58 protein-coding genes and 1 pseudogene (2 of these 59 running past the window's edge) are annotated in these 54,819 nt (G+C 60.9%); 29 read left to right on the top strand and 30 right to left on the bottom strand.

Annotated features, from left to right (window positions below; genetic code table 11):
* The 4 genes from CAF63_RS16270 to CAF63_RS16255 all read left to right on the top strand — a co-directional run.
* On the top strand, positions 1-424 hold the final stretch of the coding sequence (locus CAF63_RS16270; RefSeq protein WP_085686388.1) for an ABC transporter ATP-binding protein. 719 nt of this gene lie to the left of the window's left edge; the window shows 424 of its 1,143 coding nt (coding positions 720-1,143); the start codon falls outside the window, past its left edge; its stop codon occupies positions 422-424.
* A 29-nt stretch (positions 425-453) separates the two neighbouring features.
* Positions 454-1,335, top strand: a complete 882-nt coding sequence (locus tag CAF63_RS16265) for an ABC transporter permease subunit (protein ID WP_371807411.1) — start codon at positions 454-456, stop codon at positions 1,333-1,335.
* Positions 1,332-2,216: an ABC transporter permease subunit gene (locus CAF63_RS16260; RefSeq protein ID WP_007957119.1), complete on the top strand. Its 885-nt coding sequence runs from the start codon at positions 1,332-1,334 to the stop codon at positions 2,214-2,216. The genes CAF63_RS16265 and CAF63_RS16260 overlap by 4 nt, the downstream gene beginning before the upstream one ends.
* A 69-nt stretch (positions 2,217-2,285) precedes the next feature.
* Positions 2,286-3,383 (top strand): polyamine ABC transporter substrate-binding protein, encoded by a 1,098-nt coding sequence (locus CAF63_RS16255; protein ID WP_007957121.1) that lies wholly within the window; start codon positions 2,286-2,288, stop codon positions 3,381-3,383.
* Between the two features lie 240 nt (positions 3,384-3,623).
* On the opposite strand, the gene thpR is transcribed toward CAF63_RS16255, so the two are convergent.
* Positions 3,624-4,163 (bottom strand): RNA 2',3'-cyclic phosphodiesterase, encoded by a 540-nt coding sequence (thpR, locus tag CAF63_RS16250; RefSeq protein WP_085686383.1) that lies wholly within the window; start codon positions 4,161-4,163, stop codon positions 3,624-3,626.
* A 107-nt stretch (positions 4,164-4,270) separates the two neighbouring features.
* Between thpR and CAF63_RS16245 the strand changes: the two genes are divergently transcribed.
* Entirely contained in the window at positions 4,271-4,465 is a 195-nt protein-coding gene (locus CAF63_RS16245; RefSeq protein WP_007957125.1) for a hypothetical protein, read from the top strand.
* 15 nt (positions 4,466-4,480) lie between these two features.
* Here CAF63_RS16245 and CAF63_RS16240 read toward each other — a convergent pair whose 3' ends face one another.
* Together CAF63_RS16240 and CAF63_RS16235 are read right to left on the bottom strand one after the other, a co-directional pair.
* Complete coding sequence (locus tag CAF63_RS16240) at positions 4,481-4,834, bottom strand: DUF1428 domain-containing protein (protein ID WP_085686381.1); 354 nt, start codon at positions 4,832-4,834, stop codon at positions 4,481-4,483.
* Between the two features lie 2 nt (positions 4,835-4,836).
* Complete coding sequence (locus CAF63_RS16235) at positions 4,837-5,916, bottom strand: hypothetical protein (protein ID WP_085686379.1); 1,080 nt, start codon at positions 5,914-5,916, stop codon at positions 4,837-4,839.
* Positions 5,917-6,111: 195 nt separating this feature from the next.
* On the opposite strand from CAF63_RS16235, the gene CAF63_RS16230 reads away from it, so the two are divergent.
* Entirely contained in the window at positions 6,112-6,384 is a 273-nt protein-coding gene (locus CAF63_RS16230) for a hypothetical protein (RefSeq protein ID WP_085607515.1), read from the top strand.
* A gap of 43 nt (positions 6,385-6,427) precedes the next feature.
* Here CAF63_RS16230 and CAF63_RS16225 read toward each other — a convergent pair whose 3' ends face one another.
* Positions 6,428-6,634, bottom strand: coding sequence for a hypothetical protein (locus tag CAF63_RS16225; RefSeq protein WP_064382340.1), 207 nt, complete (start codon positions 6,632-6,634; stop codon positions 6,428-6,430).
* Positions 6,635-6,954: 320 nt separating this feature from the next.
* On the opposite strand from CAF63_RS16225, the gene paoA reads away from it, so the two are divergent.
* Genes paoA through paoC form a run of 3 tightly spaced genes read left to right on the top strand, consistent with a single transcriptional unit; the run spans position 6,955 to position 10,744 of the window.
* Positions 6,955-7,596 carry an aldehyde dehydrogenase iron-sulfur subunit PaoA gene (paoA, locus tag CAF63_RS16220; protein WP_085686377.1) on the top strand — a complete coding sequence of 214 codons (642 nt, stop codon included), beginning with the start codon at positions 6,955-6,957 and terminating at the stop codon, positions 7,594-7,596.
* Complete coding sequence (locus tag CAF63_RS16215) at positions 7,593-8,549, top strand: xanthine dehydrogenase family protein subunit M (RefSeq protein ID WP_085686375.1); 957 nt, start codon at positions 7,593-7,595, stop codon at positions 8,547-8,549. The genes paoA and CAF63_RS16215 overlap by 4 nt, the downstream gene beginning before the upstream one ends.
* On the top strand, positions 8,546-10,744 hold the full coding sequence (paoC, locus tag CAF63_RS16210) for an aldehyde oxidoreductase molybdenum-binding subunit PaoC (RefSeq protein WP_085686373.1): 2,199 nt from the start codon (positions 8,546-8,548) through the stop codon (positions 10,742-10,744). Before CAF63_RS16215 ends, paoC begins: the two co-directional genes overlap by 4 nt.
* A gap of 54 nt (positions 10,745-10,798) precedes the next feature.
* Here the strand turns inward: paoC and CAF63_RS16205 are convergent, their stop codons facing one another.
* Positions 10,799-11,743 carry an aldo/keto reductase gene (locus CAF63_RS16205; protein ID WP_085686371.1) on the bottom strand — a complete coding sequence of 315 codons (945 nt, stop codon included), beginning with the start codon at positions 11,741-11,743 and terminating at the stop codon, positions 10,799-10,801.
* A 111-nt stretch (positions 11,744-11,854) separates the two neighbouring features.
* Between CAF63_RS16205 and CAF63_RS16200 the strand changes: the two genes are divergently transcribed.
* Positions 11,855-12,625: an alpha/beta hydrolase gene (locus tag CAF63_RS16200; RefSeq protein WP_085686368.1), complete on the top strand. Its 771-nt coding sequence runs from the start codon at positions 11,855-11,857 to the stop codon at positions 12,623-12,625.
* A 130-nt stretch (positions 12,626-12,755) separates the two neighbouring features.
* Positions 12,756-13,622 carry a CAP domain-containing protein gene (locus CAF63_RS16195; protein ID WP_085686366.1) on the top strand — a complete coding sequence of 289 codons (867 nt, stop codon included), beginning with the start codon at positions 12,756-12,758 and terminating at the stop codon, positions 13,620-13,622.
* A gap of 4 nt (positions 13,623-13,626) precedes the next feature.
* Here CAF63_RS16195 and CAF63_RS16190 read toward each other — a convergent pair whose 3' ends face one another.
* The 3 genes from CAF63_RS16190 to CAF63_RS16180 all read right to left on the bottom strand — a co-directional run bounded on the left by CAF63_RS16190 (position 13,627) and on the right by CAF63_RS16180 (position 16,047).
* Positions 13,627-14,259, bottom strand: a complete 633-nt coding sequence (locus tag CAF63_RS16190; protein WP_085686364.1) for a PQQ-binding-like beta-propeller repeat protein — start codon at positions 14,257-14,259, stop codon at positions 13,627-13,629.
* 32 nt (positions 14,260-14,291) lie between these two features.
* On the bottom strand, positions 14,292-15,503 hold the full coding sequence (locus CAF63_RS16185; RefSeq protein ID WP_085686362.1) for a helix-turn-helix domain-containing protein: 1,212 nt from the start codon (positions 15,501-15,503) through the stop codon (positions 14,292-14,294).
* Between the two features lie 97 nt (positions 15,504-15,600).
* Positions 15,601-16,047 (bottom strand): NUDIX hydrolase, encoded by a 447-nt coding sequence (locus CAF63_RS16180; protein ID WP_085686360.1) that lies wholly within the window; start codon positions 16,045-16,047, stop codon positions 15,601-15,603.
* Between the two features lie 418 nt (positions 16,048-16,465).
* Between CAF63_RS16180 and CAF63_RS16170 the strand changes: the two genes are divergently transcribed.
* Entirely contained in the window at positions 16,466-16,894 is a 429-nt protein-coding gene (locus CAF63_RS16170; RefSeq protein WP_085686358.1) for a nuclear transport factor 2 family protein, read from the top strand.
* A gap of 67 nt (positions 16,895-16,961) precedes the next feature.
* Here the strand turns inward: CAF63_RS16170 and mqo are convergent, their stop codons facing one another.
* Complete coding sequence (mqo, locus tag CAF63_RS16165; RefSeq protein ID WP_085686356.1) at positions 16,962-18,611, bottom strand: malate dehydrogenase (quinone); 1,650 nt, start codon at positions 18,609-18,611, stop codon at positions 16,962-16,964.
* Positions 18,612-19,043: 432 nt separating this feature from the next.
* On the opposite strand from mqo, the gene CAF63_RS16160 reads away from it, so the two are divergent.
* The 3 genes from CAF63_RS16160 to CAF63_RS16150 all read left to right on the top strand — a co-directional run bounded on the left by CAF63_RS16160 (position 19,044) and on the right by CAF63_RS16150 (position 21,375).
* Entirely contained in the window at positions 19,044-19,469 is a 426-nt protein-coding gene (locus CAF63_RS16160; RefSeq protein WP_085686354.1) for a nuclear transport factor 2 family protein, read from the top strand.
* A 164-nt stretch (positions 19,470-19,633) separates the two neighbouring features.
* Positions 19,634-20,881 carry an AAA family ATPase gene (locus CAF63_RS16155; RefSeq protein WP_085686352.1) on the top strand — a complete coding sequence of 416 codons (1,248 nt, stop codon included), beginning with the start codon at positions 19,634-19,636 and terminating at the stop codon, positions 20,879-20,881.
* Complete coding sequence (locus CAF63_RS16150; RefSeq protein ID WP_085686350.1) at positions 20,878-21,375, top strand: hypothetical protein; 498 nt, start codon at positions 20,878-20,880, stop codon at positions 21,373-21,375. Before CAF63_RS16155 ends, CAF63_RS16150 begins: the two co-directional genes overlap by 4 nt.
* 55 nt (positions 21,376-21,430) lie before the next feature.
* Here the strand turns inward: CAF63_RS16150 and CAF63_RS29290 are convergent, their stop codons facing one another.
* Positions 21,431-22,156: a methyl-accepting chemotaxis protein gene (locus CAF63_RS29290; protein WP_371807410.1), complete on the bottom strand. Its 726-nt coding sequence runs from the start codon at positions 22,154-22,156 to the stop codon at positions 21,431-21,433.
* Between the two features lie 129 nt (positions 22,157-22,285).
* A pseudogene (locus tag CAF63_RS29285) lies at positions 22,286-23,044 on the bottom strand (MCP four helix bundle domain-containing protein); the annotation flags it as partial.
* Positions 23,045-23,293: 249 nt separating this feature from the next.
* Between CAF63_RS29285 and CAF63_RS16140 the strand changes: the two are divergent.
* Together CAF63_RS16140 and CAF63_RS16135 are read left to right on the top strand one after the other, a co-directional pair.
* Entirely contained in the window at positions 23,294-23,608 is a 315-nt protein-coding gene (locus tag CAF63_RS16140) for a DUF2388 domain-containing protein (protein WP_085686347.1), read from the top strand.
* Between the two features lie 114 nt (positions 23,609-23,722).
* Positions 23,723-24,127, top strand: a complete 405-nt coding sequence (locus CAF63_RS16135; RefSeq protein WP_178081295.1) for a hypothetical protein — start codon at positions 23,723-23,725, stop codon at positions 24,125-24,127.
* Here CAF63_RS16135 and ligD read toward each other — a convergent pair whose 3' ends face one another.
* The 4 genes from ligD to CAF63_RS16115 all read right to left on the bottom strand — a co-directional run bounded on the left by ligD (position 24,128) and on the right by CAF63_RS16115 (position 29,926).
* Positions 24,128-26,674, bottom strand: coding sequence for a DNA ligase D (gene ligD / locus CAF63_RS16130; protein ID WP_085686343.1), 2,547 nt, complete (start codon positions 26,672-26,674; stop codon positions 24,128-24,130).
* A gap of 17 nt (positions 26,675-26,691) precedes the next feature.
* Positions 26,692-27,645, bottom strand: a complete 954-nt coding sequence (locus tag CAF63_RS16125) for a methyltransferase (RefSeq protein WP_085686341.1) — start codon at positions 27,643-27,645, stop codon at positions 26,692-26,694.
* Between the two features lie 11 nt (positions 27,646-27,656).
* Positions 27,657-29,033, bottom strand: a complete 1,377-nt coding sequence (locus CAF63_RS16120; RefSeq protein WP_085686339.1) for an iron-containing redox enzyme family protein — start codon at positions 29,031-29,033, stop codon at positions 27,657-27,659.
* A gap of 167 nt (positions 29,034-29,200) precedes the next feature.
* The gene (locus tag CAF63_RS16115) at positions 29,201-29,926 is read right to left on the bottom strand and encodes a tellurite resistance TerB family protein (RefSeq protein WP_085686337.1); all 726 of its coding nucleotides are present in this window, start codon (positions 29,924-29,926) and stop codon (positions 29,201-29,203) included.
* Positions 29,927-30,186: 260 nt separating this feature from the next.
* Here CAF63_RS16115 and pcsA point away from each other — a divergent pair, with 260 nt between their 5' ends.
* Positions 30,187-30,909, top strand: a complete 723-nt coding sequence (pcsA, locus tag CAF63_RS16110; RefSeq protein WP_039767868.1) for a phosphatidylcholine synthase — start codon at positions 30,187-30,189, stop codon at positions 30,907-30,909.
* Positions 30,910-31,023: 114 nt separating this feature from the next.
* On the opposite strand, the gene CAF63_RS16105 is transcribed toward pcsA, so the two are convergent.
* Both CAF63_RS16105 and CAF63_RS16100 read right to left on the bottom strand, forming a co-directional pair.
* A complete protein-coding gene (locus tag CAF63_RS16105; RefSeq protein ID WP_085686335.1) occupies positions 31,024-31,836 on the bottom strand; it encodes a class I SAM-dependent methyltransferase in 813 nt (270 codons plus the stop codon).
* A gap of 25 nt (positions 31,837-31,861) precedes the next feature.
* On the bottom strand, positions 31,862-32,134 hold the full coding sequence (locus tag CAF63_RS16100) for a DUF4242 domain-containing protein (protein ID WP_085686333.1): 273 nt from the start codon (positions 32,132-32,134) through the stop codon (positions 31,862-31,864).
* 228 nt (positions 32,135-32,362) lie between these two features.
* Between CAF63_RS16100 and CAF63_RS16095 the strand changes: the two genes are divergently transcribed.
* Positions 32,363-32,824, top strand: a complete 462-nt coding sequence (locus tag CAF63_RS16095) for a GNAT family N-acetyltransferase (protein WP_085686331.1) — start codon at positions 32,363-32,365, stop codon at positions 32,822-32,824.
* 18 nt (positions 32,825-32,842) lie between these two features.
* On the opposite strand, the gene CAF63_RS16090 is transcribed toward CAF63_RS16095, so the two are convergent.
* The 3 genes from CAF63_RS16090 to CAF63_RS16080 form a co-directional block, all read right to left on the bottom strand.
* Complete coding sequence (locus CAF63_RS16090; protein ID WP_085686329.1) at positions 32,843-34,057, bottom strand: cytochrome c biogenesis protein DipZ; 1,215 nt, start codon at positions 34,055-34,057, stop codon at positions 32,843-32,845.
* A gap of 77 nt (positions 34,058-34,134) precedes the next feature.
* Positions 34,135-34,515 (bottom strand): hypothetical protein, encoded by a 381-nt coding sequence (locus CAF63_RS16085; RefSeq protein ID WP_085686327.1) that lies wholly within the window; start codon positions 34,513-34,515, stop codon positions 34,135-34,137.
* Positions 34,516-34,544: 29 nt separating this feature from the next.
* Positions 34,545-34,814 (bottom strand): DUF2790 domain-containing protein, encoded by a 270-nt coding sequence (locus CAF63_RS16080; RefSeq protein WP_085686325.1) that lies wholly within the window; start codon positions 34,812-34,814, stop codon positions 34,545-34,547.
* 306 nt (positions 34,815-35,120) lie between these two features.
* Here CAF63_RS16080 and CAF63_RS16075 point away from each other — a divergent pair, with 306 nt between their 5' ends.
* Both CAF63_RS16075 and CAF63_RS16070 read left to right on the top strand, forming a co-directional pair.
* Complete coding sequence (locus tag CAF63_RS16075) at positions 35,121-35,861, top strand: response regulator (RefSeq protein WP_007956289.1); 741 nt, start codon at positions 35,121-35,123, stop codon at positions 35,859-35,861.
* Positions 35,858-37,165 (top strand): ATP-binding protein, encoded by a 1,308-nt coding sequence (locus tag CAF63_RS16070; protein WP_085686323.1) that lies wholly within the window; start codon positions 35,858-35,860, stop codon positions 37,163-37,165. The genes CAF63_RS16075 and CAF63_RS16070 overlap by 4 nt, the downstream gene beginning before the upstream one ends.
* 141 nt (positions 37,166-37,306) lie before the next feature.
* On the opposite strand, the gene CAF63_RS16065 is transcribed toward CAF63_RS16070, so the two are convergent.
* Complete coding sequence (locus CAF63_RS16065; protein WP_085686321.1) at positions 37,307-38,056, bottom strand: DUF2063 domain-containing protein; 750 nt, start codon at positions 38,054-38,056, stop codon at positions 37,307-37,309.
* The gene (locus CAF63_RS16060) at positions 38,049-38,888 is read right to left on the bottom strand and encodes a DUF692 domain-containing protein (protein WP_085686319.1); all 840 of its coding nucleotides are present in this window, start codon (positions 38,886-38,888) and stop codon (positions 38,049-38,051) included. Before CAF63_RS16060 ends, CAF63_RS16065 begins: the two co-directional genes overlap by 8 nt.
* A 1,300-nt stretch (positions 38,889-40,188) precedes the next feature.
* Here CAF63_RS16060 and CAF63_RS16055 point away from each other — a divergent pair.
* Both CAF63_RS16055 and CAF63_RS16050 read left to right on the top strand, forming a co-directional pair.
* Positions 40,189-41,235 (top strand): class I SAM-dependent methyltransferase, encoded by a 1,047-nt coding sequence (locus CAF63_RS16055; RefSeq protein WP_085686317.1) that lies wholly within the window; start codon positions 40,189-40,191, stop codon positions 41,233-41,235.
* Positions 41,236-41,317: 82 nt separating this feature from the next.
* On the top strand, positions 41,318-42,169 hold the full coding sequence (locus tag CAF63_RS16050; RefSeq protein WP_085686315.1) for an NAD-dependent protein deacetylase: 852 nt from the start codon (positions 41,318-41,320) through the stop codon (positions 42,167-42,169).
* A gap of 101 nt (positions 42,170-42,270) precedes the next feature.
* On the opposite strand, the gene CAF63_RS16045 is transcribed toward CAF63_RS16050, so the two are convergent.
* Positions 42,271-43,149 carry a LysR family transcriptional regulator gene (locus CAF63_RS16045; protein WP_085686313.1) on the bottom strand — a complete coding sequence of 293 codons (879 nt, stop codon included), beginning with the start codon at positions 43,147-43,149 and terminating at the stop codon, positions 42,271-42,273.
* Between the two features lie 256 nt (positions 43,150-43,405).
* Here CAF63_RS16045 and CAF63_RS16040 point away from each other — a divergent pair, with 256 nt between their 5' ends.
* Genes CAF63_RS16040 through CAF63_RS16030 form a run of 3 tightly spaced genes read left to right on the top strand, consistent with a single transcriptional unit; the run spans position 43,406 to position 45,987 of the window.
* A complete protein-coding gene (locus tag CAF63_RS16040; RefSeq protein WP_085686311.1) occupies positions 43,406-44,104 on the top strand; it encodes a CoA transferase subunit A in 699 nt (232 codons plus the stop codon).
* Positions 44,105-44,128: 24 nt separating this feature from the next.
* Complete coding sequence (locus tag CAF63_RS16035; protein ID WP_007956272.1) at positions 44,129-44,794, top strand: CoA transferase subunit B; 666 nt, start codon at positions 44,129-44,131, stop codon at positions 44,792-44,794.
* A gap of 11 nt (positions 44,795-44,805) precedes the next feature.
* On the top strand, positions 44,806-45,987 hold the full coding sequence (locus CAF63_RS16030) for an acetyl-CoA C-acetyltransferase (RefSeq protein WP_007956270.1): 1,182 nt from the start codon (positions 44,806-44,808) through the stop codon (positions 45,985-45,987).
* A 125-nt stretch (positions 45,988-46,112) separates the two neighbouring features.
* On the opposite strand, the gene CAF63_RS16025 is transcribed toward CAF63_RS16030, so the two are convergent.
* The gene (locus CAF63_RS16025; protein WP_085686547.1) at positions 46,113-47,432 is read right to left on the bottom strand and encodes an Nramp family divalent metal transporter; all 1,320 of its coding nucleotides are present in this window, start codon (positions 47,430-47,432) and stop codon (positions 46,113-46,115) included.
* 76 nt (positions 47,433-47,508) lie between these two features.
* A complete protein-coding gene (locus tag CAF63_RS16020) occupies positions 47,509-48,048 on the bottom strand; it encodes a chalcone isomerase family protein (protein ID WP_085686309.1) in 540 nt (179 codons plus the stop codon).
* Between the two features lie 147 nt (positions 48,049-48,195).
* Between CAF63_RS16020 and CAF63_RS16015 the strand changes: the two genes are divergently transcribed.
* Together CAF63_RS16015 and CAF63_RS16010 are read left to right on the top strand one after the other, a co-directional pair.
* Positions 48,196-48,969, top strand: coding sequence for a hypothetical protein (locus CAF63_RS16015; protein WP_085686307.1), 774 nt, complete (start codon positions 48,196-48,198; stop codon positions 48,967-48,969).
* Positions 48,970-49,055: 86 nt separating this feature from the next.
* Positions 49,056-49,622, top strand: a complete 567-nt coding sequence (locus tag CAF63_RS16010) for a hypothetical protein (protein WP_085686304.1) — start codon at positions 49,056-49,058, stop codon at positions 49,620-49,622.
* Positions 49,623-49,625: 3 nt separating this feature from the next.
* Here CAF63_RS16010 and CAF63_RS16005 read toward each other — a convergent pair whose 3' ends face one another.
* The 4 genes from CAF63_RS16005 to CAF63_RS15990 form a co-directional block, all read right to left on the bottom strand.
* Positions 49,626-50,342 (bottom strand): alpha/beta hydrolase, encoded by a 717-nt coding sequence (locus CAF63_RS16005; protein WP_085686301.1) that lies wholly within the window; start codon positions 50,340-50,342, stop codon positions 49,626-49,628.
* Positions 50,343-50,531: 189 nt separating this feature from the next.
* Complete coding sequence (locus CAF63_RS16000; RefSeq protein WP_085686297.1) at positions 50,532-51,644, bottom strand: succinylglutamate desuccinylase/aspartoacylase family protein; 1,113 nt, start codon at positions 51,642-51,644, stop codon at positions 50,532-50,534.
* A 126-nt stretch (positions 51,645-51,770) separates the two neighbouring features.
* Positions 51,771-52,550, bottom strand: coding sequence for an ABC transporter substrate-binding protein (locus CAF63_RS15995; RefSeq protein ID WP_085686295.1), 780 nt, complete (start codon positions 52,548-52,550; stop codon positions 51,771-51,773).
* A gap of 254 nt (positions 52,551-52,804) precedes the next feature.
* Positions 52,805-53,239 (bottom strand): rhodanese-like domain-containing protein, encoded by a 435-nt coding sequence (locus CAF63_RS15990; RefSeq protein ID WP_085686292.1) that lies wholly within the window; start codon positions 53,237-53,239, stop codon positions 52,805-52,807.
* A gap of 100 nt (positions 53,240-53,339) precedes the next feature.
* On the opposite strand from CAF63_RS15990, the gene ftrA reads away from it, so the two are divergent.
* Entirely contained in the window at positions 53,340-54,314 is a 975-nt protein-coding gene (gene ftrA, locus CAF63_RS15985) for a transcriptional regulator FtrA (protein ID WP_085686290.1), read from the top strand.
* Between the two features lie 107 nt (positions 54,315-54,421).
* On the opposite strand, the gene cobF is transcribed toward ftrA, so the two are convergent.
* Positions 54,422-54,819, bottom strand: the 3' portion of a protein-coding gene (cobF, locus tag CAF63_RS15980; protein ID WP_085686287.1) for a precorrin-6A synthase (deacetylating). It continues 358 nt past the right edge of the window; only the last 398 of its 756 coding nucleotides appear in the window; its start codon lies beyond the right edge, outside the window — the gene reads right to left on this strand; the stop codon is at positions 54,422-54,424.

Raw genomic sequence — 54,819 nt, 5'->3', positions numbered from 1 at the left:
TTACGAGGCGCCGGTCAACCGTATGGTCTGCGAATTCATCGGCAACGTGAACGCCTTCGACGGCACCGTGGTCGAGGACCTTGAAGGTCACGCGATCATTCACAGCCCGGACTTGCAGCAAAAGATCTACGTCGGTCATGGCGTCAGCACCTCGGTGCAGGACAAGTCGATCACCTACGCGATCCGCCCGGAAAAAATGCTGGTCAGCACGATCAAGCCCGAGACCCGCTACAACTGGTCCGAAGGCAAGGTGCATGACATCGCCTACCTCGGCGGCCACTCGGTGTTCTACGTCGAGTTGCCGAGCGGCAAGATCGTCCAGTCGTTCATGGCCAACGCCGAACGCCGTGGTGCGCGGCCGACCTGGGATGACAAGGTCTACGTCTGGTGGGAAGACGACAGCGGCGTGGTACTGCGCTCATGAGAACCTTCAATCAGCAATTCCTGCGCCTGGTGCCCAGCGGGCGAAAGTTCGTCATCGGCATTCCGTTCATCTGGCTGTTCCTGTTCTTCATGCTGCCGTTTTTCCTGGTGATGAAGATCAGTTTCTCGGAAGCCGCGTTGTCGATCCCGCCGTACTCGGAGATCTACACCTACGCCGAACAGAAATTCCAGCTGCTGCTGAACATCGGCAACTACACCATGCTCGGCGAAGACGAGCTGTATCTGTCGGCGTACCTCGGTTCGCTGAAGGTCGCGGCGCTGAGCACGATGATGTGCCTGGTGATCGGCTTCCCGATGGCTTACGCGATCACCAAGGCCAGCAAGGAAGCGCAAAACGTCCTGCTGCTGTTGATCATGATGCCGACCTGGACCGCGATCCTGATCCGCGTTTACGCGTGGATGGGCATCCTCAGCAACAACGGTCTGCTCAACGCGTTCCTGATGTGGACCGGGCTCACCGATCACCCGATCGAGATCCTCAACACCAACACGGCCGTGTATATCGGCGTGGTCTACGCCTACCTGCCCTTCATGGTGCTGCCGCTCTACGCCAACCTGGTAAAGCACGACGGCAGCCTGCTGGAAGCGGCGCAGGACCTGGGTTCGAGCAACTTCAACAACTTCTGGAAAATCACCGTGCCGCTGGCCAAGAACGGCATCATCGCCGGCTGCATGCTGGTGTTCATTCCGGTGGTGGGCGAGTTCGTGATTCCGGAACTGCTGGGTGGCCCGGAGACCCTGATGATCGGTCGCGTGCTGTGGCAAGAGTTCTTCAATAACCGCGACTGGCCGGTGGCGTCTGCCCTGGCGGTTGTGATGCTGTTGATCCTGATTGTGCCGATTCTGCTGTTCAACCGCAGCCAGGCCAAAGAGATGGAGGCACGGGGATGAAACGCTTCGGTTTTGCAAAGTTCATGTTGATCTTCGGCCTGACGTTCATTTATCTGCCGATGCTGATTCTGGTGATCTACTCGTTCAACGCCTCGAAACTGGTGACGGTCTGGGGCGGCTGGTCGGTGAAGTGGTACGTCGGCCTGCTCGACAACACCCAACTGATGGGCTCGGTGGTGCGCTCGCTGGAGATCGCCTGCTACACCGCGATCGCCGCCGTGGCGCTGGGTACGCTGGCAGCCTTCGTGCTGACCCGCGTGACACGCTTCAAGGGGCGTACGCTGTTCGGTGGTCTGGTCACCGCGCCGCTGGTCATGCCTGAGGTGATCACCGGTCTGTCGCTGTTGCTGCTGTTCGTGGCGATGGCGCAACTGATCGGCTGGCCGCAGGAGCGTGGCATCGTCACTATCTGGATCGCCCACACCACGTTTTGTGCCGCTTATGTGGCGGTGGTAGTCTCCGCCCGCTTGCGCGAGCTGGACCTGTCGATCGAAGAAGCGGCGATGGATCTGGGCGCGAAACCGTTCAAGGTGTTTTTCCTGATCACCATCCCGATGATCGCGCCGTCGCTGGCGGCGGGCGGCATGATGTCGTTCGCCCTGTCGCTGGACGATCTGGTGTTGGCGAGCTTCGTCTCGGGCCCGGGCTCCACCACCCTGCCGATGGAAGTGTTCTCGGCCGTGCGTCTGGGCGTGAAGCCCGAGATCAACGCCGTGGCCAGCCTGATTCTGCTGGCGGTATCGCTCGTGACCTTCCTGGTCTGGTACTTCGGCCGCAAGGCAGAAGCCAACCGCAAGCGTGCGATTCAGGAAGCGATGGATCAGACCGCCAACGAATCGTGGCAGCAACCGCAACCTCAACGAGTGGCAGCGACGGCCTGAGGCCGTCGCGTTTTACGGCTTTGCGCTTTTGCTTAAAAGCTTTTGAATAAAAAGAATGGAGTTTCACCGATGAAAATGTTTGGCAGGACTCTGCTGACACTGTCCTTATTGGGCGCAATCGCCACGGGCGCCCAGGCCAACGACAAGGTGCTGCGCGTTTACAACTGGTCGGATTACATCGCCCCGGACACCGTCAAGAAGTTCGAGGACGAGACCGGCATCCGCGTGACCTACGATGTGTTCGACAGCAATGAAACCCTCGAAGCACGTCTGCTCGCAGGGAAATCCGGCTACGACATCGTGGTGCCGTCCAACAGTTTCCTGGCCAAGCAGATCAAGGCCGGGGTCTATCAGACCCTGGACAAATCGAAGCTGCCGAACTGGAAAAACCTCAACCCGGTGCTGCTGAAAAACGCCTCCGCCAGTGATCCGGACAACGCCCATGCGTTCCCGTATATGTGGGGCTCGATCGGCATCGGCTTCAACCCGGACAAGGTGCGCGAAGTGCTCGGCAAGAATGCGCCGACCAACTCCTGGGACCTGCTGTTCAAACCGGAGAACGCAGAGAAGCTGAAAGCCTGCGGTATCAGCTTCCTCGACTCGCCGACCGAAATGCTCCCGGCCGCCCTGCACTACCTGGGCTATCCGGTGAACGACAAGGACGTGAAGCACATCGCCGAAGCCGAAGCGCTGTTCATGAAGATCCGGCCGTCGGTGGCGTATTTCCATTCGTCCAAGTACATCTCGGACCTGGCCAACGGCAACATCTGCGTGGCGGTCGGCTATTCGGGTGACGTGCTGCAGGCCAAAGCCCGCGCGGTGGAATCGGGCAACAAGGTCGAGATCGACTACAGCATTCCCAAGGAAGGCGCCGGCAGTTTCTACGACATGGTCGCCATCCCTCGCGATGCCGCCAACGTCGAGAACGCCTACCTGTTCATGAACTTCCTGATGCGCCCGGACATCATCGCCGAAGTCACCAACAGCATTGGCTACAGCAACGCCAACGAAGCCGCGACGCCGCTGGTAGACGAAGCGATCCGCAACGACCCGGGCTCGTACCCGCCGCAAGCGGTGATGGCGACGCTGTATGCAGTACCGGATCAACCGATTGCCACGCAGCGGATCATGACCCGGGGCTGGACCCGCGTGAAACTCGGCAAATAACTGGAGAAACCTGTGGGAGCGAGCTTGCTCGCGAAGGGGGTATGTCAGTCAATATATCCTTTACTGAAAGACCGATTTCGCGAGCAAGCTCGCTCCCACAAGGTCAGCATGCCCCGCCGAAGTTTATGTTTTCCGTTCACGCAGCGCCTTACCACCGCTGCACCCTCGCTCCGAACGGCCTCACCTGGCTTCCTCGGTTCAGGTGAATTCAGGCGCCCTCGGGCGCCTTTTTTTGTGGGCTCAGATCAGTGGCCAATCGGCCAGCGAGCGGTAGCGGCCCTTGTGGGATTCGAACAGCGCAAAGCGCTCGGCACGCAGAAAAAACTCCGGCGGCGTGACAGATTCCGGTTCCGGCGCCCGATAGTCCCGGGCCAGCGTCAGGTGTGGACGATATTCGCGCGTCGCCTCTTCGAACCCGAACGGCAACATCGCCTGCTCCAGCGCATACACCAATCGCAGCAATCCCTGTGGTGCCTGCTCCGGCGCCAGCGACAATACCCCCGCGCGCCGCCAGACCTGCAACCGATCCAGCGAAATCCTCAACGCCTCCCCCGGTGTGCGCACTTTCGCCACCGCCTCGCAGACTTCGCCGATCTGCGCCAACGGCACCGCACCGAGAAACAGCAACGTCAGATGAAAGTTGTCCGCCGGCACCGGTTTACCGGTGCGCAAACCCAGTTCGCTGCGCCACTGGGCAATCGCCTTGCGCTGCGCCGGCGGGCAGTCCAGGGCGAAGAACAGCCGCTTGAACGGTTGATCCCCGCGCGTTTCGTCCGTCATGGCCACGCTCCTTCGTTCGTCGAGATCCCTGAATTCTACACGCCCGTTTCTGGCGACTCTCGGCATGGGGTTTATAGTTCAACGATTGCCATCAACCGGAGGACGTCATGCGCGAGATCCTCAGCAAAGAACCCTGGTGGGCCCGACCGCCGAATCCCGGACAGGATGAGAGCGAACTGGAATGGGGCTGGCTGGTGCATTACAGCGAGGGAGAGCCGCGTTTCGAATTCGTGCGCGAGCGGCCGACGGACGAGCAGATCCGCAACCGCAAAGGCTGCCGGATCACTCCGTCGGCGGAGTGATCCGGCAACGCAGCATCAGGACTCCAGAATGTCTTTGAAGCCACCGTAAATCATCCGTTGCCCATCGAACGGCATCGGATTGACGTCCGGCTGCATGCGCGGGTCTTCCATCATTTTCGCCATGCCGGTGTCGCGGGTGGCCTTGTCCGGCCAGACCAGCCAGCCGGCGGATATGGTTTCGCCTTCCTTGAGTTTCACTGCCATCGGGAATGAGGTGACCTTGCCGTCCGGCACGTCATCGCCCCAGCCCTGAATCACCTCCAGCGCGCCGTATTCCTTGAACAGCCTGGCTGCGATTTCGCAGTGTTTTTTGTACTGTTCGCGATTGGCATTCGGCACCGGCGCCACGAACACATCGATGTAAGCCATGATCATTCTCCTTGCAGGGTGGGTTCGATCTGCTGAGTAGTCGACTCGGGCGGCCGCCATTCGACACGGTTGACGCCCAACCCGACCGACGGTTCATCACCCCCACCGAGATGACTCTCGACCTGTCCCGCGATGTGCAGCGTGCCCGCCATCACACCGGTGGTCGGGTTTTGCACCAGTTTCAGCCAGGCCTTGTCGAAGGTGTTGCCGAGACTACTGCGGATCAAGGCTTCGCTGTCGGGGCGGTCGTTGGCCTGAATGATTGCGCGGATGCCCGCCACCCCGACTGAAATCAACGCCCCGGCCAGTTTTCCCGCTGCGGCTGCTACCGCGCTGGCGGCGCCGCGTGGCGCCATCTCCGCCTCCATGCGCTGACTGGCGCGTTTAGCCACCGGAGCCATTGCCGACTCAGTCGAAGCCACGCCTTTCGAGCCGCCATCGGCGTGAATCTTCTCGATCAGCGCCGTATAGGCCGGCAGCGTGTTCAACGGATCAGTGCTGACGATCTGATACAGCGACGCATCCCTGGCAGGTGGCGGGCCAAGGGCTATGGCGGGGATTTTCTGCAACCGCCCGTTGAGCTGGGCGATGGGCACGCCGTGGCGCTGGGCGATGACCGGCATCTGCTGCGCCATCAATTGCGCGTAGAACGCGGTGGACTGACCAAGGATCGCGTCCGGGTCGATCTCCACCGCCACCGGCGCCAGCACCCGCTCCTGATATTGCTCCAGCAGATAGGCCGCCAGGCGCTTGGCCGAGGCATCCTGTTCGCCGCTGGCACTGATCGTGTACCAGCTGACCTTCATCGACAGCCATTCCTGGGTCCAGTAACTGCTGAACCACGGAATGAAATTTTCTTCAGTTTGCTCATAGACCCGAATGCGCCAATGTTCCATCGAGCCACGGGCGAACAGCTTGACCTGCTCGGTGGCCTGCTTCGAGGCGCTGACGATTTCCCGGTCGATCTGCTGCCAGGTGGCCGGCGAGACCACCACCGCCGGCGCGCCCACCGGGGCCCGCGCCGAGGAGGCGCAGCCGGCCAGCAACACCAGTGCGGCGACGATCAGCGCGCGCAGGTTCACGGTGACGGTGTCCTTGAATGACCAGATGTGCGGGTGATGACTTGAGTATAGGTGCCGCCAGTGAGCCGTTTGTCCGGTTGTATCCGCGACCATCAATGGCGTCGATATTCACCATTGCGACGATTGCCTTCCGCATGCCGCTTGGCAAAGGCACGATTAACCCATCCGAAACACACAGCATGAGGAGTTCACATCATGATCAGTACCGTCACCCTCGCCGTGAGTTTCCCGGTCTTCGGCAGCAACTACTACGATCAGCACGCCGTGTCACGCAAGACCCAGGCGCTGGTGTTCGACGAAGCCTTCGAAGATCTGTTGATGCCCGCCGCCAGCAATCATTTCAGCAATGAAGTGGTCGGTCTCAACGATCAGTTCCGTTTTCTGAGCGACATTCTCGCCACCCATTTGCTGGACATCGAGGCCTCAGTGCCTGCGCGATCCAGCGTCCGGGCGAGCGCTCATTTTTAATGCCAGAGGGCGCTCCCGTCGGGGAGCGCCCTCTTCGTTTCAGTCAGTCATCATCCCGGTCGCGGTGATAACGACGCCCATCGCGGCGGTCGTCGTCGCGGTCGTCCCAGCGTCGGTCATGATCGTAGTAACGACCATGATCGCGGTCGTAATGCCGGCCATGCCGATGGTCATCATCGAAATCCGCCACACAGCCGCCCAGCAATACGGCGGCGGAAACAGTCAGCAGCAGGCTTGTTGCACGCATCATTCAGATTTCCCCTAAAACCAAGGTCTTGACGACGGAAACAGTCAGCGCAGCGCGGGTACGCGCTGGCGCAGATACGACCGGGGAAACCGGTTTAGATTCACTGGCCATCAACGACCGTTCATCGCCCTGCTCGCCGTGTACGCCCCGTCCACACGGTGGCCGATTGATGGCTCTGACCGGCACGACAACAAGACGAAATCCGACAAAACCTTTTCCTCCCCCCTGCGGTCACTCCTAAAACAGACCAAGACTGGCGACGACGCCGGCATGCCCGAGCGGGTCATTTGCAACCTGCCGACCTGAAAAGAGGAATCTCAGCCATGAACGACCAACCGCCGTCGGCGATTTCCCGACGCCGTTTCCTGATTCTCGGGGCCGTGACCGCGACTGCGTTCGCGATGCCGCCCTTCATCAGCCTCAAGGCCTACGCGGCCACTCTGGAGCAACCGGCCATGGCCAAAGTGACAATTGAAGTCAACGGCAAGCCGCAGACGCTGGAGATTGACACCCGCACCACCCTGCTCGATGCGCTGCGCGAACACCTGCACCTGACCGGCAGCAAAAAGGGCTGCGACCACGGCCAGTGCGGCGCCTGCACGGTGATCGTCGATGGCCGGCGAATCAATTCGTGCCTGACCCTGGCGGTGATGCAGGACGGTGCCAAAGTCACCACCATCGAAGGCCTCGGCATGCCAGACCACCTGCATCCGATGCAGGCGGCGTTCATCAAGCATGACGGTTACCAGTGCGGCTACTGCACGCCGGGGCAGATCTGTTCGGCGGTGGCGGTGCTTGAGGAAATCCGCAACGGCATCCCCAGCCACGCCAGCGCCAGCCTCACCGAAGCACCGCAACTGATCGCCAGCGAATTGCAGGAACGCATGAGCGGCAACATCTGCCGCTGCGGCGCCTACTCGAACATCATCGAAGCCATCAGCGAAGTCGCGGAGGTCCCAGCATGAGAGCGTTCAATTACAGCCGCGCCGACTCCCCTGCCGCAGCTGCTGCCCAAGCCGCGCAAATCGAAGGCGCACGTTTCATTGCCGGCGGCACCAATCTGCTGGACTTGATGAAACTAGACATCGAAACGCCCCAGCAACTGATAGACGTCAATCACCTGGGCCTCGACCGGATCGAAGCCACCGAAGACGGCGGCTTGCGCATAGGCGCACTGGTGCGCAACACCGATCTGGCCGCCGACAACCGCGTCCGGAAAGACTACGCGCTGCTGTCCCGCGCCTTGCTCGCCGGTGCATCGGGCCAGTTGCGCAACATGGCAACCACCGCCGGCAATCTGCTCCAGCGCACGCGCTGCCCGTATTTCTACGACACCAATCAGGCCTGCAATAAACGTAATCCCGGCAGTGGTTGCGCGGCGATTGGCGGGGTCAGTCGACAACTCGGCATCATCGGTGTCAGCGACGCGTGCATCGCGACCCATCCGAGTGACATGGCGATTGCGATGCGGGCGCTGGATGCTCAGGTCGAAACGATCAAGGCTGATGGCAGCACTCGACGCATCGCCATCGCGGACTTCCACCATTTGCCCGGCACCACCCCGAATGTCGAAACCAGTCTGACGCCCGGTGAACTGATCACCGCCGTCACCCTGCCCGCCCCGGTGGGCGGCACCCATGTCTATCACAAGGTGCGCGACCGCTCGTCATACGCCTTCGCCCTGGTGTCCGTCGGCCTGATCCTGCAGAAGGATGGCAGCGGCCGCATCGCCGTCGGCGGCATCGCGCCGAAACCCTGGCGAGTCGAAGCGGCGGAAGCGCTGCTGCCGCAAGGCGCGAAAGCCGTCAGCGCGCGCCTGCTCGACGGCGCCACGCCGACCTCTGACAACCAGTTCAAAGTAACATTGGTCGAGCGCACGATTGCCTCGGTGCTGGCCCAAGCGAGGGACGAAGCATGAAATTCGACACGCCCGCCACGACCAACCCGATTGATCAGTTGAACGTCATCGGCAAACCCACCGACCGCATCGAAGGCCAGCTGAAGACCAGCGGCCAGGCGCCTTACGCCTACGAGCAACATGAAGCCGTGAAGAATCAGGCCTACGGCGTAGTGGTCGGTTCGGCCATTGCCAAGGGTCGCATCACCCGCATCGATCTGGAGGCCGCCCGCGCCGCGCCGGGAGTGCTGACCATCGTCACCGCCGCCAACGCCGGCAAGCTCGGCAAAGGCCAATACAACGCCGCGCACCTGCTGGCCGGGCCGCAAGTGCAGCACTATCACCAGGCCGTGGCGCTGGTGGTCGCCGATACCTTCGAACAGGCGCGGGCCGCAGCGCAATTGGTCAACGTCGAATACGCGCAAGACAAAGGCCAGTTTGATCTGGCCAGCGTGCGCGACCAAGGCGTGGAACCGAAAGACGATCTGCCGGACGTCAAGCACGGCGATTTCGCCACCGCCTTCGCCGCCGCGCCCGTGCAGTTCGACCAGACTTACACTACGCCGGATCAGTCCCACGCGATGATGGAGCCCCACGCGACCCTCGCCGCCTGGAAAGGCGATCACGTAACGCTCTGGACCTCCAACCAGATGATCGCCTGGAGCGTCGGCGACATCGCCGCCACCCTCGGCCTGCCCAAGGAAAACGTGCGGTTGATCTCGCCGTATATTGGTGGCGGTTTCGGCGGCAAGCTGTTCATTCGCGCCGACGCGATCCTCGCCGCCCTCGGCGCACGACTGGCGAACCGCCCCGTGAAGGTCGCCCTCGCCCGTCCGCAGATCGCCAACAACACCACCCACCGACCCGCCACCATTCAACGCATTCGCATGGGCGCCACGGCGGACGGCAAACTCACCGCCATCGCCCATGAAGGCTGGTCGGGCAACCTCGCCGACGGCAAGGTCGAAGTCGCGGCGCAGCCGAGTCAGTTGCTTTATGCCGCTGAAAATCGCTTGGTGACCATGCGCCTGGCGCCGCTGGATCTGCCGGAAGGCAACGCCATGCGCGCACCGGGTGAAACGCCGGGGCTGATGGCACTGGAGATCGCCATGGACGAGATGGCCGAACAGCTCAAACTTGATCCGATCCAGTTCCGCATTCTCAACGATACGCAGGTCGATCCGGTGAAAACTGAGCGGCCGTTCTCCCAACGGCGTCTGATTGAATGCCTGCAAACCGGCGCCGAACGTTTTGGCTGGGATAAGCGCAATGCAACGCCCGGCAGCCGTCGCGAAGGTCGCTGGCTGATCGGCATGGGCGTCGCGGCAGCGATTCGCAACAACCTGCTGGTGAAGTCCGGCGCACGGGTACGACTGGAGCGCGACGGCAAGATCACCGTTGAAACCGACATGACGGACATCGGCACCGGCAGCTACACGATCATTGCCCAGACTGCCGCCGAAGTGATGGGCGTGCGTCTCGACGATGTGACTGTGCACTTGGGCGACTCGAATTTTCCGGTGTCGTCCGGTTCCGGCGGCCAGTTCGGCGCCAACTGCTCGACCGCCGGGGTCTACGCGGCGTGCATGAAACTGCGCGAAGCGGTCACCGCCAAACTTGGCATGAGCGAGGGTGAAGCGCAGTTTGCCGATGGACACGTGCGACTGGGCACCAAGAACGTGCCGTTACGTGAGGCCGCGCAACATGCCCCGATCGAAGTCGAGGACAGCATCGAATTCGCCGACCTCGCCAAGCAGTACCAGCAATCAACCTTCGGCGCGCACTTCGTCGAAGTCGCGGTCGATGCCGCCACCGGCGAAGTCCGCGTGCGCCGGATGCTCGCGGTCTGCGCCGCCGGGCGGATTCTCAATCCGAAATCAGCCCGCAGCCAGGTGATCGGCGCCATGACCATGGGCGTCGGCGCGGCATTGATGGAAGAGCTAGCGGTAGACAAACGCCACGGCTTTTTCGTCAACCATGACCTGGCGGGCTACGAGGTGCCGGTGCATGCCGACATTCCGCATCAGGAGGTGATTTTCCTCGATGAAACCGACCCGATTTCCTCGCCGATGAAAGCCAAGGGGGTGGGTGAACTCGGGATTTGCGGCGTGAGCGCGGCGGTGGCGAATGCGATCTACAACGCCACCGGTGCACGGGTGCGGGAGTATCCGATTACCTTGGACAAGATCCTTGATGCGTTGCCGCCGATGATCTGAAACCGGTAGCGCACTAGCATGGGGTGCTAGTGCGCTAGTCACACCGGGAGATAGCTAACTCACCAACGCAATCAACTGCTGACGCTGTGCGTCGGTCAACATCAGGCCGAACCCGGCGCCGGCGTTGTCGGCCATGTACACAGGATTGCTCGTGCCAGGAATCACGCAGGTCACCGCCGGGTGCGCCAGCAGGAATTTCAGCGCCAGTTGCGGCCAGCTTTTGGCCCCGACTTGCGCCGCCCAACCTGGCAGCGGCTTGCCTTTGAGCCGTGCAAGCAGGTCGCCGCCGCCGAACGGCCGGTTGCAGATCACCGCCACCCCGCGCTCGCGGCATAACGGCAGGATGCGTTTCTCGACACCGCGATCGTCCAGGGCGTAGTTGATTTGCAGAAAGTCCACCGGCTCGGTTTTCAGCACGGCCTCGACTTCGTCATAGGCCGACGGCGTGTAATGGGTGATGCCGATGTAGCGGATACGGCCCTGCTCCTTCCATTCGCGCAGGGTCGGCAGGTGGGTTTGCCAGTCCAGCAGGTTGTGGATCTGCATCAGGTCGATGCGCTCGGTGCGCAGCAGACTGAACGACTGCTCCATCTGCGCAATGCCCTCTTCGCGACCACGGGTCCAGACCTTGGTCGCCAGAAACGCCGGTGAGCGCGGTTCGTGGATCGAGAGCAATTCACCGGTGGTTTCCTCGGCGCGGCCGTACATGGGCGAGCTGTCGATCACCGTGCCGCCCTTTTTGAACAGTTCGCCGAGCACCCCTGGCAATTGTTTGTAGACCGGATCGCCGGGAGCGACGTCGAAACCGCGATACGTGCCCAACCCCACCAGCGGCAGTGGCTCGGAGCTCGAAGGGATGGGACGTGTCTGCATGGTCTGGGCTCCTGTGGCGTTCGGCGACGTAATGGCGGCCAGCGCCCGGTCAAAGGTGAAAACCGCTGAAACCCCGGCCGCCATTGTCAGCAACCGGCGGCGGGAATATCCCTCAGTGTGGTTCATGCTGGCGCCCTTGCCCTGTAGATCTGTTGCACCTTGTGTTTTGACGCAGCCCGCAAAACCGATGGACTACACTGCGACAGCCAACCTGCGCGCCTCGTTAAAGTTAGTCGAATGTCCAGAACCCTGTTGTCACTCGTCGCATTGATCGTCGCTGTCTACCTGATCCTGTGCACGGCGCTGTTCGTATTTCAGCGGGCGCTGATCTGGTTTCCCCAGCCCGCCAGCCTGGATTCACCGGACACACGATTGACGCTGGCCATGCCCGACGCCGAAATCCGCGTGACGGTGCGCGAGCGCACCGGGCCAAGGGCGCTGATCTATTTCGGCGGAAATGCCGAAGATGTGTCACGCAATCTGCCGGAGTTTTCCAAGGCGTTTCCCGACTATTCGTTGTATTTGCTGCATTACCGGGGTTTTGGCGGCAGCGGCGGCTCGCCGTCCGAAGAGGCGATTGCCGAGGACGCGCTGGCGCTGTTCGATCAGGTGTACGCCAGTCATCCGCAGGTTGCCTTGATCGGGCGCAGTCTCGGCTCCGGCGTGGCGGTGCGGCTGGCCAGTCAGCGACCGGCGAAACAGCTGATTCTGGTCACGCCCTACAACAGCCTTGAAGAGATCGCCGCCCGTCAGTACCCGTGGGTGCCTGTGAAGTGGTTGCTCAAGGATCGTTTCCGGTCTGGTCTGTACGCGGCGCACATCCGCGTGCCGACGCTGTTACTGGCTGCAAGTGATGATGAGGTGATCCCACGGGACAGCTCGGAACAGTTGCTGGGGCACTTTCCCAAAGGCGTGGCGACGCTGAAGGTCGTGCCGGATTCGGCACACAATTCGATTTCCGAACGGCCGCAATATCTGCAATGGATGGAGAATGTGCTGAATCGCTGAGCACTTCGTCGGCGGCCTGCCAAAACCTCGCAGCGCTTCGTGAACCAAGTGCAAAAAGACCAGTCCTACCCGCGCCGCTTTCGCGACTAACTCCCTATCAGCGCTACCTTTTTTCAGAGCTTTGCGTCCCATGCGCCACGCCGTCCGTTCGTCTCGCTTCGTTTCGCTGTGCCTGTTGATCCTTTCTCCACTGCTTTCTCCCACTGCACACGCCGGCGCCGAGCGGCAACTGGTGGCCGCAATCAACGACTATCGCGCCCATCCGCAACGATGCGACCGGCGCCCTGCTCAACGGTTGGCGCCGCTGTCATTGAAATCGAATCTGGCATTACCGATCGGCTATGGCTACGGCGGTGGATTGCGTGAACGATTGAAGGACTCCGGCTACGCGGCCGTGGCGGTGCGCAGTATCCGGATCGTCGGTGCGCAGGACGCCGAAGAGGCGTTCGAAATGCTGCAAGACGATTACTGCGGCGCATTGCTCGACGGTCAATACGCCGACATCGGCATCAGCCGCGCCCGCAGCGAATGGCAAGTGGTGCTGGCCCGGCCGGTGCTCGACAGTCGTGTCGGCGACAACCGCAGCGTCGGCAAGGCCTTGCTGGCCGAAGTCAACGCCGCCCGTGCCCGCCCGCGAATGTGCGGTCGTCAGCGCTTCGCCGCTGCCCGCCCCCTGAGCTGGAACCCGGCACTCGGCGCAGCCGCCCAGGGGCACAGCAAGGCCATGGCCTACGGCAACTATTTCGCCCACCGCGACCCGGACGGCGACGGCCCGGCAGATCGCGCCCGTGCAGCCGGCTACCGTGGCCGGCAGCTCGGCGAAAACATCGCCGCCGGGCAAAGCTCACCGGGCAAGGCCATGGCCGGCTGGCTGGCCAGCCCCGGACACTGCGCCAACCTGATGAACCCGATGTTCACCCAGGTCGGCGCCGGGTTTGCCAGTGAGGCGCGCAGTGATGAAGGGGTTTACTGGACGATGCTGTTCGGGGCGCCTTGAGCACTCACTTCGGCCGACGCACCGCCCGCACCCTGCCGCTGTTCCCGCCGCCACAATAGAAGCGCTCAGCGCCATCGGCCTCCAGCCCGGAGACGCCGATTCCGCTGGGCAACGTCAGGCTTTCCAGAACCTCACCGTTGCTTGGGTCGACTCGCCGGATCTCGCTTTCATCGCCTTCCCAGGTGCCGTGCCAGAGCGCGCCGTCGACCCAGGTGACGCCGGTGACAAAACGATTGGATTCGAGGGTACGAAGGATTTTCCCGGTGTCCGGATCGATCTGGTGGATCTTGCGGTCGCGGTATTGCCCCACCCACAACGAGCCCTCGGCCCAGGCCATGCCCGAATCACCACCGTCACCCGGAGCCGGAATGGTATGGAGCACACGCCCGGTGGCCGGGTCGATTTTGTGAATTCGGCGGTCGGCAATCTGGTAAAGGTGCTGGCCATCGAACGCGGTCCCGCCATCGGCGCCGACCTTGATCGTGCGTACGGTTTCGCCGCTGGCCGGGTCGAGCGCGTTGAGCTGACCATCGCTGGCGAACCAGACTTGCCGGCCATCGAAGGTCACGCCGTGGACACCGTCGACACCTTCGAACGGGCCGTATTCCCGAAGGATTTCTGCGCTTGCCTGTTTCATGCTGGTTTCCTCGTTGAGTGGGTGAGTCCAGCCTAGCCAGTGCCCAACGACACCGGGAGTAACAAGATCGTCGCGAAACCCGGCATCGGCGGCGCCAGCCAACGTCGTGCACGACCAGCACCGAACGCCTGGATCTTGTCTTGCGCCGCCAGCGTTTCAAGTGCCCGCTGTACCTGACGCTGGCTGCTGCCCAACGCGAGCGCCAGTGCCGAACTCGACCATGCCTCGCCGTCGGCGAGCAGTGCCAGCAGCGCGGCGTATTTGTCTTCGAGCGGTAACGTGAGCAATGCCACGTCTTGCGCAATCAGTGCATAACCACGGGAAGTCGCGGCGATCCCGGCCAACGGCTGCAACGCCGCACGCAACCGGCCGATCTCGACCCGCAACCGGGCGCGGTGGGATTCATCATCAAGTTTCAATCGGAAGGCTTTGGCGATCAGCGCCTCTCTGGACACCTCTGCCGGCCAGGCTTCGGCAAGTAGCCGAACGAGGTTGAACAGCACTGGTCGCGTGGCCAGCGCCACGGTCCTTCCGGCACCGCGCACGCCGTAGCGACAGGCATCCACCACCAGTGTCGGTGAGGCAAACAACGCTTCAACTTGCGCAAGTGTCACCGCTTGCACCTGACCGGCAACGATCAATCGGGCAGCGGAAGCTTCGAGGATTTGCCGGGCGTGTTCGATCTCCGCCGACAACGCTGGAATAGCAGCCGAGTGTGCCGCCCGTTGTGCGCGTTCCAGCGCTGTTTGCGCCTTGTGCGCCTGCACCCGGCGCAAAGCGATCCCGGCGTTCATCAGTTCATGGACGGCGTGCAGGGCCGGGGGTAACGGTGCAGGATCGAGTTCACCGAGCAGCTTTTCAGCCGCTTCCAACTGACCGATCAGCAGCAACCGACGAATCTGCAAACAGCGTGCGTGTGCAGCATTCACGCCGTCGCCATGATCCTGCAAGACTTGTCGCGCCGCTTCCAGCGCCTCGACCGGCCAGCCAAGATCCCGCGCCGCCAGCGCCACTTCGGCCTCGGCCACCACGCAGCGCGCCCTGGATAATGGCTCGTTGACGCCAAACGCTTTCACCGCTCGTTGCAACAACGCCTTGGCCCGCGCCATATCGCCGAGCTGCGCCATGGCGATTCCGCGCAGGGCCAGCGCTGGCGGGTCTTCGCGCAGAGCCACGAAATTCAGCGCGGACAGCGCATCACCCACCGCCAGTGCGCGGCCGGCGGCGTTGATCAGCGAGTCCATGGAGGGTTCGACATGAAGAGGCTTTCCGGTATCAGATCGTGGGTGGAGTCTAATACCGAATGCGGTTTTGTCTGGTGAGTCGTGTTACAGCGCCCGCTCAGTCGAGGATGGCAGCGCTCTTGAGCAGCGCCTGCAAACCGACAGGCACCAGTGGTGAGTGGTCAGTGAAGCTTGAGCCGTCCTGCCAACTTGCGGTGAACGGAGCGCCGTCACTTTCGTGCCCGACGATCTGCAATTGCTCGTACACCTGCCCGTCTTCGAAACGGGCGTCGTACACCTGAACGATTTCATGCCCCGGTTTGCCGTTATAGACGAACAGGCTTTCAAGCGTGCCGAGCAGGCGCAGATCCTTCACTGAAAGACCCAGCTCTTCCTGCACTTCGCGCACGATCGCCTCGCGGCTGGTTTCGCCAAACTCTATGCCGCCACCGATAGGCCGGTAGAAGGATTTGTCTGCGATCGGGTCGTGGAACCGGTTAACCAGAATCTTGCGCTGGTGATGAAAGACACACAGTGCAAGTGCGCGGATACGCTGCTCGGCCATGGGGTGAAATCCGTTTGCTGGAAAAAAGGCCCGGGATTAGATCACACCCCACAGGGATCGCGCTGCAGTTGATCTCAGACCGGCGAAATCGTGGCAAGAACGCCGATCATGATGGTCAACACAAGAAAGCCGCCGAGGAAAATCGCCATCTTAGCCATGAAGGCCTCCTGAATACTGAATGTCCGGCGCACCGGGCGCTTCGGAGTGAAGCGCGTCGCGTATGGCCGAACGGCAGGGCTATTTTGGGCGCATGGCTGAGATGGTTACAGATGCAGATTCGACAGGAAAAAGCGGATCAGATGGATCGGGCTGGCGCATGGGTCGATATTCAGATCGGTACAGATGGTTTCCATTGCGCCGCTTTGATCTAGAGTCATGGGCGCCGCGCCAAGAACAACAAAAATACAGGAGTGAAACCATGTCTGACCTGAACCTGCACCCCAATGCCGCCGAATCCCTGAACCGCTGGCACGAGATGATCCGCACCGGCAACCTCAAGGCCCTGCCCGAGTTGCTGGATCCCAAAGCGGTGTTTCGCTCGCCAATGGCGCATACGCCCTACCCCGGCGCGCCTGTGGTTTCGATGATCCTCAACACCGTGTTCAATGTGTTCGAAGACTTCAAATACCACCGTGAACTGGCGACGGCCGATGGCCTGAATGTGGTGCTGGAATTCAGCGCCAAAGTCGGAACGAAAGAGCTCAAGGGCATCGACATGATCCGCTTCGATGAACAAGGCAGGATCGTCGAGTTCGAAGTGATGGTGCGGCCGTTGAGCGGTTTGCAGGCGCTTGGCGAGGAAATGGGCCGGCGTCTGGGAGCTTATCTGGCTGCCGCCAAAGCCTGAAACCCGGACACAAAAAAGCCCACTGACCGTCGCCGGTTCAGTGGGCTTCGTGTATCAGGCGTCTGGATTACAGAGCCATGTCACGTGCAGCGCTTTCTTTTGGAGCCGGGGCTTTTTCAGCCGAGGCGTCCGCCGCTGGAGCTGCAGCCTGGCCAATCACCGGAGGAGTTGGCAGTTGCAGGATCTTGGCGGTGTAGGCCCACTCTTCAGCCACTTTGGCTGGATCGTTGTTCAGCTGGGTGCCGTAGCTTGGAACGATCTGGTGCAGCTTGGCTTGCCACTCAGGGGTAGCGACCTTGTCCTTGAAGACTTTCTGCAGCACGCTCAGCATGATCGGTGCAGCGGTCGACGCGCCTGGCGATGCCCCCAGCAGACCGGCAATCGAACCGTCTTGCGAAGCAACGATTTCGGTGCCCAGTTTCAGCACGCCACCAGCGGCTTCATCACGCTTGATGATCTGCACACGCTGGCCGGCTTGCCACAGGCGCCAGTCTTCGGCTTTGGCGTTCGGGAAGTATTCCTTCAGCGCATTCAGACGGTCTTCATCCGACAGCATCAGTTGACCGGCCAGGTACTCGACCAGCGGGTATTCCTTGATGCCGACCTTGGTCATCGGCCAGATGTTGTGGGTGGTGGTGCTGGTCAGCAGGTCCAGGTACGAGCCTTCTTTCAGGAACTTGGTGCTGAAAGTCGCGAACGGGCCAAACAGGATGACGCGCTTGCCGTCCAGGACACGGGTGTCCAGGTGCGGAACGGACATCGGAGGCGCGCCAACCGAAGCTTTACCGTAGGCCTTGGCCAGGTGTTGTTCGGCGATGGCCGGGTTATCGGTCACCAGGAACGAGCCGCCTACCGGGAAGCCAGCGTATTCCTTGGCTTCAGGAATGCCCGACTTCTGCAGCAGGTGCAGTGCACCGCCGCCGGCGCCGATGAACACGAACTTGGCGTCGGTTTCAGTCTTGGTGCCGTCTTTCAGGTTTTTGTAGCTGACGCGCCAGGTGCCATCGGCGTTCTTGGTGATGTCCTGGACTTCGCTCGACAGTTTCAGGTCGAAGTTAGGCTTGGTCTGCAGGTAACCGGCGAACTGGCGGGTGATTTCGCCGAAGTTCATGTCGGTGCCCAGCGGGCTCCAGGTGGCCGCGATTTTCTGGTTCGGGTCACGCCCTTCCATCATCAGCGGAACCCACTTCTTGATCACAGCCGGATCTTCGGAGTACTGCATGCCGGCGAACAGCGGGCTCGCTTGCAGGGCTTCGTAGCGCTTTTTCAGGAATTTGATGTTGTCATCGCCCCACACGAAGCTCATGTGCGGAGTGGTGTTGATGAACGAACGAGGGTCCTTCAGGACGCCCTGACGAACCTGCCAGGCCCAGAACTGACGGGAAACCTGGAACGCTTCGTTGATTTCGACGGCTTTAGGGATGGTGACATTGCCCTTGTCGTCTTCCGGGGTGTAGTTCAGCTCGGCGAGTGCGGAGTGACCGGTACCGGCGTTGTTCCAGCCGTTGGAGCTTTCCAGGGCGACGCCGTCGAGGCGCTCGACCATTTCCATCGACCAGGTTGGCTCCAGCTCATTGATCCACACACCCAGGGTGGTGCTCATGATGCCGCCGCCGATCAGCAGGACGTCGACTTTCTTTGCTTCCTCGGCATTGGCGGAAGACATCCCCATCGCCAAAGCCAGCCCCAGCAAGGCTGTGTTCACTTTTTTAAACATCTGTTGCACCTATGATAAAACGCCTTCCGCCCGCCGCTGTTGTACGTATGAGGTCCCCTCTTTCGCGACACTCAGGCCAGCGTCGCGGGTTCCGGCACACTTCAATTTTGACGGGTGGGCACACAAGGCCGACAGGCTGCGTCGACCTCAGTTATATGTCCCTTCTGAACTGACTTCTTATCATTATTGGCTTCAGCTACTTGAGCGACAGGGGTTCTGCCTGGGCCGCCGAAAAGCGCACCAGACTGAATTGGGTCAAAACAAGTGGCGCGAAGAATATCACGTCATGGCAAACCCGCGCGTCTGTTCGCGACCGGATAGTTTTCGATTGGTTCCTCAAGCGCTTTCAAACGCTGTCCTGTTCCTGATAAGTTGTACGACGACTGACAAACAATCCAGTCGTTCCGAAACCTACAACAACAAGGAATCCTCATGAACAAAAGCAAAGTGCTGCTCGGTCTCTTCTGCGTCTTCAGCGGCTACGTCGCCGCCGCCCCCGCCGAACAGGACGTCGCTCAGGCCGTGAACCACCTGACTCAGGCGATGCTGCACAAGAACATTGCCGAACTGAACGCACTGACCGCCGACAACCTCACCTACGGCCACTCCAACGGCAAGATTCAGGACAAGAAAGCCTTCATTGCCGATATCGAAACCGGCAAGAGCGCATTCAAGACGCTGGAGATGCAAAACCAGACCATCACCCTGTCCGGAGACACTGCGCTGGTACGCCATCATTTTTCCGCACAGGCACTGAAAGGCACCGAAGTTGTGCCTACGGAAATCGAGAACTTCCAGATCTGGCAGAAACAGTCTGGCAAGTGGTTGCTGGTGGGGCGTCAGGCGTACAAGTTCTGATTGATTGGCACAGCTCTGCCGTTAGAAGCAGGCAGAGCTTTTCAATGGATGCGAAGTCAGATTTCTATTGCTCCACATCCGGTTTCATTTGCGCCTCCCCTTTCCCCCTCTCCCTGATATGCTTCACCGCATTACCGTACGTGCTCAATTCTTTGGAGTAATCAATGCCTCGCCTACGCGTCAAGCACTTTGGTCCTATCCGTGATGGTGTGAAAAACGATGGCTGGATAGAGTTCAAGCGCGTGACCGTGTTCGTGGGCAATCAGGGCTCCGGCAAAAGCACATTGGCCAAGCTTTTTTCGACTTTCTCGTGGATTGAAAAAGCGCTGGTTCGAGGGGATTACGACAAGAAATGGTTTGAGGAAAAGGATCGGCTCACCAAGCCGTTTCTAACCTATCATCGACTCGAAAACTACGTTTCGTCCGATCAGAAAAACAAAACAGAAATAGACTATGAAGGCGATGCCTTCACGATCAAATATGTTCATGGCCGTATGCACATCACTCCATCCAAGGCAAAGGAATATCACTTGCCTCAGATCATGTACGTGCCTGCCGAGCGTAATTTTATTTCCTACGTCAGGCATACGGAGGAGCTGCGACTTTCTTCTGAGTCGCTCAAGGAATTTCTTACCGAATTCAACTACGCCAAAGAAAACATGAAGGGATCTCTTGCACTCCCTATCAATAATGCTGATCTCGAATACGACCCGCTAACGAACACACTGAGCATTCGAGAGCCCGGATATCAGCTGGAGTTGGCTGACGCCTCAAGTGGTTTCCAGTCTGCTGTTCCCCTCCACCTTGTGAGCCAATACCTGGTCAACAGGGTGAAAGAGCCCATAGAGAACCGCCAAGAGTCGATGAGCACCAAAGAGCTGGAGCGATTCAGGAAAGAAGCAGAAAAGTACTTCTCTGAGTCTCTGACCATAGAGCAACGGCGTGCATTTATTTCGACCTTGTCGACACGGTTCAACAAAACGGCTTTTATCAATATTGTCGAAGAACCAGAGCAAAACCTTTTTCCTCAATCGCAATGGGGTGTTTTACAGAGCCTTCTGCAGTTCAATAATCAAGGAAACGAAAACCGCCTGGTATTGACGACACATAGCCCATATGTGGTGAATTACTTGACGATTGCAGTACAAGGCAAACAGCTCCACGACAACATCCTGAAGAAAAAACGCGACTCCGCCCTGATGCCCAAGCTCGCCAGGGTAATCCCCTTGCAAAGCCTGCTGGACGCTGGTGAACTGGCAATCTACCAAGCTGACGAGAAGACTGGGAGCATTGCAATACTGCCAATGGCTGAGGGTATCCCCTCTGATAGCAACTATCTCAACGAGTCGCTACGCGAAGGCAATGACATGTTTGATCGTCTCCTGGATATCGAGGAGGAACTGGAGGCGTGAATTTTCTCGATACCGAGTGCCAGACAGGCCCCTTCGACGATCTAGAGTTTGGCCTTTGCGACGATCAACCTTCAGAGGTCGCTTACGTTGCTCTCAATGATCGAGAACAGTGGATTGCCACGGTAAAGAATCCGAGCCGAAAGCGTGTCACTTTTACTGCAATCGACAAGTGCGTAATCAAAGACCACGAGGAGGCTGGTCGAGGACGCTGCGACTGCATGCTCACCACCGATGCCGCGCTGTACCTTATTGAGCTAAAGGATTGGGGGCGAAGTAACTGGCAAAGCCACGCACTCGATCAACTAGAGTCGACCATCGAGTTTTTGCTTGCTACGCACGGTGAAGAATTTCTGATCAGCCACAGCCCCAAAAAAGCTTATGTATGTAACAGAAAAAAAGCACCTTTCGTTGAAATTAATAATGTGTTGAAAAGGCGCTTTTCAAAGCACTACAACTTCCGGCTGGATATACAGACAACGGTCCAAATCGATTGAATCGATAATGTGGCGTCGGCGGTGAAAAATCAGGCGGTTTGCCTACGAATAATCTTCACAACCGAAACCGATCCACCGACTGCGCCAGCCGCCCCGCCAGACTCGATAACTCATCCGTCGTAGTCGCTGTCTCGCCGATCACCCGGCTGTTGCCCTCCGACATCCCGGCGATCATCTCCACCTGATGCGCAATCTCGTTACTCGCCTGACTTTGCTCGCCGATCGTGCGGGTGATGTCGTTGACCAGTTGCGTGGTGTTCAAGGTCGCGTCGAGGATTTCGCGGATGGCGCGTTCGACGTCCGCAGTGACCGCCATCCCCTTGTCGACCTGGGCGACACCCGCCTCCATGCTGCTGACGGCCTCTCGGGTGCTGTTCTGGATGCGCGCGACCATTGCGGCAATTTCCTGGGTCGATGCGCTGGTGCGTGCGGCGAGGCTGCGGACCTCATCGGCCACCACCGCAAACCCCCTGCCCTGCTCGCCCGCCCGGGCGGCCTCGATGGCGGCATTGAGCGCCAGCAGGTTGGTCTGGTCGGCGATGCTCTTGATCACCTGAATGATGTTGAAGATGCCTTCCGACTCCTGATCCAGCGTGCGGATCACCTGTGCCGACTGCTGCGCCGAACGGGCAATGTCGTCCATGTCGCTGACCACCTGATGAATCACCTGCCCGCCGTTTTTCGCCAGTGATTCGGCCTGGCTGGCCATGTCTAGTGCGCGCTCTGCGTGACGGGTGATTTCCTCGATGCTGGCGGTCATCTGGCTCGCAGCGGCGGCCATGGTGCCGGCAGCGGTGCTTTGTTGCTGGCTGCTGTCGGCGACCTGATGGCAACCATGGCTCAGTTGCTCGCTCATACCGCTGACACCGTGGGCGTTGCGTCGCACCACGTCGATCATGTCCCGCAGGTCGCGCTGCATCGTGGCGAGCGTGCGGATCAGCGCACTGGCTTCGTCCTTGCCGGGCGGTTCGGCGATCGGTTCGCTGAGGTTGCCGTGGGCGATGCTTTCGGCGATGCGGCTGGCGGATTTCAGCGGCCCCATGATGCTCAGGATCACCCAGCGGCCCTGGGCTAACAGCAGCAACAGACTGGCGACCAGGACAATGCCGAGGGCGATATTGGCATTGTGGATCGCCGCCTCGGTGCCTTCACTGGTGTGCCGGGTATTGGTTTCGATCAGCTCGCTGAGAGCGGCCATCTGTTCTTCGAGCTGGCTGAACGCTGCACTGAAGGTCCCCAGATGTTGCTGGGCGCTGTCCGGGTTTTCCAGTGCGAGACCGACGATTTGTTCGCCGGCGCTGATGTAGGTGTCGAGGCTGGGTTTGATCTGTTCCAGCGCGGACCGGATCGTCGGATTCACCGGTAGCTTGAGGTTTTCACCCAGCACCTCGCGAAAATGCGCCGCATGCTCTTCAACCGAACTGCGCACATCGTCCGCCGTACTCGTGCTTTTGCCCAGGCCCACCAGCATCGCCGAGTACACGTCGGCACGCAGGGCGTCGTGCATCATGTCGGCCTCCATGTGGTTGCGCAGCGCGCTCATGCTGACCGCGTTGTCACTGACCGCCGACGCCATCCGCTGATTACCGACGTAACTGACCAGGCTCACGATCAACGCCGTCAGCAGGCTGGTCGCAATCAGCAACACCAAACGCAGTTTGATCGACACCGTGGCTTCCTCCCTGGTCGCGCCCTATGGCGCCTTTCAACAGTTCAGTTAAGCCTATTTCCATGAACCCGCCGCGCGAGAGCGTCTCAACGTGTGTCGTCACATGCAGTAAAAAAGCGCGCTGTGCGGCAGTTCTCGCTTTGTTGTCGGTTACCACTCACCCCAATGCATTGAACTCCGGCGCCACCGCGCACCTCTCACATTATGTGGTACTTCCTTTTCGCTTTACGCTGCTGGAGGAACACCGTCATGCGCCGTTTATTACTCGTTTCGTCTCTCATGCTGTGCCTGCCGTTCGGCTCGGCCCTTGCCCGCGTGGACGCAGGGGATGTCGCCACTTCGGCGGGGGTTTCCGCCTCGCTGTACTCGACCTTCAAGGATCACAAAATGGTGATTCCGGCTCGTGACGACTTGTCTGCATTCGTCGCCAGTGGCGGTGCCATTCGTGGTGTGTACCTGGAATCGGTGTTGCAACAGGTTCGTCAGAGCAATCCTGGCCTGAACGCCAGTGACGAGGACCTGGCCAACGCGATCCTCGTGCATTACGAAGGTTTGTCGCAGTAACACCCGCACGCCGGGCGACGGTGGCTGACGGACTCGCCACCCTTGCGCCGTGCCGATGGATGGCAGCCGGGTAACCATGGGCAAAACCGTCGATCGGCCTCTATGATGGAGGCCATGACGATTTCCGCCTCGCTCCGCTCCCCTTGCCCGCCGGGTCTTTGCATCTGCGGGCGTGATCCGCTGCTGGATACGCCCGGCGCGGACGTGCGCATCCTGTTGCTCACCCGCGAGGAAGAAAAGCGTCTGCTTGAGCGTCTGGAAAACCTGAAAGACCTCGCCGACCTCGAGCGCCTGCAAGGCAAGATGTTCGATCAGTTAGGCATTCGTGTAGTGATCGTACCGAAGTTCGGTGAGGTGCGGACCGTGCGAGGCGGCATCGAGATCGAGGTCCAGGATCTGCCGGGACTTTGCCGCAAAACCCGCAAAACCATCCCCGCCGCTATCCGCCGTGGCCTGGAAAACAATCCGCAAGTGGCCTTCGATCTGCTCAACGCCCACGACTTGCTGCGCGGCACCTGATCATTTCTTCATGCCCACCCGCTTGCGCATCTCGGCCGTGATGCTCTGCCGGGTTTTCTTCATGTCCGCCCAAGGCTCATCGCCCACTTCCGCCAGCCGTTCGTGAACGTTGCGCACGTTCCATTGATCGGCGCCCTTGATCTCCCCGACCTCTTCTCGAAACAGCGGCACCGACACCGGTAACCCTTCGCGAGTACGCGCTGCGTAGGCGCAAATGGTGGTGGCACCCAGGCCGTTGCGCAGGTAATCGATGAAGATCCGCCCCACCCGATTTTTCGGCCCGGACACCGCAGAAAAACGCTCCGGCAACAGCTTCGCCATGTGAGTGACGATGGCGTGGCTGAAATCCTTGACCTCGTCCCAGCCATGCTTGCGGGTCAGCGGCACCACCAGATGGATACCCTTGCCGCCGCTGGTTTTGAGGAACGCCTTGAGGCCCAGCTCATCCAGCACGGTCAGCGTCAGCGCCGTGGCTTCGACCATGCTTTTCCAGGGCAGCGCCGGATCCGGATCGAGGTCGAGGACAAAGCGGTCGGGCTTCTCCAGATCGGTGGTCGTAGCATTCCAGGTATGCAGTTCGACCGTGCTCATCTGCACCGCGCCGATCAAGGCTTCGGCGTTGTTGATCAGCATCACCGGCTGGCCGGTCAGCTCCTTGTCGAGCGTGCGGATGCCGGGGATCGCCAGATTCTCGGCGTTCTTCTGGAAGAACAGATCACCGGCGATACCGTCCGGCGCGCGCACCAGCGCCACCGGGCGATCCTTGAGCTGCGGCAGAATCCATTCGGCGACGCTGGCGTAGTACTCGGCCAGCTGCATTTTGGTGGTGCCACTGCTGGCGTCGATCACCCGGTCGGGATGAGTGATCCGCACCTTGCCGTCGGCCAGGCCGGATTGGGACGGTGCAGTAGATTCAGTCTTTGAAGTCTTCATCGGTTTGGCGCGCTCCTCGGTGATGTCCTTGGCCGGTTTGTCCTCGCGCAAGCCATGGAACACGGCGTGACGCACCGAGCCGTCCTGGGTCATTTCGGCGAACGCCACTTCCGCCAGCAGACTCGGTTTGAGCCAGTGCACACCCTTGACCTCGAACCCTGTAGGCGGGTTGGCCACTGCCGGTTTTTTCACTTGTAACGGTTTCAGCCGCGCGAGGATGCTCTTGAGGGTGGTTTCATTGAATCCGGTGCCGACCTTGCCGGCATACCGCAACTCGCCGCTGTCACGATCATGCAGCCCCAACAGCAACGCGCCGAACGAACTGCGTGCGCCTTTCGGATCGGTGTAACCAACGATCACGAATTCCTGGCGATGCTTGCACTTGAGCTTGATCCAGTCGCTGCTGCGGCGCGACACATAAGGCGAGCCGAGCCGTTTACCGATCAGGCCTTCCATGCGCATCTGACAGGCGCTGTTGAGCAACGCCTGCGGGGTTTCGTCGAACGCTTCGGAAAAACGCAGCAGCGGGTCTTGATGCGTTTTCAGCACCGTGGCCAGCGCAGCACGACGTTCCTCCATAGGCACCTCGCGCAGGTCGACGCCGTTCAGATACGGCAGATCGAACAGGTAATAGACGATTTTTTCGCTGCGTCCCGAATCGAACGCGTTTTGCAGGGCCTGAAAATCAGGCACGCCGTCCGCATCGGCGACCACCATCTCACCATCCAGCCACGCCGACTCCAGGCCCAGCGCCGCCAGGGCTTGCGCCTGTTTCGGCATTTTTTGCGTCCAGTCATGGCCATTGCGGGTGAATAACTGCACCTCGTCCTGATCAATGCGCGCCATGATCCGATAGCCGTCGAACTTGATTTCGTATTGCCAATCCCCTTCCGGTGCACTCTCCACCAAAGTCGCCAGTTGAGGTTTCAACTGCGCCGGGATACTCGCCTTGTGGGCGCCAGTGAGTTTGCCGGAAGCGGGCTTGCGCGGTGATTTCGCCGGGCCTTTCAGCGGTTTGACCTGCTTCGCACTGAGGCTGGGCTTGTCGACGATAGTGCGCTCGCTGAGCACGCTGTCGGGCTCGGCGACCAGCACGTCGTAATCGCTTTGCGGGCGTGCGGCGCTGTCCTGATGCTTGATCAGAAACCACTGCTCTTTCTTGCCCGGCATGTGGGTGCGCACCAGATTCCACACCCCGGCGAGCTTCTCGCCTTGCAGCTCAAATTTGAGTTTGCCTTTGGCGTAGGCTTTCTCCGGGTCTTCCAGCGGAATCCACACACCGCGATCCCAGACGATCACATCGCCGGCGCCGTAATGCCCTTCGGGAATGCTGCCCTCAAATGTCGCGTAATCCAGCGGATGGTCTTCGACATGCACCGCCAGCCGCTTGACCTTGGGATCCAGCGACGGCCCCTTGGGCACCGCCCAGCTCTTGAGCGCGCCGTCGAGCTCCAGGCGAAAGTCGTAATGCAGGTGCGAGGCATCGTGCTTTTGAATGCAGAATTGCAGGGCATGGTCGCCGGCGGATTTCTTGCCCCGCCGGCGTTCAGCCGCCGGTTCAGAGGTCGCCGAAAAGTCGCGCATCCGGTTGTAGTCGTCGAGATTCCTACTCATCCTGCACCTGCCTTGTTTCAGCCTGTTCGAGTCACCGTCAGCGCGACCACGGCAATCCGGTCGACGCGCTGATAGCCTGGATTGAGCAACTCTTCCCCAAACACATCGGGATCGAGTTCGCGGTAGGTCCAGCCGAAGCGTTTTTCATCCAGCCGTGGCAATACCGTATCGAGGAAGGGATCGCGGCCATCGACCATCGCTACGCCGGTGTACAGCAGCAGCGAGCCGCCGGGTGTCAGGTGATTGAGCGCCTGTTCGACGATCCGCAGCGACAGACCCGCCCCCAGCGTCCCGCCACCGTGGCGGTAAGCTCGCCCGGCCGGATCGGCCATGTAGGGCGGGTTGGCGACGATCAGGTCGAATTCGCCGTCGACGCCTTGCAGCACATCACTGGCGCGCACTTCGACGTTGGCCACTTCAGCCAACGCTGCATTGATCGTGGTCAGGCGCAACGCGGCGGGGTTGATATCCACCGCCAGCACTTGCGCTTCTCGCCGGGCACGGCCAATCAGGATCGCGCCCACTCCGGCGCCACAACCGATGTCTACCGCCCGGTGGATGGGCGCAAAGTTCTGCTGTAAATGGCTGTGGATCAGTTGAGCAAAGCGATAGGTGTCCGGGCCGAAGAACACCGAGTCGGCTGCATCGGTGGGGAATCCGGAATGCACGAAAAGCAGGTCGTCCAGACTCGACCAGCGCACCCGGCTCTTCAAGCGCCCGTCGAACTGATCGATCACTTGGGCGTCCTGCAATTGCCGCTGTTCATCGGCAGACAGAAGGCCCGGTTCGAACGGGCGCGACCATCCGAATACATCCCGCAGGCAATCGGCGGCCTGCCCTTCGTCGCGCTGGTTGACCCGTTGATGGGTCAACGGCGTCGGGGTGATGAAACGATAGCCGTCGGCCTGCAAGCGCCGCCCCAGTTGCAGCAGCACCAGATCGTTGGCGGACAGTTGTTCTTCCTGATTCATTGATGACTTCCTTAACGCAGGCCGGATTTGAGTTGGATGAATCGGCGAGTGGCGAGCAGCCCGGCCGGATGTGCATGGCGCGACGCTGCGAGCCAAGGGATCAACGTTGCGATTTGGGTGCGAGCGTCCTGCCCTTGCAGCGCCGCACTGAGGCGCTGCACATCGGGGTCCTGTTCGGGCACCTCGATCGGCGCAGGGACTGAGGGGCGGCGGCGGAACGCGACAGGTTTGTCTGCAGAAACCCAGTCACCGGCAATCCAGTCGTGAACCAGTTGTTTTTCATAGGCGCTGAACACGCCGAACATCGCCGCACCATCGCCATCGATCAATTGCCAAAAGCGGCTGCCCTGTGGATCTTCGTTGCGCTTGATCCAGCCCTTGTCTTGCAAGGCTTGCAGAAACCCGGGCAACTGCTGAGGATCGGCCAGCCATTGATTGACGGTCTTGCCTTCGAAGCGGCAATAGTCGGAGTGCATGTGCTGAGCGAACGGACACTTGCGCTCAAGCATCGCCAACAATTCGCGCTCCAGATCGAACCCCTCGATGATCGCGCGGCTGCCCTGTCCCAGGTCATTGAGCCGATAGCCCAGCGATACCCGGCGCAGGAAATCGCTGCGATCAGCCTCCAGAGGCAGCAGATCAAGAACGGCCTGAACGGCTTTTTGCGCATGACCGGTACTGGCGTTATCGATGGTCACGTGCAGAGTGAAGTAGTAAGGATCGATCCCCAGTTCACTGAGTTCGTAACTGCTGATCAACAGGTGCAGGGGCAGTTGCTCGTAGCCAAGGTTGTAACCGATCACCTCCGGCAAAAAATCCATGCCGCCGGCACCGAGGGCCAATTGCAGCGCGCCTTGCAGATAGCGTTCGTCGGGCAGCGGGCTGCCGGACTCCAGGCCGTGTTCGGCGAGCAATTGCCGGTAGATCACCACGTGATTCTGCGCCGGATTGCCCTCGCCCAGTTCTTCCAGATAAGTGCTGATCAGGCTGCTGAAACGCGGATCGCGCCACTGTCCGAGCAAGCCGTAGAGCCAGGCGCCATCGACCAGTTTGGTCGGCGCCACCGCTTGCAGGAAATACAGCGCATGAGCCTTGCAACTGAAGAACTGCCGTGCGCCTCCAGCCTTGCGTTGTTGCAGGTAGTCGGCGTATTGCCGGGCGACATCGGCACAGTGCTCGGCCACCCAGGCATGCCACTGCGCGGGGTCCGATGGCAGCTCATCCTTCAACTGCGCGGCTTGCAGCAGTTGATCTTCCAGAAATGCGCGCGTCAGCGGCTGAGGATGTTCGTCGGCTAAAAGTGCTTCATGGATACGCCGCAACCCACCCGGAGAATCGAGCGGACGCGATGGGGCGGGGGCAGCTTGCAGGTGAGTCAGGACAGTCATGGCAATATTCTCGATCGATTGGCAGGACGCTCAGTCACTCGCCTCTAATGAAGCAGAGAGGCTTGGCGCGTCAAAAATTCAATCGGCTTGAAAATTGCCCTGACGGACGGAGCCTTCGGCTCGCTCCTTGCTTGAACGGAACGGTCGAAGGCTGTGAGGTGAGAGGGTCAGGCCGTGCCTTTGGCTTGCTGTTCGAGGTGAACCTGCAACTCGGGGTCAATCTGCAACGCCGCTGCCAGTTCATCCAGATAATTGCGCTCGGCGTCCTGCTGATCGTCCACCAGCATCACGCTGGCCAGGTACATCTCAGCGGCCATGGCTGGATCGTTCTGCGCCGCCTGCGCCACTTCGGTGGGATCCAGCGGTTTGGCGACCTCGTCGTCGAGCCATTGCTGCAGGTTCGGGTCATCGGTGTGCTTGCCGATTTCATTGCTGATGAGGTGTTTTTCCGACTCGTCGATCCGCCCGTCAGCCTTGGCCGCCGCGATCAATGCACGCAGAACGGCGTGGCTGTGTTCTTCGACTTGCGGGCCCGACAGCAGATCCGCGGTTTGCGGGGTTTGCTGCGGCGCAGCAGAAGCCTGACTGCGTTGCCAGGCCTGATACGCCTGGAAGGCCATCATGCCCAACGAGGCCAGTGCTGCGTAATTGGTGCCGCCGGAACGACGCTGCGTCCCGCCGCCCAGCGCCCCGCCACCGCCGAGCAATCCGCCGAGCAGCCCGCCCAGGCCACCCAGTCCTCCGGCAGGAGAACCGCCGCCACTGCCGCCGCCCAGCAGACCGCCGAGCAACCCGCCAAGCCCACCCGCTCCCCCGCCGGCCGACGCGCCACCTTGTTGTCCCGCCGAGGCCTGGCCTCGCAGCAGTTGTTCGAGCAGATCGCTGGTGTTCATGACGTCGTCCTCAGGCAAAGGGGTATGACTGCGTCAGGCAACGATAGCCCTCCTGATGCGTTGCGCCAGCACCGTTGGGCTGACGTGGCCCTGGGCGAGTGATTCTCCAGAGAAATTTTTCCCCGGCCAGCTAATCTTCACGAATGGGTGAACCTTGACCCGGCCCGACCGGTCGATAGCTGCAACCCCGACCCGGTTGGTCGCCGCCCTTGCTGCCCAAGGGTTTACGCGGCTTGCTGCACTTTCTGGAGAACGCCTTCGTGATATCGACCGTCCACATCGCCAGGCTCAAGGCCTGGGGCGCCCATGGTTTCACCGCGACCGGCGTGGTCACCGCTTTTCTGGCCACCCTTGCCCTGCTGGAAAACCAGCCAATCCACTGCCTGATGTGGCTGGGCGTGGCGCTGATCGTCGACGGCCTCGACGGGGCGCTGGCGCGCAAGGTCAACGTGCAGTCGGTGCTGCCGAGTTTCGACGGATCGATCCTCGATCTGGTGATCGATTACCTGACCTACGTGTTCATCCCGGCGCTGTTCATCTATCGCTACATCCCCCTGCCCGACTACACCCTGCTGCTGACCGTGTCGCTGATTCTGGTGTCGTCGCTGTTCTGCTTCTGCAACGTCAATATGAAGAGCAAGGACAACTATTTCGTCGGATTCCCCGCCGCGTGGAACGTGGTTGCACTGTGTCTGTACATCATCGATCCGGGGCCGTGGCTCACCTTCCTGACGGTGATTGGCCTGGCGCTGCTGACCGTGACCCGCATGAAATTCCTGCACCCGTTCCGGGTACGCCGGTTCATGCCGATCAACATTGCGGTGACGGCGATCTGGCTGCTGTGCAGTCTGTCACTGGTGCTGAACCACCCGGTGATCAACCCGCTGGTGATGGGTCTGTGGTTGCTGGCATCGGCTTACTTTCTGGGTATCTGCATTTGGCGCACGGCGCTGGAGTGGTTTGACAGTGCGCATCTGAAATAGAAACCCTGTCGCGATCCCTGTGGGAGCGAGCTTGCTCGCGAATGCGGCGTGTCAGCCAACAGAGATGTTGAATGTCAGTCTGCATTCGCGAGCAAGCTCGCTCCCACAATGGCTTCAGCGTTTGGTGATGACTACCTCCAGATATTCACTCGGCACCACCATCGAATCCGGCCCTGCCCGGTTCAATCCGTCGATCAGTTGCGTCAGATCTCCTTCCAGTGCCTGTCCGCTCTCCGGTGGCAGAGCCGCGAAAGCCTTGTGCACCGGCCCGTACCAGCGGCGAAAAATGTCGATGAAATGCGCCGCCGAGCGGTAGCGGAAATTGAAGTGACGCCGGGTCACCTGCACCACAAAGTTGCGGTCGTCGAACTGCGAATGGAGCCAGGCTTCCGCGCCCCAGTTCGAGGGCGGTTGCGCACCGGGTGGTGGTGGCAAATGACGGCCGAGGGTCTTGAACATCTGGCCGACGAAACCTTCCGGTGTCCAGTTGGCCAGGCCGATCCGTCCGCCACGGCGACAGACCCGCGCCAACTCCTTGGCAGCCTTGGCTTGATCCGGAGCGAACATCACGCCGAAGGTCGACAGCACCGCATCGTAACTGTTGTCGGCGAACGGCAGCGCTTCGGCATCGGCAACCTGAAAGGTCACGTCCAGATGCTCGGCCCGCGCCCGGTCCTGACCGCGCTCCAGCAGCGCCGCGACATAATCGGTGGACGTCACCAGACAACCACGGCGCGCCGCCGCCAGCGTGGCATTGCCGTTGCCGGCAGCGACATCCAGCACTTCCTCATCGCAACGCAGGTCGCAGGCTTCGGCGAGGGTTTCGCCGACGATCTGCAAGGTGGTGCCGATCACGGCGTAGTCGCCGCTGGCCCAGGCGACTTTCTGGCGTTCCTTCAGGGCAGTGAGATCAATCGGGGTACTCATGAGTGGGTGCTCCACGGCAGAGAAGTCATTCGGCGGTCGTCGGGTCGATGATGCTCGTCACCCGGGACACGCTGTTGGCCGGAAATCCCCCACGCTTGGCGTGTTCACGCACCAGTTCTTCGTTGGTTGCGATGTACACACAGTAGATCTTGTCGGCCGTCACATAACTCTGCAGCCACTGTACCTCCGGCCCGAGTTCACGCAGCACGTTGCAGGACGTTTGCGATACAGCCTTGAGTTCTTGCTCCGATAGCTTTCCGGCTCCTGGAATCTCGCGTTCAATCACGAACTTCGGCATGGCAACCTCGCTTTCTTTTTATGGGTGTCAGAGCCATTGGCGGCCCTGCTCGCCCACTATCGCGCTGGCGCTGTCCGGCGTCCCTGCCAATCGTCCGGAGCGCCCATAAAATCGGGGGTTTGCCGATGAATGGCGGGATTTTGTAAAGGCCCCGAAACACTGTCGGGGATTGCCAACGCGCCGGCTGATCGGCTCTCATGCAGGCCCTCCCCCGAACGGAATTCGATCATGTCCTTGCGCTTCGAATGGCTCGCCGATCACATGCAGCACAGCGACACCTATGCAGCGTGGATTCACCAACAATTTCATTACGAATATGCCGAGCAACCCTTGGCCGAATGGCAGCGGGAATTTGCAGAGGGGCAGACCAATGGCGACTGGCATTGCCTGATTGCACTGGACGGGGATCGACTGCTGGGCGGCGCGGCACTGGCCCGGGCGGACCTTGCCCTGCGACCGGATCTCGGGCCGTGGCTGGCCTGTGTGCTGGTCAGCCCTGAGTCACGCGGCCAGGGTCTGGCAGAAAGGTTGATCGAAGGCATCGCTGAAGAAGCAAAACACCGGGGCCTGCCGCGTTTCTACCTGCACACCCAAAGCAAGCAGGACTATTACGCCAAACGCGGCTGGTCGGTGCTGGAGCGTTTTCACGCCTGGGGCAATGAACAATGGCTCATGGTGCGCGACCTTTGAGCCATTGAGTTTTGCTGTTTACGCAGCCGGCGCCTTGGCCTCTTTGAGCAGTTGCTGAATCATCTGCTCCTGCGCCTGGTAACTGCCTTCGCCAAAGTGGGTGTAACGCACCTGTCCCTTGGCGTCGACCAGGTAATGCGCCGGCCAGTACTGGTTATCGAAGTTGCGCCAGATCGCGTAGTTGTTGTCGATGGCCACCGGGTAGGTGATGCCGAGCTTCTGCACCTGATCCTTGACGTTGTCGATGATCCGCTCGTAACCGTATTCCGGGGTGTGCACGCCGATCACCACCAGACCGTCCTTGCCGTACTTCTTCTCCCACTCCTTCACATACGGCAGGGTGTGCTGGCAGTTGATGCAGTCGTAGGTCCAGAAATCCACCAGCACCACTTTGCCGCGCAGCGATTCATTCGTCAGTTCCGGGGAGTTCAGCCACTGCACCGCGCCGGACAGCGACGGCATCGCACCTTTGCCGGCTTCGTCTTCGGTCGAGTCCGCACGCACTTTGCTGACGAAGTAGTCCACCACCTTCGGCACGTTTTCCAGCACGCTTTTCTCGACCGACGCCACGCCTTGGGACGAGGTGTTGGCCAGCAGCAGATTGTCGGCACCGGTGGCGATCACCGCCGCCGTCGCCAGCACCGCGACACCCGCACCGCGGCGGAACCAGCCGGTGAACGGAATCGATGGCTTCAACCGGTTGACCAAGCCGCGACCGGCGAAGATCAGCGTCCCCAGCGACAGCGCACTGCCCGCACCGTAGGCCAACAGCAACAGGCTGGTCTGGGCGTTGGCGCCTTGCAACATGGCACCGGTGAGAATCACACCGAGAATCGGGCCGGCGCACGGCGCCCACAACAGACCGGTGGCCACGCCGATCATGATCGAGGCCATGGGGCCGGTCTTTTTCCGGCTGTCCGGATCGAGACGATTGCCCAGCAGCACGAAGGGCCGCGCCAGCCAGTCACCGATGCGCGCGGAAATCAGTGACAGTGCAAACAGCACCATCACCGCCAGCGCGATGTGGCGACCGGTGTTGCTGGCCTGGATCACCCATTCACTGCTGACCACCGCCAGACTGGAGATCAGGGCAAAGGTCAGGGCCATACCGGCGAGGGTCAACAGGATCGAAGAACGAGTGCGGTCGGCACCGGCGAACAGAAACGGCACCACCGGCAGAATGCACGGACTGAGGACAGTCAACAGACCGCCCAGGAAAGCGATGAGAAACATGAGGTTCACCTTTTGAATGAGGGGTGGTCAGTTGACTGGCTCGGCGGCCGCCCGTTACGGGCAGCCCCCTTCAATCCTCAAGCCGTCTGGCTGTCCAGCCATTGGCTTTGCGGCGTACGGCTGGCTCCGTTCTCGGCCAGCGTCTGGCCTTGCGGCGTACGGCTGGAACCGTCGGCGGCCAGCGTCTGGCCTTGCGGCGTACGGCTGGAACCGTCGGCGGCCAGCGTCTGGCCCTGTGGCGTGCGGCTGGAGCCGTCGGCAGCCAGTGTTTGGCCTTGTGGTGTGCGGCTGGCGCCGTCGGCAGCGATCAGGCCGTCGCTGCCCGGCTTGGCCACCGGGGCCAGCTGGAAGCAGGTGTTGCTGCCACAGCTGTTCTGTTCGACGGCAGCGTTGGCGTGGGCCGCGACGCCGGCAAGGGAGAAGGCAACAGCTGTCAGATAGCGCGATACATTGTTCATGGCGATGTTCCTTTTATAGAGGTGGGTAATCAGTTGTCTTCGTTGCAGCCGTCGGCGAATTTGCGGTAGTCGAGCACCTGGGTCTTGCCGGCCGAGTCGAGGTAGGTCATGCGGGCGTCGACGATGCCGCAGGTCATCGAGTTGTCCTGTTTCAGCGACACGACTTTCTCGATGTCCAGGTGGCTGCCGTAGGAGTAGGTTTGCGGGGTGACATCGGCTTCGGCGCGGGCCGACAGGGTGCAGATGTTCAAAGCGGCAAACAGGCAAGCGGCAGCGATCGATTTGGTCTTGGTGTTCATGGCGTTTTCCTCGGGGCTTCAATGGGTGAATCGTTGATTTGGCCGAGGCGTTCTGTGTGTGCCTCGATGGAGCTCATTTAAAGCTCGCGAGGTATCGCGCATGTGTCGGCAAATGCCGTGTATAAATCGCTACGTATCCGCGCGCGTCCGAGATACACAGCGATACAAAACCCTGTAAAAATCCGCTTTTTGCGTCGGCGTGTATCCGTTACAGCGCTGGATACACTGCAATACAAAGGCAGGCAGGCGGCCTCGCGCAGGCTCGATAGACTGCCCGGCAATCCCCTTTGATTGAGGTTTGGCCCCATGGAACATGTCGATCACATCCTGATCGTCGACGACGACCGCGAGATTCGCGAACTGGTCGGCAATTACCTGAAGAAAAATGGCCTGCGCACCACGGTGGTTGCCGATGGCCGGCAGATGCGCAGTTTTCTGGAAGCCAACACGGTCGACCTGATCGTGCTCGACATCATGATGCCCGGCGACGATGGCCTGCTGCTGTGCCGCGAATTGCGCTCGGGCAAACACAGGGCCACGCCGATCCTGATGCTCACTGCGCGCAATGATGAAACCGATCGCATACTCGGCCTGGAAATGGGCGCCGACGATTACCTGACCAAACCCTTCGCCGCCCGCGAGCTGCTGGCGCGGATCAACGCCGTACTGCGGCGCACACGGATGCTGCCACCGAATCTGGTGGTGACCGAAAGCGGCCGGCTGCTGGCGTTCGGTCGTTGGCAGCTCGACACATCGGCTCGGCACCTGCTGGACAAGGACGGCACCATGGTCGCGCTGAGTGGCGCGGAATACCGTTTGTTGCGAGTGTTCCTCGACCATCCGCAACGAGTGTTGAGTCGCGATCAATTGCTGAATCTGACCCAGGGCCGCGACGCCGATCTGTTCGACCGCTCCATCGATCTGCTGGTCAGCCGTCTGCGCCAGCGCCTGTTGGATGACGCCCGCGAACCGGCTTACATCAAGACCGTACGCAGCGAAGGCTATGTGTTCTCGCTGCCGGTCGAAGTCCTCGGAGCCCCTGCATGAATCTCGCCCTGCGCTGGCCGCGCACCCTCGCCTCCCGCTTGTCGCTGATTTTCCTGATCGGCCTGATCCTCGCTCAGGCGCTGTCGTTCGGCGCGCAGTATTACGAGCGCTACGAAAGCGCGAAAAACACCATGCTCGGCAACCTCGAAACCGACGTCTCGACCTCGATTGCCATCCTCGACCGACTGCCCGCCGAAGAACGCCCGATGTGGCTCAAACGCCTGGCTCGCAAGAATTACGGCTATCTGCTGAGCGAAGGCGAACCGGGCACACCGCTGGACCCACAGGACGTACCGATTGCCGTCACCTCGATTACCGATGCAATTGGCGAGGCCTATCCGCTGACGTTCACCGATATTCCCGGCCCGAAAAAACACTTTCAGGGCCACCTGCGCCTGAGCGACGGCAGCCCGGTGACCATCGATGTGCGTCCGTCAATGGTGCCGCTGTCGCCATGGCTGCCAGTGGTGTTGCTCGGGCAACTGGCGCTGATGCTCGCCTGCACCTGGCTGGCGGTGCGCATCGCCATCCGTCCCCTCACCCGCCTCGCCAACGCCGTGGAAACCCTCGACCCCAACGCCCACCCGATCAACCTCGACGAAAAAGGCCCGAACGAAGTGGCCTACGCCGCCCGCGCCTTCAACTCGATGCAGGCGCGCATCGCCGCGTACCTGAAAGAGCGCATGCAACTGCTGGCGGCGATCTCCCACGACCTCCAAACCCCGATCACCCGCATGAAGCTGCGGGCGGAGTTCATGGACGATTCGGCCGAGAAAGACAAACTGTGGAACGACCTCGGCGAGATGGAACATCTGGTGCGCGAGGGCGTGGCCTACGCCCGCAGCATCCACGGCTCGACCGAAGAAAGCCGGCGCACCAATCTGGATTCGTTCCTCGACAGCCTGGTGTTTGACTATCAGGACATGGGCAAGGAAGTGCAGTTGAGCGGCAAGAGTGAAGCGGTCATCGACACCCGCCCCCACGCGTTGCGCCGGGTGCTGGTCAACCTGACCGACAACGCGCTGAAGTTCGCGGGCGCGGCCGAGCTGCTGATTCAGCGCGACAAGAGCGGCCTCTCGATCAAGGTCATGGATCGCGGCCCGGGCATCGCCGAAGAAGAACTGGCCCAGGTGATGGAGCCGTTCTACCGCGTGGAAAACTCGCGCAACCGCAGCACCGGCGGCACCGGTCTGGGGCTGGCGATTGCCCAGCAACTGGCGATGGCGCTGGGCGGTTCGTTGACGCTGAGCAACCGTGAAGGTGGCGGGTTGTGTGCGGAGCTGAAGTTGCCCATGAATTCCTGAGTCAAACATAATTCCCTGTGGGAGCGGGCTTGCCCGCGAAGGCGTCCGTTCAGTCGATGAATATATTGACTGTACCGGCCTCTTCGTCGGATCGCCGCCCGGACCAAGCCCGTTCCCACAGGATTTGCGGTGTTTGCGAAATCAGGTAATGCCTAACACACCGTCCTCATGCATCTGCCGCAACAACGCCAAACCACTGTCCATGAACGATGCCGTTACCGGCAAACCCGCCTCCATCGCCAGCCCTTCCAGTTGTTCACGACCGTTCAGCGCAGGAAACTCGCCAATGCGCTGCAACAACCGCCAAGCCAACGGGCTCAGCTCGGAAAACTTCACACTCCAGTCCGCCGTGCGCCGCACCAGCAAAAGCGTCGGCTGGGCTGGTGGCGTGGCCGGTTGATGATCCGGCCCGAGCATCTGCACCGGCCAGGTGTACGCCAACGGCCAGGCCAGTGCCGAAACCTGCAACGGCCGCTCCAGCAAGTGCGCCGGATCACTCACAGGCAAGGCTTCGGCGTCGGACTGCTGCAACACCATTTCCACCCATTCGTAGTGCGCCAGCTCCACCAGAAACGCCGGCCACCCGCCCTCGCTCAACACGACAGGCTCCGAGGCGAGGTAGCCGACAAACTCCTCGGCGATCTCGCCGAATTTCGGCGTCTGCGCGCGGTAGTCCCGCAGGAAGCCACGAATCAATGTGCGCCAGCGTTCCTGGCCGATGATCCGGATCAGCACCGGAAACGTACCGCTCAGCAGTTGCGAGACGTTGTTGAACACCAGGTCACGATAGACATTGACCCGCGCCGCGTTCATGGCGGCGGGCGGCGCTTCATGTTCTGGATCGCGCAAATAGCGGGTCAGCGCCTGTTGTTGCAGCAGAAGATTATCCACGCGAGCCTCCTTCGGTTTGCAGGCGGCGGATGGTTTGCAGTTCGGCCACCAGTTCAGAAAACGCCGGGAAATTGAAATCCCGCTCCAACAGCGTCGGCTGCGCGCCGAATCGGGCATAGGCGTCGGCCAGCAACGACCAGACCACCGGTTTGACCGAGGCGCCATGGGTGTCGATCTTCAGTGTGTCGGACTCATCGAAGTGCCCGGCCACGTGCATGCCAACCACCCGGCCCGGCTCGATGGCGGCCAGGAACGTCTGCGGATCGAAACCGTGGTTGATCGAGTTGACGTAGACGTTGTTGACGTCCAGCAGCAGATCGCAATCGGCCTCGCGCAGCACGGCGTTGGTGAAAGTCACTTCGTCCATGTCCTGCCGGGGCGCGGCGTAGTAGGAAACGTTTTCCACCGCCAGTCGCCGACCGAGGATGTCCTGGGCCTGGCGGATCCGTGCGGCGACGTGATGCACCGCCTCTTCGGTGAAGGGCAACGGCAGCAGGTCGTAGAGGTGACCGTCGTCGCTGCAATAGCTCAGGTGTTCGCTGTACAGCGGTACTTTGTGATGATCGAGGAAGGTCCGCACTTCCCGGAGAAAACCAACGTCCAGCGGCGCCGAGCCACCGAGCGACAACGACAGTCCGTGGCAGGACAACGGATATCGCTCGGCCAGTTCGCGCAACGCGGCGCCATGGGCACCGCCGACGCCGATCCAGTTTTCCGGGGCGACCTCCAGAAAGTCGAAATCGCCGGTGCGAGCGGCCTGCAGGTCTTTCATCAGACCGCGACGCAGGCCGAGCCCGACGCTGGCCTGCAAGGTGGGGTGGGGAATCTGCATGGGCAAAGTCTCTGCTGAAGAGCCGCCGGGCGTGGCGACTGACAGGCTCAGTTAAACCGGCAGGTGTATCGCGGCTGTGTGGGCAATGCGCGGGAAGTGGCGGGTTTTGTATCGGCGGCGGGCCTGTACACAGTGGGATACAGACTTGCTGCCTTCTTAGTGAACGGCGAATACATCGGTTTAAACCAACTCAAAAACTGTGCATACAACCCTGTATATCCAGAGCTTAAGGACGACACCTACAGATCCCGGCGAAATGCCCTACCTTCGCAACAGAACCAGATGATTGAATTATCATTTTTGACAGATCAATGAAACAAAAAAAACCCGCATCAGCCGAAGCTGACACGGGCTTTTCCCCACATCAACGACCGTTACTTCAGGTCGTCAAAGTGGTCTCGCAGGAACTCGTAAAAGCGGAACGCTTTCAACAATCTCCATACGAGGCTCAACGTACGCAACAAAAGCTTCATACGTTTTGGCCTCCAGGGTTGGGGGCCAAATCTCCAGTGCACTTACCGGATCACGCGTACCTTCGGAAGAACACGCCAGTACTTCCGGTGAGGCGGCCGGTTGAAATCCCTCCGAATCATCATTCCGGCACGGATGCAAAACCGTGTCAGAGGGCGTGAAACCGTTAGGCCACCAGCCAAACCCTACCGCTGCACCAGGGTGTGAGCGCGAGCATATTAACCCAGAATCACAGGTGGTAAGTCTCGGCTCGGCGATTCTCAAATGAAAGTAGCGCGCATTTTGTAAACCATTATTTCTGTCAGTATTGCCCTCCGACACAAGGAACTGAAAACACTGCTCAGGATCTCTAATACACCTACTGATGGTGGGTAAAAAATTACGTTGCAAGAGTAGGAAAAGCTCAATAACATGGCCTCCACGCCAGTGCTTCCGGTGAGACGCACTAAGCCTCAGCCGCAATCTGAGGCTTGCTAAAAACCGCCCCGCAAGGCGGTTTTTTTTCGCCCATAATTTGATCCAGGCAGAAATGGGCCGGCGCTTTGTCTTGGCTTCTTGGCGAGATCGCCCTGAGTCGCATCGTTTCGCATAGAACGGGCACCGTCGGCGGATAATTCGGGAGCCTACGCTGTACACAACGATTCACAGCCTCAAAATCCACGCAGCCCGCTCCCACTGGCGCCAACAGCGGCTAGACTCAATCAGTACCCAGTCGAGGGGGACGCAGGACAGCAGTGTCGCCCTGCCCGTTTCCACGACCACCGCCCGGTGGTGAATGCCTCGACCCCCAACGCCACCGGACTGTGATCCTGTCAAAGGAGCACATGAAATGGACGAGGCCAGACTCAACGAATTCATGGGCAAACTGGTCAACGACATGGGCGGCGCGGCGATGCTGGCCAATGTCATTGTCGGCGAAGAACTCGGCCTGTATCGGGCGATGGCCGACAGCCAGCCGATCAGCCCCGAATCCCTCGCAGCAAAAACCACCTGCAATCCGCGACTGGTGCGCGAATGGCTGAGCGCCCATGCGGCGTCCGGTTACATGGAACACCACGACGGCAAATTCCGCCTGCCGGAAGAACAGGCGCTGGCCCTGGCCAAGGAGGATTCACCGGTGTACGTGGCTGGCGGCCTCGGCGTGGTGGCGTCGTTTTTCCATGACAAGGACAAACTGGTCAAGGCCATGCGCGGCAACGGCGCCCTGCCTTGGGGCGATCACCATCCGTGCATGTTCACCGGCACCGAGCGCTTCTTCCGCCCCGGCTACAAGGGGCATTTGATCGCCGAGTGGCTGCCGGCGCTGGACGGCGTGGTGGCCAAACTCGAAGAAGGCGCCAAGGTCGCCGACATCGGCTGCGGTCACGGCGCGTCCACGGTGATCATGGCCCAGGCGTATCCCAACTCGCGGTTCGTCGGTTTCGACTATCACGCGCCTTCGATCACCGTCGCCACTCAACGGGCCGAAGAAGGCGGCGTCAGCAGTCGCGCGCGGTTCTTCCAGGGCACGGCGAAAAGCTACCCCGGCGATGACTATGACCTGATCTGCTATTTCGACTGCCTGCACGATATGGGCGATCCGGTCGGCGCTGCCAAACACGCCTTTGAATCCCTGAAAGACGACGGCACGGTGTTGCTGGTCGAGCCGTTTGCCAATGACACCCTGGACGAAAACATCACGCCGGTCGGGCGTTTGTTCTATGCCGCGTCAACATTCATTTGCACGCCAAATTCGCTTTCCCAGGAAGTGGGACTCGGCCTCGGTGCGCAGGCCGGCGAGTCGCGCTTGCGCAAGGTGTTTACCGAAGCGGGCTTCAAACACTTCCGGCGGGCGACGCAGACGCCGTTCAATCTGATTCTGGAGGCGCGCAAGTAACCATCGGGCAGCAGACGCCTCTGAAAAGAGGCGTCCTTCGGTGCTAACCTGCAAGGCACTTACAGCCTGCGGAGCGCTGATCATGCTCGACCGTCCCCTCCCCGACCCGCTCGACTCTCTGCAACAGGTCATGGCCGACGGCGACTTCATTGTGCTGACCGGCGCCGGCATCAGCACGCCGTCGGGTATCCCGGACTACCGCGACACCGACGGTGTGCGCCGTGGCCGGCAGCCGATGATGTACCAGGAATTCCTCGCCGCCCCGGAATCGCGCCGCCGCTACTGGGCGCGGGCCATGCTCGGCTGGCCGCGCGTGCGCCAGGCACGGCCGAACGCCGCCCATGAGGCGTTGGCCAGCCTGCAAAGCCAAGGGCGGATCGGCGGTTTGATTACCCAGAATGTCGACACCTTGCACGATCAGGCCGGCAGTCACGATGTCGTCGAACTGCACGGCAGCCTGCACCGGGTGTTGTGTCTGGATTGCGGCCAGCGCAGCGAGCGGGATTCGATTCAGCAATTGATGGAAATGCAGAATCCATACCTGGCCGGTGTCGACGCCGTGCAGGCGCCGGACGGCGACACCCTGCTGGACCCGGCTTTCGAGGCGCGTTTCCAGGTGCCGCACTGCCCGCATTGCGCAGGCGAGCGGATGAAACCGGACGTGGTGTTTTTTGGTGAGAACGTGGCGCAGCCGACGGCGGCGCGGGCAATGGCACTGGCGGAAAATGCCGCCGGGATGCTGGTGGTCGGATCGTCCTTGATGGCGTATTCGGCGTTTCGCCTGTGCCGGGTGATTGCGGATCGGGGCAAGCCGCTGATTGCGATCAACCTGGGGAAGACCCGGGCGGATGAGTTGCTGGATTTGAAGATTGAAGGGTCGTGCGAACAGTTGCTGCCGCTACTGGCACAGAAACTCACCCCCTTGAATACATAAAGCCCGATGTGGGAGCCAGCCTGCTGGCGATAAGGCCCGCACAGCCAATAAAGATGTCGCCTGCTCGTCCGCCATCGCCAGCAGGCTGGCTCCCACAAGGGTCAGTATTCCGACCTTAAAATATCGAACAGCGCCTGTGCCGCCGCCGACAGTTCATTCCCCGGATCCGTCAGCACGCCAATCGCCCGCTCCACCACCGGCTCGTGCAAGGTCAGGCAATGCGCGCCCAACTCGCGCATCTGCCCGGCACACAACGCCGGCACCGCACTCACGCCCAGTCCGCTGGCCACCATCCGCCCCACCGTCGCCAGTTGATGGCTTTCAAACTCCACCGGCAGTTTCATCCCTCGGGCCTGCAAGTGTTCTTCCAGCATCACCCGCACCGTGGACGGTCGTTGCAGGGTAATGAAGGGCTCCTGCAGCAAGGTCTGCCAATCAATGTTGCTACGGTTCGCCAGTGGCGAATCCTGCGGCACCACGGCGACGAAGCGATCCCGGTAAAGCGGCGTAAACGTCAGCGAGGTGTTCTGCATCGGCTCGAACGCCACGCCAAGTTCGACCTGACGATCACGAACCATTTCCAGCACTTGCTCATTGATCACGTCGTTGACCGTGACGTTGACGTTCGGATAACGCGCACGGAAGGTCTTGAGGATCGGCGGCAGCAGGTTGCCGGCAAACGACGGCATCGCCGCCAGCGTCACCCGCCCGCGTTGCAGACTGAAGCGCTGGCGCATTTCGTCTTCGGCGTTGTCCCAGTCGGCGATCAGGCGCCGGGCCAGCGGCAGCAGCGATTCGCCCTCCGGGGTCAGTGCCACGTTGCGCGTATTACGGCTGAACAGGCGCCCGCCCAGGCCGTCTTCCAGCGCCTTGATGGTCAGGCTCAGCGCCGATTGCGACAGGTGCAGGCGCTCGCAGGCCACGGCAAAGCTCAGGCTCTGAGCCACGGCGAGAAAGGCGCGGATCTGCTTGATGGTCATGAACGCTATGCTTCCGTATCAAAGTCTTGATCGTTCCCACGTCGAGGCGTCGAACCGTCTGCGTGGTAACGCAGCCCGTGACGCTCCGCGTCCCTAGAGGCATTCCCACGCGGAGCATGGGAACGATCAACGATGTCAATTATTGAGCTTTATCAATCAATCAACCTTAAAAATCAACTTAACAAATATATCCTTCAGCGCGACACTCCAGTCATTCGGCTAGCCAGCCGCCCGACAAACAATAAAAGAGGTGCATATGGCAGGTTTCGACAAGCGCGTGTATTCCTACGAGGAAGCCATGGCAGGTCTTGAAGACGGCATGACCGTGATCGCCGGCGGCTTCGGCCTGTGCGGCATTCCGGAAAACCTGATCGCCGAGATCAAACGCAAGGGCACCCGCGAACTCACCGTCGTTTCCAACAACTGCGGCGTCGATGGCTTCGGCCTCGGCGTGCTGCTGACCGACCGCCAGATCAGCAAGGTGGTCGCCTCCTACGTCGGCGAAAACAAGCTGTTCGAAGAGCAACTGCTCAAAGGCGACATCGAAGTCGTCCTGACCCCGCAAGGCACCCTCGCCGAAAAAATGCGCGCAGGCGGTGCCGGCATCCCTGCGTTCTTCACTGCTACTGGCGTCGGCACCCCGGTCGCCGAAGGCAAGGAAGTGCGTGAATTCCACGGTCGCAAGTACCTGATGGAAGAGTCCATCACCGGCGACTTCGCCATCGTCAAAGGCTGGAAGGCCGACCACTTCGGCAACGTCATCTACCGACACACCGCCCAGAACTTCAACCCGCTGGCCGCCACCGCCGGCAAGATCACCGTGGTCGAAGTCGAAGAAATCGTCGAACCCGGCGAGCTGGATCCGGCACACATCCACACGCCCGGCATCTACGTCGACCGGGTCATTTGCGGCACGTTCGAAAAACGCATCGAACAACGCACCATCCGCAAATAATCCAGGCTGACGGAGAACAAGAACATGGCACTTACCCGCGAACAAATGGCTCAACGCGTCGCCCGCGAAATGCAGGACGGCTACTACGTGAACCTCGGCATCGGCATCCCGACCCTGGTCGCCAACTACATCCCTGAAGGCATGGAAGTCATGCTGCAATCGGAAAACGGCCTGCTCGGCATGGGCCCTTTCCCGACTGAAGACACCATCGACGCCGACATGATCAACGCCGGCAAACAGACCGTGACTGCACGGATCGGCGCTTCGATCTTTTCTTCGGCCGAGTCCTTCGCCATGATCCGCGGCGGCCACGTCGACCTGACCGTGCTCGGCGCCTTCGAAGTGGACGTACAAGGCAACATCGCCTCGTGGATGATCCCCGGCAAACTGGTCAAGGGCATGGGCGGCGCGATGGACCTGGTGGCCGGCGCCGACAACATCATCGTGATCATGACCCACGCGTCCAAGGACGGTGAGTCCAAGTTGCTGAGCCAGTGCAGCCTGCCGCTGACCGGCGCCGGTTGCATCAAGCGTGTCCTGACCGACCTTGCCTACCTGGAAATCGAAAATGGCGCTTTTGTCCTCAAGGAACGCGCACCTGGCGTCAGCGTCGAGGAAATCGTCGCCAAAACCGCTGGTAAACTGATCGTCCCGGATCACGTACCGGAAATGCAGTTCGCTGCCGAGTGAGGAATTCGAAAATGCAAGACGTCGTCATTGTTGCCGCCACGCGCACCGCGATCGGCAGTTTCCAGGGTTCGCTGGCCACCGTCTCCGCCGTGGATCTGGGCGCAGCGGTCATCCGCCAGTTGCTTGAGCAGACCGGTCTGGACGGTGCTCAGGTCGATGAAGTGATCATGGGCCAGGTGCTGACCGCCGGCGCCGGCCAGAACCCGGCGCGCCAGTCGGCGATCAAGGCCGGCCTGCCCCACGCCGTACCGGCCATGACCCTGAACAAGGTCTGCGGCTCGGGCCTCAAGGCCCTGCACCTCGGCGCCCAGGCGATCCGTTGCGGCGACGCGGACGTGATCATCGCCGGTGGCCAGGAAAACATGAGCTTGGCCAACTATGTAATGCCGGGCGCGCGCACCGGTCTGCGCATGGGTCACGCACAAATCGTCGACACCATGATCAGCGATGGCCTGTGGGATGCGTTCAACGATTACCACATGGGCATCACCGCCGAGAATCTGGTCGAGAAATACGAGATCAGCCGCGAACAGCAGGACGCCTTCGCCGCTGCGTCGCAACAGAAAGCCGCAGCTGCCATCGAGGCCGGTCGTTTTGTCGATGAAATCACCCCGATCCTGATCCCGCAGCGCAAAGGCGATCCGGTGGCGTTCAAGGTCGACGAGCAACCACGCGGCGACACCACCGCCGAATCCCTGGCCAAACTGCGTCCGGCCTTCAAGAAGGACGGTAGCGTCACCGCTGGCAACGCCTCGTCTCTGAACGACGGTGCGGCTGCGGTCATTCTGATGAGCGCCGAAAAAGCCAAGGCCCTGGGCCTGCCGGTGCTGGCGAAAATCGCCGCCTACGCCAATGCGGGCGTCGACCCGGCGATCATGGGCATCGGCCCGGTTTCCGCCACTCGCCGCTGCCTGGACAAGGCTGGCTGGAGCATCGGCCAGCTCGACCTGATCGAAGCCAACGAAGCCTTCGCCGCGCAATCGCTGGCGGTAGCCAAGGATCTGCAATGGGATCTGGACAAAGTCAACGTCAACGGCGGCGCCATCGCCCTCGGTCACCCGATCGGTGCGTCGGGCTGCCGCGTGCTGGTGACCCTGCTGCACGAAATGATCAAGCGTGATGCGAAGAAGGGTCTGGCGACCCTGTGCATCGGCGGCGGTCAAGGCGTGGCCCTGGCGCTGGAACGCGCTTAAGCCCCCAGAGTTAAAAAACGAAGTTCAACAGCGGGCGGCGGATCCACGACATCCACCGCCCGTTGGCAACAAGCCCGGTACGACTCACGTCGCACCGGGTATTTTTTTGTCTGCGTCCTGAAAGATCAGGCGGCCAGTTGCAGAATCAGCCAGGCATTCGCCCCGCTGATCACCACAAACAGTCCCCACGCGAGAATCTTGGTCGGCAACCGGTTCACAAACGGCCCCATCAGCTGTTTGTCGTTGGTCATGCGAATCAGCGGATACAGCGCAAACGGCAATTGCAGGCTCAACACCACCTGGCTCAGCACCAGCAACTTGCCCACCGCACCATCGCCCATCAGCCACACACCGATGAATGCCGGAATCAGCGCCAGCCCACGGGTGATCAGGCGTCGCTGCCAGCAAGGGATCCGCAGGTTCAGATAGCCTTCCATGATCACTTGCCCGGCGATGGTGCCGGTGAAGGTCGAACTCTGCCCCGACGCCAGCAGCGCCACGCCGAACAGCACACTGGCCAGCGCGCCCCCCACCAGTGGGTCGAGCAAGTGATAGGCGTCCTGGATGTCGACCACGTCGGTGTGTCCGGACTGATGAAAGGCTGCCGCCGCGAGAATCAGGATCGCCGCGTTGACCAGCAACGCCAGCGCCAGCGAACCGATGGTGTCGATGCGCGCCAGTTTTACCGCGTCCTGCTTGCTGGCCAGATCCTTGCCGATCAGCCGTGTCTGTACGATCGAAGTGTGCAGGTAAAGGTTATGCGGCATGACGGTGGCGCCGAGGATGCCGATGGCCAGGTACAACGGCGCTGCATCGCTGATCGCCGACAGCGACGGTTTGAAGCCTTGGGCGACGTCCGGCCAGTACGGTTTGATCAGCAACAGCTCGACGAAAAAACACGCGCCGATGGTGCCTACCAGCACCAGCATGATCGCTTCCAGCCGGCGGAAACCACGGTTTTGCAGGGCCAGCACCAGCAATGTATCGAACGCTGTCAGTGCGATGCCGAACGTCAACGAACACCCCAGCAACAGGTGAAACGCCAGCGCACAGCCGAGGACTTCCGCAAGGTCGGTGGCGATGATCGAGATTTCCGCCAGCACCCATTGCAGCCGCGCCGTCGGAGTGCTGTAGCGTTCGCGGGACAGCTGCGCCAGATCGCGCCCGGTGGCAATGCCCAGCCGCGAGCACAGGCATTGCACAACCATGCCCGCCAGACTCGCCAGCAACACCACGAACAACAGGCTGTAGCCGAAGCGCGAACCGGCCTCGATCGCGGTGGCCCAGTTGCCCGGATCCATGTAGCCGATCGACACCAGCAAACCGGGGCCGGCAAAACGCAGCACGCGTTTGAAGAACGAGGCGTTGGGATCGACCGGGACACTGCCGGCCACTTCCGGCGGGCAGAACGGCGCCGTGGCGATTTTGGGCAAGCTGAATTTCACGAACACATCCAGAAACAAGTCGAAAGACGCAGCTTAGACGTTTCAGTCGACGTGCCCAAGCGCAGATGCGCTGCGCTCAGGGTTTGGCGTTGCCGAGCAGTTGCTGGCGCAGCTCGGGACTGCGTGTGCGCGGGTCGAGCCAGATGTCGAAAAACGCCCGGGCAAACTGCGGATCATCGATTTCATGTTGCAACTGCTGGCCGACAAAGAACCGCGCGCCCTGCCCCGGCAGATACACCCCGGTAATCCGCGTACCGGCCTGGACGTCGACGAACGATTGCTGCATCTGTGCCTGCCACAGGGCAAGTTGGCCTGGACTGATGGAGGATCCGGCCAAGCGCTTAATCTCATCGACGCTGGCCTTGACCAGATCATCGCGGGACACGTTGCGCCGGTAGATCAATTCCAGGGCGAAAGGCTGACCGTCGGCCAGTGGACGCGCGGCACTCCACAGCCGAGCGTTATAAATGTCGAAACCGAACACACTGAAATCCCCGGTGCCGATGATCTGCGCACCGGGCACCGCATCCTGCCAACTGGCCCAGGTCGGCGTCAGCAACAGCGCCCACAAGCCGATTCCGCAACATCCACTCAACACCTTCGGTGCTCTGCTCATCGCGGTAATGACTCCGGTTAACCCTGATAGTCAGAGCATAGTCGGCGATCACGCCCGGCACTTTGTATACATCTATTGCATGCATTTGCAGCAATCCGCTAACGACAGTGCTAACGTGGCCCCCATTGACCCGATGGAGCGACCTGCGTGCTGATCCTCAAACTGATGCTGATTCCCGGTTTCCTGCTGCTGATTTCCCTCGCCGGCAAACGCTGGGGCCCCAGCGTCGCCGGGTGGCTGTCGGGATTGCCGGTGGTGGTCGGACCGATTCTGTTTTTCCTCGCCATCGAACAAGGCCCGGCGTTTGCCGCGCAATCGGCGGTCGCGGCGCTGTCGGCCATGTTTGCGATGATCGCGTTTTGCGTCACTTATGCGCAGGTGGCGCAGCGGGCTAGCTGGCCTCTGGCGTTGGTGGTTTCCTTATCGGTCTGGGCCGTGCTGGCGCTGATTCTGTCGTTGCTTCCGGCCTCTCTGCCCTTCTCGGTTGCCGCCGCTGCGACTGCCCTTCTTTCCGCGCCGTACCTGTTTCCCAAAGTGCAACCGGTGGTCAGTGGTCCGGCGCCGAAGTCGGACAAACTGGTCTGGCGGATGATCGCCGGGGCCGCGCTGACGCTGGTGGTGACGATGCTGGCCAGTACCGTTGGCGAGCGCTGGAGCGGCCTGCTCGCGGTGTTCCCGGTATTGGGCAGCGTAATGGCGGTGTTTTCCCAGCAGACCCGTGGCCCGGCGTTTACCGCGGCGTTGTTGCGGGCGACGGCGACGGGGATGTATTCGTTTTCGGCGTTTTGTCTGGTGCTGGCGCTGACGGTTCCCAATCTGGGTTTCGGTGGTTTCGCGGTGGCCATGGCCGTTTCGGTGGCGATGCTGGGCGTCACCCGGCAGTTGCTGGCCAAACCCGCGCCGGCACCGTCGCGGAACTGATCCCGACCGGACAAACCGCTCTGGAGTGCCATGCACGCTCCATGGGATGATCGCCGCCCAAGCGCGACCATCCCTCGGAGATTCGAATGTCATTGCTTAGCAAGAAAGCCGTCGTCCTGTTGTTGGCGGCGGTGGCCGGTTTCGGCGCCATCAATGCTCAGGCAGCCAAGGCCAAAGAGAAGGCTGTCACCGAGAAGGTCTCGATGCTCGACGGCAAATTCAGTTTTGTCCTGCCCAAGGGCTTTGTCGGCGACCCGCTACCGGCAGGTCCGACCGGTGCCAAGGGCACCATGTACAGCAACGACGCCACCAAGACTGTGGTCATCGTCGCCGAAAACCAGATTCCCGAAGGCAACAACGTCAAGGACAACGACAGTGCGTTCCTCGACGGCACCGTCTCCGATTTCATCGACGCCCAGCGCAAAGCCCTGCCGGACTTCAACAAACTCAGCGAAAAGAGCCTGACCCAGAAAGGCAACGGCCTTGGCCTGCGTCAGGTCGACAGCACCGCCACCCAGGGCGGCGGCCAGACCCTCAATACCACGTTGCTGGCAGGCTCCGGCACGCGCATGGCGCTGGTCCAGGTGATTTCCCGGGCCAGCGACAAGAGCGGTCACGAGGCGCTGGTGAAAACCATCCTCAGGGAAAAGTGATGCTTAGGGATTGAGTTGCTGCAACCAGTCGTTCAAATCCCGAAGCTCGGCCGCGCTGATGCTGTGGCCGACACCGGGATAAGCATGAAATTGCGGTTTGTACGACAGCTTCTGCAACAACGCATCGGCCTCGGTGCCACCGCTGTAAGGCACACGGTCATCCGCCGTGCCGTGGCCGATGAAGATTTCCAGCGGTGGATGCTGTTGCTCTGACTTCAGCTCGCTCTTGAGCACCGGCAACACCCGCCCGCTCAACGCGGCAATGCCACCCACCGCCGCCGGCTGCCGTAGCCCGACTTCATAGGTCATCATCGCGCCCTGGCTGAAACCGATCAGGTACACCTTCTCCGGTTGCGCGTGATATTTCTGCGCCGCCGCAGCGATAAAGGCCCGCAGTTTCTGGCTGCTGGCCTTCAGATCATCGGTCTCGCCGTTGTAGGCACCCTCGCCTTTCTTGCGAAACCACTGGAAACGCCCTTCCCCCAACGCCATCGGTGCCTGCACCGACAGGTAGTTGTACTGCTTGGGCAACTGAAATTTCATACCGATCAAGTCTGCTTCGTTGCTGCCATAGCCATGCAGGAAAATCACCAGCGGACGCTGTTCGGCGTCCGGGTGCACCTGGGCCAGGTAGTTGAGTGGCAGATCGTTTTGCAGCGAGGTCTGAGCCTGAACGGCAGTGGACGCCAGCAGCGTCAACAGCGCAAACACCTTCAACATAAGCCTTCCTTCACACAGTGCAGGGTTCGGGGCAGAGCCTAACACTGTGATCCGGATGATGGGGTGCTGCAGATGCCGCCATCGCGAGCAAGCTCGCTCCCACAATTGACCGCATGCTACTGAAACAACACCATCACTGTGGGAGCTAGCTTGCTAGCGATGCAGGCCATCAAATTCAGCGAAGATCCTTCAGTCGTTAATCAGCTTCCCAACTCGGATCGGCTCGCGCCCCGCCACTTTCGCCTGCCAGATGCCCGGCTGGGTGTAGCGCCCGCGATCGATGGCGAACAACACGCCGCTGGTGCCGGCGCGCACGGTGGTCACGCGGTCGTTCAGCGGATCGACCACTTCAAACAGCGCATCGCCGCGCTCCACCCACTCACCGGCATCGCGCAGGAAACTCACCACACCGTGGTGCGGGGCGAACAGGTATTCAGTGCCTTCGAACGGCATGCCTTCGCAGCATTCTTCCGGCGCTTTCGGCCATTCGCCGCTGATGAAGCCCTGCTCGGCCAAGAAGCCGAGGATCGCCTCGCAATTGGACTGAGCCTGATCGACGCGGGTGTCGCCCATACTGCCCAGTTCCAGGGTGGTGGCGAGGTTGGCCGGTGGAATCGCCGCACCCGGGAACATACGTGCCAGGCGCAGCCACGGTGTGGAGCAGGACTCATCGAACGAACTGCCGCCGGAATCTTCACACAGCAGCGCCACGCCAGCCTTCAAACGTGCGGCGAGGGACTGCCACTCAGGCCAGTGCTGCGGCAGTGCGTAAATATGAATCGCGGCGTCAAAGTCGCAATGCAGATCGAGGGTGATATCGGCCTCGCAGGCGTGGCGCAGCAACAGACGGTGCAGTGCTTCCAGTTGCGAAGCCGGGGCCGGCAATTCATCGAGCACCTGACCCATGGTCTGGCGGATCAGCGCAATGTTGGCCTCGGCATCGCTGCCCAACTGATCCCCGATTCGCTCGGCCACCGGCGCGCTGAGTTCGACGAAGGAGCGGTTGAAGTTCTTGCCGCTGCCCAGCTCGAAGCGCCCCAAGTGGCTGCCTTGCAGGTGCTGATCGAGGCCGATCGGGTTAGCCACTGGCACCAGTTCGATCACGCCTTGCAACTGGCCGTTGGTTTCCAGCTCGGCCAGGCGTTTTTTCAGTTCCCACGCGGTGCGCATGCCCGGCAGTTCATCGGCGTGCAGGCTGGCCTGGATGTAGACCTTGCGCGGGCCGGCGCCGTAACGGAACACGCTCAGGGAACGTTCGCTGCCCAAGTGGCTCCAGGGCAGAAGATGATCGATGCGTTGCATGGGGAACTCCGGAAATTCTGTGGTCGCTGCCGGGGCAATGACTGCATTGAAATGTGCTGACAGGATAAATCACGGGCGAAAAAAAAGTGGCCACCGCGTCAACGGGGCCACTTTTTCTACGGCGTATTAATGGCCGTACACGTCAAAGTCGAAGTACTTGTCCTGCACTTGCTTGTACTTGCCGTTGGCGCGGATTTCGTTGATGGCGGTGTTGAATTTCTCCGCCAGCTCGGTATCGCCTTTACGCACTGCAATACCGGCGCCGCCGCCGAAGTACTTGGCGTCTTCGTAGGTCGGGCCGACGAACTCGAAGCCTTTGCCGGCGTCGGTTTTCAGGAAGCCGTCGCTCAGGTTGACCGAGTCGGCCAGCATTGCGTCGATACGACCGGACACCATGTCCAGGTTGGCTTCCTGCTGCGAGCCGTAACGCACCAGCTCGATGCCGGCCGGCACCAGCACTTCGGTGGCGTAACGGTCGTGGGTACTGGCGCGCAGCACGCCGACTTTCTTGCCTTTGAGTTCGACCAGCGGGTCTTTCACGCCAGAGCCTTCCTTCATCACGAAGCGCGCCGGGGTGTGGTAGTACTTGATGGTGAAATCGACGTTTTTCTTGCGGTCGTCAGTGATGGTCATCGAGGACAGGATCGCGTCGATCTTCTTCACTTTCAGCGCCGGGATCAGGCCGTCGAACTCTTGCTCGACCCAGGTGCATTTGACTTTCATCTGCTCACACAGCGCATCGCCGATGTCCACGTCGAAACCGGCCAGTTTGCCGTCAGGAGTTTTCATCGAGAATGGCGGGTAACCGGCTTCGATACCGATACGGATCGGTTTGGCGTCTTCGGCCACGGCGGTCAGGGACAACATCGACAGTGCCAGGGCACCGAACATAACCAGCTTTTTCATTTATTACTCCCGTGTGCGGAGGCTTTTATTGGCAGCTTTCGATTGTCAGGTTCGGCCTTGGGCTGTGTAGCGCAAAGAAACCGACGTGGCCGGCAGTCTATGGCGGCGCGCACGGGGCAAATTGTTTTTAAGCGACAAATACTTACAGAAAATCGGCGAGTGCCATCACGTGGGAAAAGAGTGCGCCAAAGCGGCGCAAGGGTTGTAGGACAAAGCCGACAAAAGCTGCCGCCGAAGCGGCAACCCTACGGCTATCAGCAATCGCAAGCGATCGGTGCGGTGGCGACGCGTGGTGTCGCAACACTCAACTGAAAGCCTTCATCCAGCCAACCGGTCACCCCGCCGATCATCTCTTTGACCGGATAACCCAACGCCGCCAGTTTCACCGCGGCCTTGTTGGCGCCATTGCAGTGGGGACCGGCGCAATAAACCACGAACAGTGTGTTTTTCGGGTAGTTCGCCAGCCCTTCTGCCGTCAACAGACGCCCCGGAATGTTGATCGCCCCTGGCACATGACCACGCTCGAAAGCCAGCGGCCCGCGCACATCGACCAGCACAAAATCGATCTCGCCAGCCTGCTGGCTGCTGAAGACGTCGGAACAATCGGTTTCAAAGGTCAGACGGTTGCTGAAATGCATCAGGGCAATGGCCGAAGGCGCTGCAGGGATTTCGCGAACCAGGCTGGGCATGTTGAATCACTCCTTTGTCGGTGGGGATGAACAGACTTTATCGAGACGCCGCTTGCCGCTACAGTGGCGCACAAGACACTCACCGGGAATTTTCCGCCAAATGCCTGATTCACCTGGATTGGTCGCGATTCTGGCCTACGACGGCCTCTGTACGTTCGAGTTCGGCATCGCGGTGGAAATTTTTGGCCTGGCCCGGCCGGAGTTCGATTTCCCATGGTACGAGCACTGCATTGCGGCGGTCGATCAAGGCCCGATGCGCGCCATGGGCGGAATTCAGGTGCTGGCGGACGGTGGTCTGGAGTTGTTGGCGGATGCGCGCACTATCATCATTCCCGGCTGGCGCGACCGCAGTGCGCCGGTGCCGGAAGCCTTGCTCGAAGCGTTGCGTGATGCCCATTCGCGCGGCGCCCGGTTGTTGTCGATCTGCTCGGGCGTGTTTGTGCTGGCGGCCAGCGGCCTGCTCGACGGTCACGGCGCCACCACTCACTGGCGCTACACCTCGGAACTGGCCGAGCGCTTCCCGGCCATCGATGTCGATCCGGATGTGCTTTACGTCGATTCCGGTCAGTTGATCACTTCGGCCGGCAGCGCCGCGGGGATCGACGCCTGCCTGCATCTGGTGGCCCGGGACTTCGGCACCCAGATCGCCAACTCGGTGGCGCGACGGCTGGTGATGTCGCCGCAACGCACCGGCGGTCAGGCGCAATTCATTCCGACGCCGGTCAGCCCGACGCCGCGCAGTGACCTGTCGCGAGTGATGCAGTGGGCCCGCGAGCGCCTGCACGAACCGCTGGAGGTACGCGATCTGGCCAGCGAAGCGGCGATGAGCGAGCGCACTTTCCTGCGCAAATTTACCGAAGCCAGCGGCCAGTCACCCAAGGCCTGGTTGCAACACGAACGTCTGGCACGGGCGCGGGAATTGCTGGAAAGCACGCCGCAGAACACCGAGCAGATCGCCCTGCGCTGTGGCTATCGCTCGGTGGAAAGCTTTCGTGTGGCGTTTCGCAGCGTGGTCGGCGTGCCGCCGTCGGTGTATCGCGAACGCTTTGGTCGAGAGATCAGATCTACTTTTTGAGTTGAACTCACAGCCCTCTTCGCGAGCAAGCTCGCTCCCACAGGATCAAGTTGCTATCTGTGGGAGCGAGCTTGCTCGCGAAAGCGTCCTTCCAGGCAACATGTGACTCAAGGCTTGCGCAGAAGATAAGTGTCCATGATCCAGCCATGCTCGGCCCGCGCAGCCTTGCGCACCCGTTCGATTTCATCGGCAACGTCACTGAGCTTGCCATGGATGAGGATTTCATCCGGCGTGCCGAGGTAGGCGCCCCAGTAAATCTCGGTCTCCTGATCCGCCACCCGATGGTAGGAATCTTCGGCATCGAGCATCACCACCAGGCTGTCGCTGTCACTCACCTGCCCCGCCGCCAGGCGTCGGCCGGTGGTGATTTCAATCGAGCGGCCGATGGTATTCAACGGCACCTTGTGTTGTGCCGCCAGTGCCTGAACGCTGGTGATGCCGGGAATCACGTCGAATTCAAACTCACATCGCCCCGAGGCCAGAATCGCCTGCAGAATACGAATGG

Source organism: Pseudomonas sp. B20(2017) (assembly GCF_002113125.1).
Classification (GTDB): domain Bacteria; phylum Pseudomonadota; class Gammaproteobacteria; order Pseudomonadales; family Pseudomonadaceae; genus Aquipseudomonas.
The sequence above is the reverse complement of the archived record's forward strand: the minus strand, read 5'-3'. Positions and strand labels throughout refer to the sequence as shown.

What these genes read in the sequence shown, in the direction of transcription:
- CAF63_RS16185 (WP_085686362.1), bottom strand. Translation starts at nt 15,503, where the DNA reads ATGGACTCGCTGATCAACGCCGCCGGCCGCGCACTGGCGGTGGGTGAT.
- CAF63_RS16200 (WP_085686368.1), top strand. Translation starts at nt 11,855, where the DNA reads ATGTCCAGAACCCTGTTGTCACTCGTCGCATTGATCGTCGCTGTCTAC.
- paoA (WP_085686377.1), top strand. Translation starts at nt 6,955, where the DNA reads ATGAACGACCAACCGCCGTCGGCGATTTCCCGACGCCGTTTCCTGATT.
- CAF63_RS16205 (WP_085686371.1), bottom strand. Translation starts at nt 11,743, where the DNA reads ATGAACCACACTGAGGGATATTCCCGCCGCCGGTTGCTGACAATGGCG.
- thpR (WP_085686383.1), bottom strand. Translation starts at nt 4,163, where the DNA reads ATGACGGACGAAACGCGCGGGGATCAACCGTTCAAGCGGCTGTTCTTC.
- CAF63_RS16140 (WP_085686347.1), top strand. Translation starts at nt 23,294, where the DNA reads ATGCGCCGTTTATTACTCGTTTCGTCTCTCATGCTGTGCCTGCCGTTC.
- CAF63_RS16055 (WP_085686317.1), top strand. Translation starts at nt 40,189, where the DNA reads ATGGACGAGGCCAGACTCAACGAATTCATGGGCAAACTGGTCAACGAC.
- CAF63_RS16030 (WP_007956270.1), top strand. Translation starts at nt 44,806, where the DNA reads ATGCAAGACGTCGTCATTGTTGCCGCCACGCGCACCGCGATCGGCAGT.
- CAF63_RS16255 (WP_007957121.1), top strand. Translation starts at nt 2,286, where the DNA reads ATGAAAATGTTTGGCAGGACTCTGCTGACACTGTCCTTATTGGGCGCA.
- CAF63_RS16115 (WP_085686337.1), bottom strand. Translation starts at nt 29,926, where the DNA reads ATGAACACCAGCGATCTGCTCGAACAACTGCTGCGAGGCCAGGCCTCG.
- CAF63_RS16125 (WP_085686341.1), bottom strand. Translation starts at nt 27,645, where the DNA reads ATGAATCAGGAAGAACAACTGTCCGCCAACGATCTGGTGCTGCTGCAA.
- ftrA (WP_085686290.1), top strand. Translation starts at nt 53,340, where the DNA reads ATGCCTGATTCACCTGGATTGGTCGCGATTCTGGCCTACGACGGCCTC.
- CAF63_RS16020 (WP_085686309.1), bottom strand. Translation starts at nt 48,048, where the DNA reads ATGAGCAGAGCACCGAAGGTGTTGAGTGGATGTTGCGGAATCGGCTTG.
- CAF63_RS16045 (WP_085686313.1), bottom strand. Translation starts at nt 43,149, where the DNA reads ATGACCATCAAGCAGATCCGCGCCTTTCTCGCCGTGGCTCAGAGCCTG.
- CAF63_RS16050 (WP_085686315.1), top strand. Translation starts at nt 41,318, where the DNA reads ATGCTCGACCGTCCCCTCCCCGACCCGCTCGACTCTCTGCAACAGGTC.
- CAF63_RS16005 (WP_085686301.1), bottom strand. Translation starts at nt 50,342, where the DNA reads ATGTTGAAGGTGTTTGCGCTGTTGACGCTGCTGGCGTCCACTGCCGTT.
- CAF63_RS15990 (WP_085686292.1), bottom strand. Translation starts at nt 53,239, where the DNA reads ATGCCCAGCCTGGTTCGCGAAATCCCTGCAGCGCCTTCGGCCATTGCC.
- CAF63_RS16155 (WP_085686352.1), top strand. Translation starts at nt 19,634, where the DNA reads ATGCCTCGCCTACGCGTCAAGCACTTTGGTCCTATCCGTGATGGTGTG.
- CAF63_RS16035 (WP_007956272.1), top strand. Translation starts at nt 44,129, where the DNA reads ATGGCACTTACCCGCGAACAAATGGCTCAACGCGTCGCCCGCGAAATG.
- CAF63_RS15995 (WP_085686295.1), bottom strand. Translation starts at nt 52,550, where the DNA reads ATGAAAAAGCTGGTTATGTTCGGTGCCCTGGCACTGTCGATGTTGTCC.
- mqo (WP_085686356.1), bottom strand. Translation starts at nt 18,611, where the DNA reads ATGTTTAAAAAAGTGAACACAGCCTTGCTGGGGCTGGCTTTGGCGATG.
- CAF63_RS16075 (WP_007956289.1), top strand. Translation starts at nt 35,121, where the DNA reads ATGGAACATGTCGATCACATCCTGATCGTCGACGACGACCGCGAGATT.
- CAF63_RS16100 (WP_085686333.1), bottom strand. Translation starts at nt 32,134, where the DNA reads ATGCCGAAGTTCGTGATTGAACGCGAGATTCCAGGAGCCGGAAAGCTA.
- CAF63_RS16245 (WP_007957125.1), top strand. Translation starts at nt 4,271, where the DNA reads ATGCGCGAGATCCTCAGCAAAGAACCCTGGTGGGCCCGACCGCCGAAT.
- CAF63_RS16085 (WP_085686327.1), bottom strand. Translation starts at nt 34,515, where the DNA reads ATGAACAATGTATCGCGCTATCTGACAGCTGTTGCCTTCTCCCTTGCC.
- CAF63_RS16240 (WP_085686381.1), bottom strand. Translation starts at nt 4,834, where the DNA reads ATGGCTTACATCGATGTGTTCGTGGCGCCGGTGCCGAATGCCAATCGC.
- CAF63_RS16225 (WP_064382340.1), bottom strand. Translation starts at nt 6,634, where the DNA reads ATGATGCGTGCAACAAGCCTGCTGCTGACTGTTTCCGCCGCCGTATTG.
- CAF63_RS16090 (WP_085686329.1), bottom strand. Translation starts at nt 34,057, where the DNA reads ATGTTTCTCATCGCTTTCCTGGGCGGTCTGTTGACTGTCCTCAGTCCG.
- CAF63_RS16040 (WP_085686311.1), top strand. Translation starts at nt 43,406, where the DNA reads ATGGCAGGTTTCGACAAGCGCGTGTATTCCTACGAGGAAGCCATGGCA.
- CAF63_RS16160 (WP_085686354.1), top strand. Translation starts at nt 19,044, where the DNA reads ATGAACAAAAGCAAAGTGCTGCTCGGTCTCTTCTGCGTCTTCAGCGGC.
- CAF63_RS16215 (WP_085686375.1), top strand. Translation starts at nt 7,593, where the DNA reads ATGAGAGCGTTCAATTACAGCCGCGCCGACTCCCCTGCCGCAGCTGCT.
- ligD (WP_085686343.1), bottom strand. Translation starts at nt 26,674, where the DNA reads ATGAGTAGGAATCTCGACGACTACAACCGGATGCGCGACTTTTCGGCG.
- CAF63_RS16195 (WP_085686366.1), top strand. Translation starts at nt 12,756, where the DNA reads ATGCGCCACGCCGTCCGTTCGTCTCGCTTCGTTTCGCTGTGCCTGTTG.
- CAF63_RS29290 (WP_371807410.1), bottom strand. Translation starts at nt 22,156, where the DNA reads ATGGCCGCCGCTGCGAGCCAGATGACCGCCAGCATCGAGGAAATCACC.
- CAF63_RS16260 (WP_007957119.1), top strand. Translation starts at nt 1,332, where the DNA reads ATGAAACGCTTCGGTTTTGCAAAGTTCATGTTGATCTTCGGCCTGACG.
- CAF63_RS16135 (WP_178081295.1), top strand. Translation starts at nt 23,723, where the DNA reads ATGACGATTTCCGCCTCGCTCCGCTCCCCTTGCCCGCCGGGTCTTTGC.
- CAF63_RS16000 (WP_085686297.1), bottom strand. Translation starts at nt 51,644, where the DNA reads ATGCAACGCATCGATCATCTTCTGCCCTGGAGCCACTTGGGCAGCGAA.
- CAF63_RS16180 (WP_085686360.1), bottom strand. Translation starts at nt 16,047, where the DNA reads ATGGCCGAGCAGCGTATCCGCGCACTTGCACTGTGTGTCTTTCATCAC.
- CAF63_RS16060 (WP_085686319.1), bottom strand. Translation starts at nt 38,888, where the DNA reads ATGCAGATTCCCCACCCCACCTTGCAGGCCAGCGTCGGGCTCGGCCTG.
- CAF63_RS16120 (WP_085686339.1), bottom strand. Translation starts at nt 29,033, where the DNA reads ATGACTGTCCTGACTCACCTGCAAGCTGCCCCCGCCCCATCGCGTCCG.
- CAF63_RS16230 (WP_085607515.1), top strand. Translation starts at nt 6,112, where the DNA reads ATGATCAGTACCGTCACCCTCGCCGTGAGTTTCCCGGTCTTCGGCAGC.
- CAF63_RS16170 (WP_085686358.1), top strand. Translation starts at nt 16,466, where the DNA reads ATGTCTGACCTGAACCTGCACCCCAATGCCGCCGAATCCCTGAACCGC.
- CAF63_RS16095 (WP_085686331.1), top strand. Translation starts at nt 32,363, where the DNA reads ATGTCCTTGCGCTTCGAATGGCTCGCCGATCACATGCAGCACAGCGAC.
- paoC (WP_085686373.1), top strand. Translation starts at nt 8,546, where the DNA reads ATGAAATTCGACACGCCCGCCACGACCAACCCGATTGATCAGTTGAAC.
- CAF63_RS16010 (WP_085686304.1), top strand. Translation starts at nt 49,056, where the DNA reads ATGTCATTGCTTAGCAAGAAAGCCGTCGTCCTGTTGTTGGCGGCGGTG.
- CAF63_RS16105 (WP_085686335.1), bottom strand. Translation starts at nt 31,836, where the DNA reads ATGAGTACCCCGATTGATCTCACTGCCCTGAAGGAACGCCAGAAAGTC.
- CAF63_RS16070 (WP_085686323.1), top strand. Translation starts at nt 35,858, where the DNA reads ATGAATCTCGCCCTGCGCTGGCCGCGCACCCTCGCCTCCCGCTTGTCG.
- CAF63_RS16080 (WP_085686325.1), bottom strand. Translation starts at nt 34,814, where the DNA reads ATGAACACCAAGACCAAATCGATCGCTGCCGCTTGCCTGTTTGCCGCT.
- CAF63_RS16190 (WP_085686364.1), bottom strand. Translation starts at nt 14,259, where the DNA reads ATGAAACAGGCAAGCGCAGAAATCCTTCGGGAATACGGCCCGTTCGAA.